Annotated in this window: 53 protein-coding genes (1 of these 53 running past the window's edge); 25 read left to right on the plus strand and 28 right to left on the minus strand. The window is 66.9% G+C overall.

Annotated features, from left to right (window positions below; genetic code table 11):
- Nucleotides 1–9: 9 nt before the first annotated feature.
- The 3 genes from AC1DFU_RS04520 to AC1DFU_RS04530 all read right to left on the minus strand — a co-directional run bounded on the left by AC1DFU_RS04520 (nt 10) and on the right by AC1DFU_RS04530 (nt 3398).
- The gene (locus AC1DFU_RS04520) at nt 10–1431 is read right to left on the minus strand and encodes a UbiD family decarboxylase (protein WP_441591244.1); all 1422 of its coding nucleotides are present in this window, start codon (nt 1429–1431) and stop codon (nt 10–12) included.
- A gap of 129 nt (nt 1432–1560) precedes the next feature.
- Nucleotides 1561–2475 (minus strand): amidohydrolase family protein, encoded by a 915-nt coding sequence (locus AC1DFU_RS04525; RefSeq protein WP_092293969.1) that lies wholly within the window; start codon nt 2473–2475, stop codon nt 1561–1563.
- 20 nt (nt 2476–2495) lie between these two features.
- Nucleotides 2496–3398: an amidohydrolase family protein gene (locus AC1DFU_RS04530; RefSeq protein WP_092293967.1), complete on the minus strand. Its 903-nt coding sequence runs from the start codon at nt 3396–3398 to the stop codon at nt 2496–2498.
- 363 nt (nt 3399–3761) lie between these two features.
- Here AC1DFU_RS04530 and AC1DFU_RS04535 point away from each other — a divergent pair, with 363 nt between their 5' ends.
- The 4 genes from AC1DFU_RS04535 to AC1DFU_RS04550 are packed head-to-tail and all read left to right on the plus strand — an operon-like array spanning nt 3762 to nt 8430.
- Entirely contained in the window at nt 3762–5747 is a 1986-nt protein-coding gene (locus AC1DFU_RS04535) for an arylsulfatase (RefSeq protein WP_441591245.1), read from the plus strand.
- 13 nt (nt 5748–5760) lie between these two features.
- On the plus strand, nt 5761–6786 hold the full coding sequence (locus AC1DFU_RS04540; protein WP_441591246.1) for a formylglycine-generating enzyme family protein: 1026 nt from the start codon (nt 5761–5763) through the stop codon (nt 6784–6786).
- Complete coding sequence (locus AC1DFU_RS04545; protein WP_441591247.1) at nt 6779–7561, plus strand: MetQ/NlpA family ABC transporter substrate-binding protein; 783 nt, start codon at nt 6779–6781, stop codon at nt 7559–7561. The genes AC1DFU_RS04540 and AC1DFU_RS04545 overlap by 8 nt, the downstream gene beginning before the upstream one ends.
- On the plus strand, nt 7555–8430 hold the full coding sequence (locus AC1DFU_RS04550; RefSeq protein ID WP_441591248.1) for a YkgJ family cysteine cluster protein: 876 nt from the start codon (nt 7555–7557) through the stop codon (nt 8428–8430). Before AC1DFU_RS04545 ends, AC1DFU_RS04550 begins: the two co-directional genes overlap by 7 nt.
- 30 nt (nt 8431–8460) lie before the next feature.
- On the opposite strand, the gene AC1DFU_RS04555 is transcribed toward AC1DFU_RS04550, so the two are convergent.
- Nucleotides 8461–9369 (minus strand): LysR substrate-binding domain-containing protein, encoded by a 909-nt coding sequence (locus AC1DFU_RS04555; RefSeq protein ID WP_092293957.1) that lies wholly within the window; start codon nt 9367–9369, stop codon nt 8461–8463.
- A 150-nt stretch (nt 9370–9519) separates the two neighbouring features.
- Between AC1DFU_RS04555 and AC1DFU_RS04560 the strand changes: the two genes are divergently transcribed.
- Together AC1DFU_RS04560 and AC1DFU_RS04565 are read left to right on the plus strand one after the other, a co-directional pair.
- Nucleotides 9520–10542, plus strand: coding sequence for a DUF1338 domain-containing protein (locus tag AC1DFU_RS04560; protein WP_441591249.1), 1023 nt, complete (start codon nt 9520–9522; stop codon nt 10540–10542).
- A 68-nt stretch (nt 10543–10610) separates the two neighbouring features.
- Nucleotides 10611–12161, plus strand: a complete 1551-nt coding sequence (locus AC1DFU_RS04565) for a M20/M25/M40 family metallo-hydrolase (protein WP_441591250.1) — start codon at nt 10611–10613, stop codon at nt 12159–12161.
- A 24-nt stretch (nt 12162–12185) separates the two neighbouring features.
- Here the strand turns inward: AC1DFU_RS04565 and AC1DFU_RS04570 are convergent, their stop codons facing one another.
- Nucleotides 12186–12899 (minus strand): GntR family transcriptional regulator, encoded by a 714-nt coding sequence (locus tag AC1DFU_RS04570; protein WP_092294381.1) that lies wholly within the window; start codon nt 12897–12899, stop codon nt 12186–12188.
- Nucleotides 12900–13018: 119 nt separating this feature from the next.
- On the opposite strand from AC1DFU_RS04570, the gene AC1DFU_RS04575 reads away from it, so the two are divergent.
- The 4 genes from AC1DFU_RS04575 to AC1DFU_RS04590 all read left to right on the plus strand — a co-directional run bounded on the left by AC1DFU_RS04575 (nt 13019) and on the right by AC1DFU_RS04590 (nt 17521).
- Nucleotides 13019–13798: an alpha/beta fold hydrolase gene (locus AC1DFU_RS04575; protein WP_441591251.1), complete on the plus strand. Its 780-nt coding sequence runs from the start codon at nt 13019–13021 to the stop codon at nt 13796–13798.
- Entirely contained in the window at nt 13795–15066 is a 1272-nt protein-coding gene (locus AC1DFU_RS04580; protein ID WP_441591252.1) for an iron-containing alcohol dehydrogenase, read from the plus strand. Before AC1DFU_RS04575 ends, AC1DFU_RS04580 begins: the two co-directional genes overlap by 4 nt.
- Before the next feature lie 139 nt (nt 15067–15205).
- Nucleotides 15206–16585, plus strand: coding sequence for an MFS transporter (locus AC1DFU_RS04585; RefSeq protein WP_441591253.1), 1380 nt, complete (start codon nt 15206–15208; stop codon nt 16583–16585).
- A gap of 129 nt (nt 16586–16714) precedes the next feature.
- Nucleotides 16715–17521, plus strand: coding sequence for a fatty acid hydroxylase family protein (locus tag AC1DFU_RS04590; protein WP_441591254.1), 807 nt, complete (start codon nt 16715–16717; stop codon nt 17519–17521).
- Nucleotides 17522–17542: 21 nt separating this feature from the next.
- On the opposite strand, the gene AC1DFU_RS04595 is transcribed toward AC1DFU_RS04590, so the two are convergent.
- The 4 genes from AC1DFU_RS04595 to AC1DFU_RS04610 all read right to left on the minus strand — a co-directional run bounded on the left by AC1DFU_RS04595 (nt 17543) and on the right by AC1DFU_RS04610 (nt 20542).
- Complete coding sequence (locus AC1DFU_RS04595) at nt 17543–18079, minus strand: dihydrofolate reductase family protein (RefSeq protein WP_092293944.1); 537 nt, start codon at nt 18077–18079, stop codon at nt 17543–17545.
- Nucleotides 18080–18156: 77 nt separating this feature from the next.
- Nucleotides 18157–18498 carry a YciI family protein gene (locus AC1DFU_RS04600; RefSeq protein ID WP_092293942.1) on the minus strand — a complete coding sequence of 114 codons (342 nt, stop codon included), beginning with the start codon at nt 18496–18498 and terminating at the stop codon, nt 18157–18159.
- 216 nt (nt 18499–18714) lie between these two features.
- Entirely contained in the window at nt 18715–19491 is a 777-nt protein-coding gene (locus AC1DFU_RS04605; RefSeq protein ID WP_441591255.1) for an aldolase, read from the minus strand.
- Between the two features lie 52 nt (nt 19492–19543).
- Entirely contained in the window at nt 19544–20542 is a 999-nt protein-coding gene (locus tag AC1DFU_RS04610) for a Bug family tripartite tricarboxylate transporter substrate binding protein (protein WP_441591256.1), read from the minus strand.
- Between the two features lie 146 nt (nt 20543–20688).
- On the opposite strand from AC1DFU_RS04610, the gene AC1DFU_RS04615 reads away from it, so the two are divergent.
- The gene (locus AC1DFU_RS04615; protein ID WP_092293936.1) at nt 20689–21285 is read left to right on the plus strand and encodes a helix-turn-helix domain-containing protein; all 597 of its coding nucleotides are present in this window, start codon (nt 20689–20691) and stop codon (nt 21283–21285) included.
- 81 nt (nt 21286–21366) lie between these two features.
- Here AC1DFU_RS04615 and AC1DFU_RS04620 read toward each other — a convergent pair whose 3' ends face one another.
- From AC1DFU_RS04620 to urtA, 7 genes are read right to left on the minus strand one after another with little or no spacing between them, the layout of a single operon-like run.
- Entirely contained in the window at nt 21367–21681 is a 315-nt protein-coding gene (locus AC1DFU_RS04620; protein ID WP_092293934.1) for a zinc ribbon domain-containing protein, read from the minus strand.
- Between the two features lie 37 nt (nt 21682–21718).
- Nucleotides 21719–22951, minus strand: coding sequence for a formamidase (fmdA, locus tag AC1DFU_RS04625; protein ID WP_092293932.1), 1233 nt, complete (start codon nt 22949–22951; stop codon nt 21719–21721).
- Nucleotides 22952–23003: 52 nt separating this feature from the next.
- Nucleotides 23004–23693, minus strand: coding sequence for an urea ABC transporter ATP-binding subunit UrtE (urtE, locus tag AC1DFU_RS04630; protein ID WP_441591257.1), 690 nt, complete (start codon nt 23691–23693; stop codon nt 23004–23006).
- A 30-nt stretch (nt 23694–23723) separates the two neighbouring features.
- Nucleotides 23724–24467: an urea ABC transporter ATP-binding protein UrtD gene (urtD, locus tag AC1DFU_RS04635; protein ID WP_092293928.1), complete on the minus strand. Its 744-nt coding sequence runs from the start codon at nt 24465–24467 to the stop codon at nt 23724–23726.
- 12 nt (nt 24468–24479) lie between these two features.
- On the minus strand, nt 24480–25607 hold the full coding sequence (gene urtC / locus AC1DFU_RS04640; protein ID WP_441591258.1) for an urea ABC transporter permease subunit UrtC: 1128 nt from the start codon (nt 25605–25607) through the stop codon (nt 24480–24482).
- A 19-nt stretch (nt 25608–25626) separates the two neighbouring features.
- A complete protein-coding gene (gene urtB / locus AC1DFU_RS04645; protein ID WP_441591259.1) occupies nt 25627–26541 on the minus strand; it encodes an urea ABC transporter permease subunit UrtB in 915 nt (304 codons plus the stop codon).
- 37 nt (nt 26542–26578) lie between these two features.
- The gene (gene urtA, locus AC1DFU_RS04650; RefSeq protein ID WP_441591260.1) at nt 26579–27859 is read right to left on the minus strand and encodes an urea ABC transporter substrate-binding protein; all 1281 of its coding nucleotides are present in this window, start codon (nt 27857–27859) and stop codon (nt 26579–26581) included.
- A gap of 168 nt (nt 27860–28027) precedes the next feature.
- Here urtA and AC1DFU_RS04655 point away from each other — a divergent pair, with 168 nt between their 5' ends.
- The 5 genes from AC1DFU_RS04655 (at nt 28028) to AC1DFU_RS04675 (ending at nt 34492) form a co-directional block, all read left to right on the plus strand.
- Complete coding sequence (locus AC1DFU_RS04655; RefSeq protein WP_092293922.1) at nt 28028–31375, plus strand: hybrid sensor histidine kinase/response regulator; 3348 nt, start codon at nt 28028–28030, stop codon at nt 31373–31375.
- Nucleotides 31376–31397: 22 nt separating this feature from the next.
- Entirely contained in the window at nt 31398–32042 is a 645-nt protein-coding gene (locus AC1DFU_RS04660) for a response regulator transcription factor (protein WP_441591261.1), read from the plus strand.
- 125 nt (nt 32043–32167) lie between these two features.
- Nucleotides 32168–33151 (plus strand): Bug family tripartite tricarboxylate transporter substrate binding protein, encoded by a 984-nt coding sequence (locus AC1DFU_RS04665; RefSeq protein ID WP_441591262.1) that lies wholly within the window; start codon nt 32168–32170, stop codon nt 33149–33151.
- Complete coding sequence (locus AC1DFU_RS04670) at nt 33144–34010, plus strand: PhzF family phenazine biosynthesis protein (protein ID WP_441591263.1); 867 nt, start codon at nt 33144–33146, stop codon at nt 34008–34010. Before AC1DFU_RS04665 ends, AC1DFU_RS04670 begins: the two co-directional genes overlap by 8 nt.
- Entirely contained in the window at nt 34007–34492 is a 486-nt protein-coding gene (locus tag AC1DFU_RS04675) for a RidA family protein (RefSeq protein WP_092293914.1), read from the plus strand. The genes AC1DFU_RS04670 and AC1DFU_RS04675 overlap by 4 nt, the downstream gene beginning before the upstream one ends.
- Before the next feature lie 19 nt (nt 34493–34511).
- On the opposite strand, the gene AC1DFU_RS04680 is transcribed toward AC1DFU_RS04675, so the two are convergent.
- Complete coding sequence (locus AC1DFU_RS04680) at nt 34512–35324, minus strand: helix-turn-helix transcriptional regulator (protein ID WP_369823413.1); 813 nt, start codon at nt 35322–35324, stop codon at nt 34512–34514.
- Nucleotides 35325–35449: 125 nt separating this feature from the next.
- A complete protein-coding gene (locus tag AC1DFU_RS04685) occupies nt 35450–37009 on the minus strand; it encodes a methyl-accepting chemotaxis protein (protein ID WP_092293911.1) in 1560 nt (519 codons plus the stop codon).
- A gap of 291 nt (nt 37010–37300) precedes the next feature.
- On the opposite strand from AC1DFU_RS04685, the gene AC1DFU_RS04690 reads away from it, so the two are divergent.
- The 6 genes from AC1DFU_RS04690 to AC1DFU_RS04715 all read left to right on the plus strand — a co-directional run bounded on the left by AC1DFU_RS04690 (nt 37301) and on the right by AC1DFU_RS04715 (nt 44607).
- Nucleotides 37301–37954, plus strand: coding sequence for a PepSY-associated TM helix domain-containing protein (locus AC1DFU_RS04690; RefSeq protein WP_092293909.1), 654 nt, complete (start codon nt 37301–37303; stop codon nt 37952–37954).
- A 34-nt stretch (nt 37955–37988) separates the two neighbouring features.
- Nucleotides 37989–38510, plus strand: a complete 522-nt coding sequence (locus AC1DFU_RS04695; protein WP_092293907.1) for a DUF2271 domain-containing protein — start codon at nt 37989–37991, stop codon at nt 38508–38510.
- 53 nt (nt 38511–38563) lie between these two features.
- Complete coding sequence (locus tag AC1DFU_RS04700) at nt 38564–39397, plus strand: DUF4198 domain-containing protein (protein WP_441591264.1); 834 nt, start codon at nt 38564–38566, stop codon at nt 39395–39397.
- A 9-nt stretch (nt 39398–39406) separates the two neighbouring features.
- Nucleotides 39407–40429 (plus strand): FAD:protein FMN transferase, encoded by a 1023-nt coding sequence (locus AC1DFU_RS04705; RefSeq protein ID WP_441591265.1) that lies wholly within the window; start codon nt 39407–39409, stop codon nt 40427–40429.
- Nucleotides 40426–42021 (plus strand): sulfite reductase subunit alpha, encoded by a 1596-nt coding sequence (locus AC1DFU_RS04710; protein WP_144197569.1) that lies wholly within the window; start codon nt 40426–40428, stop codon nt 42019–42021. Before AC1DFU_RS04705 ends, AC1DFU_RS04710 begins: the two co-directional genes overlap by 4 nt.
- Nucleotides 42022–42132: 111 nt before the next feature.
- The gene (locus AC1DFU_RS04715) at nt 42133–44607 is read left to right on the plus strand and encodes a penicillin acylase family protein (protein ID WP_441591266.1); all 2475 of its coding nucleotides are present in this window, start codon (nt 42133–42135) and stop codon (nt 44605–44607) included.
- Nucleotides 44608–44654: 47 nt separating this feature from the next.
- Here the strand turns inward: AC1DFU_RS04715 and AC1DFU_RS04720 are convergent, their stop codons facing one another.
- A complete protein-coding gene (locus AC1DFU_RS04720) occupies nt 44655–45404 on the minus strand; it encodes a creatininase family protein (RefSeq protein WP_092293895.1) in 750 nt (249 codons plus the stop codon).
- Nucleotides 45405–45424: 20 nt separating this feature from the next.
- A complete protein-coding gene (locus AC1DFU_RS04725) occupies nt 45425–46714 on the minus strand; it encodes an MFS transporter (protein WP_092293893.1) in 1290 nt (429 codons plus the stop codon).
- A gap of 141 nt (nt 46715–46855) precedes the next feature.
- Between AC1DFU_RS04725 and AC1DFU_RS04730 the strand changes: the two genes are divergently transcribed.
- Together AC1DFU_RS04730 and AC1DFU_RS04735 are read left to right on the plus strand one after the other, a co-directional pair.
- On the plus strand, nt 46856–47785 hold the full coding sequence (locus AC1DFU_RS04730; protein WP_441591267.1) for a LysR family transcriptional regulator: 930 nt from the start codon (nt 46856–46858) through the stop codon (nt 47783–47785).
- A gap of 96 nt (nt 47786–47881) precedes the next feature.
- Complete coding sequence (locus AC1DFU_RS04735) at nt 47882–48334, plus strand: DUF2501 domain-containing protein (RefSeq protein ID WP_092293888.1); 453 nt, start codon at nt 47882–47884, stop codon at nt 48332–48334.
- A gap of 22 nt (nt 48335–48356) precedes the next feature.
- Here the strand turns inward: AC1DFU_RS04735 and AC1DFU_RS04740 are convergent, their stop codons facing one another.
- The 8 genes from AC1DFU_RS04740 to AC1DFU_RS04775 form a co-directional block, all read right to left on the minus strand.
- A complete protein-coding gene (locus AC1DFU_RS04740; protein ID WP_441591268.1) occupies nt 48357–48767 on the minus strand; it encodes a VOC family protein in 411 nt (136 codons plus the stop codon).
- 36 nt (nt 48768–48803) lie between these two features.
- The gene (locus AC1DFU_RS04745; RefSeq protein WP_441591269.1) at nt 48804–49253 is read right to left on the minus strand and encodes a helix-turn-helix transcriptional regulator; all 450 of its coding nucleotides are present in this window, start codon (nt 49251–49253) and stop codon (nt 48804–48806) included.
- Nucleotides 49254–49295: 42 nt separating this feature from the next.
- The gene (locus tag AC1DFU_RS04750) at nt 49296–49784 is read right to left on the minus strand and encodes a VOC family protein (protein WP_092293882.1); all 489 of its coding nucleotides are present in this window, start codon (nt 49782–49784) and stop codon (nt 49296–49298) included.
- Nucleotides 49785–49874: 90 nt separating this feature from the next.
- The gene (gene rfbC, locus AC1DFU_RS04755) at nt 49875–50426 is read right to left on the minus strand and encodes a dTDP-4-dehydrorhamnose 3,5-epimerase (RefSeq protein ID WP_092293868.1); all 552 of its coding nucleotides are present in this window, start codon (nt 50424–50426) and stop codon (nt 49875–49877) included.
- A gap of 46 nt (nt 50427–50472) precedes the next feature.
- A complete protein-coding gene (rfbD, locus tag AC1DFU_RS04760) occupies nt 50473–51408 on the minus strand; it encodes a dTDP-4-dehydrorhamnose reductase (protein WP_441591270.1) in 936 nt (311 codons plus the stop codon).
- Nucleotides 51398–52471, minus strand: a complete 1074-nt coding sequence (rfbB, locus tag AC1DFU_RS04765; protein ID WP_441591271.1) for a dTDP-glucose 4,6-dehydratase — start codon at nt 52469–52471, stop codon at nt 51398–51400. The genes rfbD and rfbB overlap by 11 nt, the downstream gene beginning before the upstream one ends.
- Before the next feature lie 17 nt (nt 52472–52488).
- Nucleotides 52489–53289 (minus strand): 2OG-Fe(II) oxygenase, encoded by an 801-nt coding sequence (locus tag AC1DFU_RS04770; protein WP_092293862.1) that lies wholly within the window; start codon nt 53287–53289, stop codon nt 52489–52491.
- A gap of 21 nt (nt 53290–53310) precedes the next feature.
- Nucleotides 53311–54366, minus strand: coding sequence for a GlxA family transcriptional regulator (locus tag AC1DFU_RS04775; RefSeq protein WP_441591272.1), 1056 nt, complete (start codon nt 54364–54366; stop codon nt 53311–53313).
- A gap of 533 nt (nt 54367–54899) precedes the next feature.
- Here AC1DFU_RS04775 and AC1DFU_RS04780 point away from each other — a divergent pair.
- A protein-coding gene (locus AC1DFU_RS04780; RefSeq protein WP_441591273.1) for a mannose-1-phosphate guanylyltransferase/mannose-6-phosphate isomerase crosses the window boundary here: on the plus strand, nt 54900–55180 show its 5' portion. 1249 nt of this gene lie beyond the right edge of the window; the window shows 281 of its 1530 coding nt (coding positions 1–281); its start codon is at nt 54900–54902; its stop codon lies beyond the right edge, outside the window.

Below are 55180 nucleotides of genomic sequence, written 5' to 3' on the forward strand. Positions count from 1 at the left end.
GGCGGCGGGTCAGTGTTTTCCCGTATCGAGCCGCGCCAGCAGTGCCGTGGCGCGGGCCATGGCGGCGGGGTCGATGCGGGCACGGATGCCGTCGAAGGCCGGGCCGCGCGTGGCGTCCAGCCCCATGCGCGAGGTGGTGCCCACGCCGGACGCCGAGGGGTCGAGCGCGCTGCCGGGCAGGCCGTCCACCACCACTACATCCAGATGCGGCTGCAGGTGCGTGGCGATGGCCCACAGCACCTCCTCGTCGCGCGTGATGTCGACATCCTCGTCGACGGCCACCACGGTCTTCAGGTACGGATCCCAGCCGAGCAGCCCGAGCATGACCTGCCGCGCCTCGCCGGGGCGCGACTGGCGCAGCGCCACGTAGGCGTGGAAGTGCGTGCCGGAACTCGGGTAGTGCACCGCCGTGACGCCGGGAAAGCGCTCGCGCAGTTTCTCCACCATCTCTGACTCGCGCGGAATGCGTCCGAGGTTCAGGTGCTCGGCCGAATTGCCGCCGACCACATCGACCAGCCAGGCATCGCGGCGGCGCATCACCGTCTCCACGTGCAGCAGGTTGTTGGTGGAGCGATCGGACGAATAGCCGGTGAACTCGCCGAACGGCCCTTCCTCGACGCGCGCCGACGGGTCGATCACCCCCTCCAGCACGATCTCGGCATGCGCGGGCACGGCGATGCCATAACGCGGCGTCCGTACCACCTCAAGCGGCGCACCGAACAGCCCGCCGGCCACGTGGCGCTCGTCCACGCCATAGGGCAGGCGCGCCGCACCGGCCAGCATGAACAGCGGATGGGCGCCGACCACCATCGCCACCGGCAGCGGCCTGCCAGCCTCCGTGGCGCGCTGGAGCATGCGCCACAGGTGCCCGCGCGAATGCAGGCTGGTGGCGATCTCCGTGGGCGAGTGCAGCATCGACCGGTGATAGCTGGCGTTGCCGATGCCGGTCTCGGGGTCTTCGGCAATCAGGATGGCATTGGTGATGTACGGACCCCGGTCCGTGGCGAAGTGCCGGATCGCGGGAATCGTCGACAGATCGACCTGCTCCTGCACGATGTCCGTCACCGCGCCGCTCGGCAGCACGCGCGGCGGCTGCATGCGGCGGCTGCGCGCCTGGTACTCGGCATGGATGCCGGCCGGCGAGACCCCGCCGAGCATGCGCCCCACGCGCTCGCGCGAGGCGAACAGGTTGGTGACCAGCGGCGTGGCGAGGCCCGCCACGTTCTCGAACACGATGGCCGGATGGCGGTTCTGCGCGGCCAGTGCCCAGACCAGCGCGGTCGGGTCCTGGTCGGCGGCCACGGGCTCGCGCACGGTCAGGACGTCGTCGGGATACGCCGCGCGGTACGCGGCCAGGAAGGTGTGGAAGTCCTGCGAGGTGTCATCGAACCCCGCCGAAGATGGCGAGGATGATGTCGTTGAGGCAGTCATGGCATGGCTCCGCTTGGGTACAGGCTGGTACAACCATCGGGAGTCCGTTGCCGCGCGCGGGCGGGGCCGGGGAGGGCGGCCCGCGCGTGACCAGACGGATGTCAGGATCGAGCGAGGGTCAGGGCGACGTCAGCGCGTGCTGGCGTAAGTGTCCTTGAGCCGCGCCTGTGCTTCCTCCTGGGTCTTGGGCGGCGCGGTCGGCTCGATGCCGACCAGCCGGGCGATGTTGTTGCCCATGTAGCCCTCCAGCCCGTCCTCGTCCAGGTCCATGCCCTGCGGGGCGGGCCCGCACAGCATTTCCAGCTCGCGCAGCCACATGCCGGGCTCGTTGGGCGGCGTATCCGTGCCGAACACGATCTTGTTGCGCGGCAGCTGCCGGGCGAACTCGACAATGCGCGACTGGAAGCACCAGCCGGACTCGCAATACACGTTCGGCGTGTCCATCGCCATCCAGAACGCCTCGAACGAGTAGTTGCCGCCGGTCTGGATGCCGAAGTGCCCGATGATGAAATTGACCATGGGGAACTCGCGGATCACCGGGTAGAACATCGTCGGAATCGTGTACGGGCCATCGCCGGTATGGATCAGCACCACGATGTTGTACTTGGCGCAGACCTTCATCGCCGGGCGCAGCCAGTCCAGCGCGCGGTCCGGCCGGTAGCCGTGCATGTTGGCGTGCAGCTTCAGCATCTTGAAGCCGTATTCCTTGATGTGGAACTCCAGCTCCTGCGCGCCTTCCTCCGGGCCCCAGCGCGGGTTGAAGGTGAAGTTGCCGATGAAGCGGTCCGGGTACTTCTGGCACAGGCTGGCCACGTAGGCCATGTAGTCGCGGATGCCTTCGCGGCCGCGGCGGTTGCCGTCGCGGTAGCCGGTGTTGCCCGGCGGCGGCTGGATAAAGCCCATGTCGATGCGGCGCGGCTTGCCGTTGATCATGTAGGGGCCGTCCATCATCTTGAGCAGGCGCTCGCCGGTGAAGGGCTCGCCGGTGTGGCGCCAGGCTTCGTCGACGAGGTTGGTCGGGTGCAGGTGGGTATCGATAATCATGTGTGGCTCCGGGTGCGGAATCAGGCGGCCAGGCGGGCGCGGGCTTCCTCGAGCGTGCGCGGCACGGGCGTGGGTTCCAGGCCGATCATGCGGGCGACGTTGTTGCCGAGGTAGTCCTCGAGCGTGTCCTCGTCCAGGTTCAGGCCCTGCGGCGGCTCGAAGCAGAGCACCTCCAGCAGGCGCAGCCACATGCCGGGCTCGTTGGGCGGGGTATCGGAGCCGAACAGGATCTTGTGCTTCGGCAGCACCTTGGCGAACTCGACGATGCGCGACTGCAGGCACCAGCCGGACTCGCAATACACGTTCGGCATGTCCATGGCCATCTGGAACGGCTCGAAGCAGTACACCCCGCCGGTCTGCACGCCAAAGTGGGCCATGATGAAGTTCACGGTCGGGAACTCCTTCATCATCGGCACCCACTCGGTGGGAATGCTGTACGGGCCGTCGCCGGTGTGCAGCTTGACCAGCACGCCCAGCTCGGCGCACTTCTGCAGCGCCGGGCGCAGCCAGTCCAGCGCGCGGTCGGGCCGGTAGGCGTGCATGTTGGCCTGGAACTGGACCATCTTGAAGCCGAGCCGCTTCACGTAGTGCTCCATCGCGTTCACGCCGTTCTCCACGCCGCAGCGCGGGTTGTAGACGTAGCAGCCGATGAAGCGCTCCGGGTACTTCTCCACCATCTCGCGCGTGTAGCCCATGTACATGTCGATGGACTCCGCGCCGCTGCGCTCGCCGTCGGTGTACGTGTAGATGGTGTTGCCCTGGGGCGGCTGGATGAAGGCCTTGTCGATGCGGCGCGGCTTGCCGTTGATGGTGAACGGACCGTCCATCATGCGGATCAGGCGTTCGCCCGTGAACGGGTCGCCGTCATGCCGCCAGGCCAGGTCGACCAGGTTCGTCGGATAGCAACTGGTGTCGATGATCATTGAGATCCCCTAACGATGACTCAGGTGGAAGACGTGCATGCCGGCGTTCGGGGACGCTGGTCATGCCGCTTGCGGGAGTCGTGTCAGGGGGCGGGTGCGGCTGGATGCATGGCGCCACTGACGAACGACTCCGTCAGTGAGCAATCTCCAGTTGAACGGGGCGGCGTTGCGCCGCTGGTGTCCAATCGACCGCTTATACCCACGCGTTCGTTATACAGGATAGCCGGCGCCGCGGCGGCATTGATCTGGAACGCAGATCCATATATCGGCCGGGCCGATGAAGCTTATGCGAAACAATTCGTTCGGGCGCGGGGAACGCTTTCTTAGGATGGCGCTCCTTCCCGTCAAAAACGAGCGACGCGCATGACAACAAGAACAGAAGCTCCCCGAACCCCCGTCAGCCGGTTCCCGCAGTTCCGCCGATCGGCCGCCTGCCTGGCCGCGCTGGCCCTGGCCACCCTGGCGGCTGGCTGCGGCAGCGACGGCGACAGCGCCGCCCAGACCCCGGTGGCCACCACGCCGCCGCCCACGGTCCAGAAGAAGCCGAACATCATTTTCATCATGGCCGATGACCTCGGCTATTCGGACCTCGGCGCCTTCGGCAGCGAGATCCGCACGCCCAACCTCGACGCGCTGGTGAAGCAGGGCCGCATCCTGGCCAACCACCACACGGCGGCGGTCTGCGCGGTCACGCGCTCGATGATCATCTCCGGCACCGACCACCACCTGGTGGGCGAGGGCACCATGGCCACCAGCGATGTCAACTACATCGACGAAAACGGCAAGCCGGTGCCCGGCTACGAGGGCTACCTGAACGACCGCGCGCTCTCCATCGCCCAGCTGCTCAAGGACGGCGGCTACCACACCTATATGGCCGGCAAGTGGCACCTGGGCAGCGGCCTGCCCAACGCCACCAACCAGGGCGCGGCGGTGGGCGCCAGCTCGCCGGGGCAGACGCCGGTCTCGTGGGGCTTCGAGAAGAGCTACGCGCTGCTGGGCGGCGGCGGCGACCACTACGGCCGCAACGGCAGCACGGCCTATGTGGAGGACGACCACTACGTCACGCCGAACACCACCAACTTCTTCTCTTCGGACTTCTACACGTCCACGATCATCAAGTACATCGATTCCAGCACCGGCAAGAATGCGGACGGCAAGCCGTTCTTCGCTTACCTGACCTACCAGGCGCCGCACTCGCCGCTGCAGGCCCCGGCGGCCTATATCGACCGGTACAAGGGCGTCTACGACGCTGGCTACGAGCCGATCCGTGCGGCGCGGCTGGCGCGCCAGAAGGCGCTCGGGCTGATTCCGGCGGACTTCACGCCGAACCCGGGCCGGGACGAGACGGTGGCCGTCACCCCGCGCACCGCCAACTGGGGCACGGCGCAGGCCAACTACGTCAGTTCGACGAACAGCGCGGCGCAGGGCGGGGTGGATACCCGCGTGATGAACGCCAACAAGAAGTGGGATAGCCTCACCGCCGACGAGAAGCGCGCCCAGGCCCGCTACATGGAGATCTTCGCGGCGATGGTCGAGAACCTCGACGACAACGTCGGCCGGCTGGTGGCCCACCTCAAGGACATCGGCGAGTACGAGAACACGCTGATCGTGTTCCAGTCCGACAACGGCCCGGAAGCCAGCTACTACGAGTTCAGCGGCAACTACGACCAGAACTACGACGCCAAGAACGCGGCGGCGGCGGTCTACCCGACGCTGGGCACCACCGCCTACACGGGCAGCAGCAATCTCGACTACGGCCAGCGCTGGGCGGAAGTCAGCGCCACGCCGTTCCGGCTCTGGAAGTCGTTCCCGGCCGAGGGCGGGCATTCGGTGCCGACCATCGTCAAGCTGCCGGGCGCGGTGCCTGCGGCGCAGTCGCCGCAACTCAACGCCTTCACCCACGTGGTGGACCTGGCGCCCACCTTCCTGGAGCTCGCCGGCATCGCCGCGCCCAGCACGCCGGCCGCGCCGCTGTACGACGCCAAGGGCGTGAACCGCAACGCCGGCAAGGTCGTGTACGACGGGCGCAATGTCTACCCGATCAGCGGGCTGTCGCTGGTGGCCACGCTGCAGGGCAAGGCCACGGCACCGGCACGTACCACCTTCGCCGAGGAGCTGTACGGCCGCACCTATGTCTATAGCGACAACTGGAAGGCCACGTGGATCGAGCCGCCGTTCGGCCCGGCCCATGGCGAGTGGACGCTCTACGACATCCGCGCGGACCGTGGCGAGACCAACGACCTCGCCGCCCAGCGTCCGGACGTGCTGGCGGACCTCAAGGCCAAGTGGAACGATTATGCGAAGGCGGTCGGCGCGGTATTGCCGAAGGTGCCGGGCATGATCTACTGAGGCGGCGGCGACCATGCGTATTGCATCCCGGCCGCTGGCGGCGGTCGCCGGCTTGGCCTTCGCTGCGGGGCTGGCCGTCACGGTCGGCGTGCGCGCGGTGCCGGCCATCACCGGGACTACCGCCTCGCCGCTCGGCAGCGCGCGCCAGTGCCAGACATACGCCGGCCTGCCGGACGGCTGGCGCCGGGAGCGCACCGCCGGCATGGTCCACGTGCGCGGCGGCAGCTTCGTACCCGGCACCACGCTCGGCTACCCGGACGAGCGCCCCGCCGGCACGGCGCGCGTGGGCGCCTACTGGATCGATCGCACCGAAGTCACCAACGCCCAGTTCGCCGCCTTCGTGCAGGCCACCGGCTACGTCACGGACGCCGAGCGTGCCGGCGAGGCCGTGATCTTCCACAAGCCGAGCGATGCCGAACTCCAGCAGCGCCCGTACGCGTGGTGGTCGATGGTGCGCGGCGCGGACTGGCGGCATCCGGGCGGGCCGGCCACCGACGTCGCCGGCAAGGACAACCAGCCGGTGACGCTGGTCACGCAGGCCGATGCGCGCGCCTACGCGCAATGGCTCGGCCGCGACCTGCCCACCGAGGACGAATGGGAGTTCGCCGCCAAGGCCGGGCAGGACGGCGCCGGCCTGGAAACCGCGCCGAAGACCCCGGACGGCACGCCCACCGCCAACTACTGGCAAGGCGTGTTCCCGGTGCTCAACACCTCGCAGGATGGTTTCGACGGGCTGGCGCCGGTCGGCTGCTACGCGGCCAACGCGTGGGGGCTGCACGACATGATCGCCAATGCCTGGGAATGGACCGCCGACCCGTACACCGGCCCGCGCCAGTCGCACGCCAACGGCGACACGGCGGCGGTGGCGGCGGCCACCTCGCGCCAGCGGCGCGACGCCCGTACCGCCGTGATCAAGGGCGGCTCATTCCTGTGCGCGCCGGATTTCTGCGTCCGCTACCGCGCCTCGGCCCGGGAACCCGCCGAGCGTGACCTGCCGACCTCGCACATCGGGTTCCGTACGGTGCTGCGCGATGGCTGACCGCTTGGGGCGATTCGCCCTCTCCATATTGCTGGCGATGATCGCCGTCACCGCCCGAGCGGACGATGCCCCGCGCGTGGTGCGCCTTGGCGTGGCGACGGAAACCGACCGCGCGCTGATCGAGGCAGCGGCGCCCGCCGGCCTCGCTCAAGGCGTGCGGCTGGAAGCCGTGGCGTTTGCCGATGCCGGCAAGGCCGCCGCCGCGCTGGCCGCCGGCCAGATCGACGGCTCCGTGGCGCAGGACGCCCAGGTGGTGGCCGCCAACCCGCAGGTCTGCGCCGCCGGCTACACGGTGACTTATCCGATGGGCCTGTACGCGCAGCAACTCGCTGCGCTGCGCGAGGTGCCGGTGGGCGGCGTGGTGGCGCTGCCGGCGGACCGCGCCGGGCAGGGGCGGGCCTTGCTGCTGCTGCAACGCTATGGGCTGGTGCGGCTCGATTCGGCGGCGGGGCTCACGCCGCGCCCGAAAGACATCGTCGATAACCCGCGCAAGCTGCGCTGGCACACGCTGCCGGCCGCGCGGCTGCCCGGCGCGCTGCGCACGAGCGCGCTGGTGGCCATGCCCTATGCGACGGCGGCCAGCGCCAACCTCGCCCCGGCGCGCGACGCCATCGGCATGGAAGACGCCCGCGTGCCCTGGGCCAATGTGCTGGCCGTGCGCGCTGCGGACTGTGGGGCGGGGTGGGCCGGGGCCACGGTGGCCGCGCTCCACGCCCCGGCGGTCAAGACCTTCATCCTGGCCCGATTCAACGATTCCGTGCGCCGGCCATGGTAGAGGGCGCCACGCTGTCGTTTGACTGCACGGCCTGCGGCAAATGTTGCAACTCGCCGCCGCTGATGGCGCTGCCGGAGCTGTTCCGCCATGCCGACCGCTTTATCGGCGCGCTGGCGCTGCGGCGCATCCGCCCGCCGGTGGCCGGCACGCGCCATGCCGTGGCGGGACGGGTGGTGGAGGTGGGGGAGGAAGACGTCGCGCAGTTCCACGCCATCGCCCGCCGGCAGGGCCATGCGCTGCCCGGCGGGGAATATCTGGTCCTGATGACGCAGGCCATCGACTATCCCTCGGCTGGCCGCTGCCCGGCGCTGGCCGACGACAACCGCTGCGCCATCCACGCCGACCGGCCCGCCACCTGCGCGATGGTCCCGCTCGACGCCTGGGTGCCCGACGGCCTGCAACAGGTGGCACTGGCCGCCAAGCAGCCCGGTGGCGCGCAGTATTTGGGTGCTGATTGCATCACTGTGGGGGCGTCCCGCCCGCTGGTGCAGGCGCGTGAGGTGGTGGATGCCGGCTATCGCGCCGCGCTGGCCCGCCGCCGCGACGCCGAGGCCGATGACAAGCGCGACTGGGGCGACGCGGTGTTTCGCCTGTTGCTGCCGGAATTGCTGGGTCCGCGCGGCGACCTCGCCGCGATCCCGCCGGACGGCCAGCGCACGCTGTCGCTGGCCCCCGTACTGGCCGTGCTGGCCGCCAATGGGGCGGATGCCCGGGCGCGCTGCCTAATATATATAGGGGCCCAGCGCGCCGGCATCGCCGCCAGCGTGGCCCGGGCCCTTGCCCGGCGCCAGCCTGCCGACAAGCCGACCACGGCCCTGCTGCGCGGCTTCGACACCGCACTGGCAGCGCTGGCCAGCCGGCTGGGTTAGCCGCAGCCGGGTCCGGGCGGTCAGGACGGTTCAGGGCTCGCGCGCCGCGTCCGGCGAGAGGCCCAGCACCCAGTCGCGGAAGGCATCCAGCGCGGGCGCGTGGGGGCCGTCCTCCGGATAGGCGAAGTAGTAGCCCTGGCTCACGTCGAGCACCCGTTCCACCGGAATCACCAGCTGGCCGGTCTCCAGTTCGCGCTCGATCAGCAGGCGCGGCGCCAGCCCGATGCCCAGCCCGGCCGCCGCGGCGGCCGTCATCATCGTAAACAGCTCATAGCGCGGCCCGCGCGCCGCCGCCACGCTGTAGTCCCAGCCCTGCACCGCGTACCAGTCGCGCCACGCCTGCGGGCGCGTGCTCAGGTGCAGATGGCGGCAGTGGGCGAAGCCCTCGGCATCGGCCAGCGCATGGGCCGCCCGAAAGGCGGGGCTGCACACCGGCACCATGCCGCCTTCCCGGAAAATCACCCCGCCGCGCGTGCCCGGCCAGAACTGGTCGCCGAAGTAGATCGCCGCGTCGTAGGCGCAATCCTGGAACGAGAAGGGCTGGGAGCGGGCGCTCAGGTTGACCGTGATCTCGGGGTGCAGCCGGGCGAAATCCGGCAGGCGGGGAATCAGCCATTGGGTGGCGAAGGTCGGCACCACGGCCAACTCCAGCGTGTAGCCCTGGGTGCGGCCGGCGCTGATCTCCTGGGTGTCCCGTTCGATATGGTCCAGATGGCGCCGCACGCGCGCCGCGTACTCTCGCCCGGTTTCGGTCAACTCCAGCCGGCGCCGCACCCGGGTGAACAGCGCCACGCCGAGCCGCTGCTCGAGCAGCGCTACCTGCCGGCCGACGGCGCTCTGGGTGAGCGCGAGTTCGTCGGCGGCACGGGTGAAGCTGCCCAGCCGGGCGGCGGCCTCGAACGCGAGCAGCGCGTTCAGGTTGGGGATGTCCTTTCTCATGGCGGGCGGGGGCAGGGTGGGGCGGCAGGGGGAGAGTATAGCGACGCGGACATCGTGCGCGCGGCGCACAACGTTGTGAGCATTCGTCGCTTGTGACCCGCCCGGCGCTGCCGCTATGCTGCGGCGCAACCCCACCGTGACCACGTCCCCATGAATTCGAACATCGCCAAGCTGCTCAATGCCAACCTGGGCGCGGCCCGCGCCGCCCACCTGCTGGCCCTGGTCACCATGCCCGAAGGGCTGCCGGCCGATATCGAGGGCCGCGCCACGCGCGCCGAGATCGCCCAGGCGCTCAACGTCGTGCTGTTCGGCGATATCCTGGACCGCGTGCCGACCGGCCGCGCCTACACCGACGACGTGGCCCGGGCCGGCGGCAAGGTCACCTTCGACCACGGCGCGCTGCGCACGGTGAAGTGGGCGAGCGGCGCGCTGCCCGAGGGCGAGGCCGCCTTCACGCGCATCCTGCGCCCGCTCGGCTACGTGCTGAACGGCACCTATCCGCTCGACCGCATCGGCATGACCGGCCGCTCGTACGCCCATGCCGACGCCCCCGAGCAGATCGCCCAGTTCTTCCTGAGCGAGTTCCACCCGGAGCGCGAGCGCTACGGCGACGCCTTCCGCGCCGCCGTGACCCGCGTGACCGAAGCCTCCATCGATCCGCTGACCCCGCGCGCCCAGACGCTGCTATGGCAACTCGAACGCGACGGCCTGCTGGCCGTGGCGGATGGTGCCGAACTGGTCGGCCTGCTAGCCCGCTGCTTCGCCCGCCAGCACCCGGCGCCGCGTCTGGAAGACTACGAGACCCTGCTCCAGGAATCGGCCGAAATGGCGTGGATCTCCACCGAAGGCAACGCCTTCAACCACGCCACCGACCGCGTGGCCGACGTCTTCGCCCTGGCGGACGCCCAGAAGGCCCTGGGCCGTCCGATGAAGGAAAAGGTCGAGGTCTCCGGCAGCGGCCGCGTCAAGCAAACCGCCTTCCGCGCCGACCCGGTGACGCGCGAGTTCGTGGGCGCTGACGGCGAGACGGTGACGCGCCAGGTGCCGGGCTCGTTCTATGAGTTCATCACGCGGGACAGCTTCGAGGACGAAGCCGAGGCCCGCCGCAAGGTGGACCTCGGGTTTGACGCCGGGAACGCGCAGGGCATCTTCAAGATGACGGCGGCGGCCTAGGGGGCTACGGCGTAGAATCCAAGCCAAGCAGTACGGTACCCCTCCTCAAAAAAATCCAAAAGGACAAGATGAGAAACGCCTTCGCCCCCTGCCTGACCCTCCGCCTCACTCTCTGCGCGGCTGCCATCAGCCTGTCCAATCTCACAGCACACGCGGCAACTCTGGCACCCGAAGCCGCGCAGCAGCAGGCGCAGGCGAGCTACCGCGAATATCTGGACCTGCTGAGCATCCCGAATGATTCGGTGGCGCCCGAAGATATCCGGCGCAACGTGGCGTGGCTCGAGCAGGCATTCCGCAAGCGTGGCTTCACGACCCAGCCGCTGGACAATGACGGCAAGCCGATGTTGTTCGCGGAGTATCCGGGCAAGCAGGCGTCGCGCAAGACCGTCCTGTTCTATATGCACCTGGACGGCCAGCCGGTCATCCCTTCCCAATGGGCCCAGAAGAGTCCGTGGAATCCTGTGCTGAAGAAGAAGGGCACCAATGGCGATTGGGAGGAGATCGACGTCGCCAACCTGTTCTCGGGGGCGGTGGACCCGGAGTGGCGGGTCTTCGGTCGGTCCTCGTCCGACGACAAGGGGCCGATCATGATGCTGCTGGCGGCCATCGATGCGATGAAGGCGGCCGGCACGCAGCCCGCTGTCAATATCAAGGTGATCCTGGACAGCGAAGAGGAGAAGGGTTCGCCCTCCATCGGCAAGGTGATGCAGGCCCATCGCGACCTGCTGGCCTGCGACGGCATGATCATCCACGACGGGCCCATGCACGCTACCAATCGCCCCACACTGATCTTCGGCAACCGCGGGGCAGCGAAGGCGAAGATCACCGTGTTCGGTCCGAAGGCGCCATTGCACAGCGGTCACTACGGCAACTACGCGCCGAACCCGGCGCTTCGGCTCGCGAGCCTGCTGGGTTCGATGAAGGACGAGAGCGGTCGCGTCACCATTCCGGGCTATTACGCCAAGGTCCGTCTCGGCGATGCCGAGCGCAAGATCATGGCTGCCGTGCCTGACGACGAGAAGGCGCTGAAGACCCGTATTGGCATCGCCCAAGCGGAGAAAGTCGGTGCCAATTATCAGGAGGCGCTGCAATACCCGTCGCTGAACGTGCGCGGCATGGCCGCCGCCGCGGTCGGTGACAAGGTCGCCAATATCGTGCCGGACAAGGCCGAGGCCGAACTGGATCTGCGTACCACGCCGGACTCCGATGCCGCGTACCTCGGCAAGCTGATCGAGCAGTACATCGTCAAGCAGGGCTACCACCTTGTGAAGGGCTCGCCGACCGACGAGGAACGCGCGCGCTACGACAAGCTGGCGAGCTTCTCCTACCAGAGCGAAGGGGCGGATGCGGCGGGCTCGCCGATGGACTCTCCGGTCGCGAAATGGGCGTACCAGGGCATCACCGGCACCTTCGGCACGAGCCCGGAGCCCGTCCGCATCCGCATGATGGGTGGCACCGTGCCGACGGCGGAAATCGTGAATGTACTGAAAGTGCCGTTCGTGATCGTCCCGCTCGTCAACGCCGATAACAACCAGCATGCCGCGAACGAGAATCTTCGTCTCGGGAATTATGTCAACGGCGTGCGGACGCTCTACGGGCTGATGACGGCACCGTTCTGAGTCAGGCTTTCGCTACGGGGGGCGCTATCGATGGTCCCCCAGCACCGTCGCGCGCGTAAATTCCTCGATGTTGTCCAGCAGCGCATCGAGCGCCTCGCCGGCGCCATCGACATCGCCGCGCGCAATCGCCGAGGCCACGGTGGCGTGCAGCTTCGACATCGTTGGCAGGTCCGCCGCCTCCTTGTAGTGGAGATACCAGAAGCGGCGCGACAAACCGTGCATCAGCCGCATCGACCCTTCGGCAAACTCGTTACGGGCGGCAACCAGACATAGTTCGTTGAACTCCCGGTCCGCGCGCACAAAGGCGACGTCGTCGCCGCTACGGGTTGACTGCTCGAATTCTTTCGCCAGGCGCTTGAAGTGATCGCGCTGCTCGGCCGTGGCGCGGCGTGCGGCGCAGCGGCAGATCAGTCGTTCCACTTCGCGGCGCGCCTCCAACAGGCGAAGCTGCTTGGCCACGTCCATTGGCGCGATCAGCAGGCCGCGCTGCGGCAGCACCATGATCAGGTGTTCGCGCGCCAGGCGCTGAATCGCCTCCCGGATCGGCGTGCGGCCGATTCCCGTCATCTCGCTGAGCTGCAACTCCGACACCGAGCTGCCCGGCGCCAGCTTCATCGTCACGATCGCTTCTTCCACCTGCTCGTACGCCATGTCGGTCAGCTTGCCGCGCTGGCCTGGGGTCTCTTCAGGCTCTTGTACTGGCGCGGAACGGGCGCGCGTGGCGGGTTTTGAGGTCATGGCCGAGGTCAGGATGCACGGAAAACCCATTGTATATGAGTCGTACGCATCTTCTGTACACGGTGGATTTCGCCCTTGCTTCCCGTCGGCTTTCTGCTACTATCCTACTAATATATTAGATGTGTACCGGAGGCGGCATGGCGAACGAGGATGTCGTTGTCGTGGGGAAGGGGCCGATTACCGTGGTCGCCGCACATGGCATTCAGGGCACGCGGGGCGCCTGGCTGCCGCTGGCACACCAGTTGGCCGACCAGTGCACGTTCATCCTGCCGAACCTGCCCGGGCGAGGGCGGGCAAGTTCGCCCATCAGCGAGCGCGACTGCTCGCTGGACGCCTACGCCCGCGTGTTGAGCCGGGCGATTGACACCCATGTCGACGGGCCGTTCGTGCTGGCTGGATGGAGCATGGGGGTCTCGGTGGCGCTGGCGTATCTGGCACAGGCGCGCACGATGACCGCCTGGCCGTTGCCCACCGAACTGCTGCTGGTCTCGGGCACGCCGCACCTCGACGCAGTGGCGTGGTTCACCCCATCGTCACCGGATGCGCTGCTGGCAGCCATCGCGGCACGCGAGCAACGGCTCGGGCTGCGCGAGGCAGCCGACCATCGCACCGTGGCGTGGACCTGGAACGCCATCCGGCGGACGGATCAGCGTGGCGAGTTGGCCCACATCGCGTGCCCGGCGCTTGTCATCCATGGCAGCGAGGACGCCGACTGCCCGCTCAGTCACGGCGCGATGCTGGCCGACGGGATCCCACGCGCCGAGTTGCTCGTCCTGCAGGGCGCCGGCCACAGCGTGCTGACCGAGCGGACCGACGCCATCGCCGCGTATCTGCGCCAGCAATGGCCCATGCCGCCGGCAGCGCAGGGACACAGAACATACCCACAGGAGACAGCATGAGAGTGGAGGACCTGATCTATTTCTGCGCACCAGCGCGCCTGATCATGGGCGCCGGCAGCCGTGCGCAGTTGCCGGCGCTGCTGCAGCGGCTCGGCTATCGCCGTGGCCTGCTGGTCACGGATACGTTCTTCACCTCTGCCACGCCATGGGTCGATGAACTCGTCGCTGCCGCACGCGCGCACGGCGTGGAACTGCTGATCTATGACGGCGGGCTGCCGGATCCCACGACCACGCTCTGCGACACCGCTACGGCAGCCCTCCGCGCGCAGCTCGACGGCGTGCCTGTCGATCACGTCATCGCCATCGGCGGCGGCAGCAATATCGATCTGGCCAAGGCGCTGTGCCTGACGCTCCCCGCCGGCAACCCGGTGCGGGATTTCATTGGCACGATCGACAGCGCCACCCCCATCCTGCCGATGATTGCGCTGCCCACCACCGCCGGAACGGGCTCCGAGGCCACGCCCGGGGCGATCCTCGTCGATCCGGAGAACGCCACCAAAGTTGCCGTCATGGACAACCGGCTGAGGCCCGCCGTGGCATTGATCGATCCCGAGTTCACCTACACCTGCCCGCCGCGCGTCACGGCCGATGCGGGCATCGATGCGCTGACGCACGCGGTCGAGTCATACCTGACGCTCGACTCCGCCCGTTTCGACCGGGGCGGGGACGCTGACCCCGGCTACAGCGGCCGCAATGCCCTGACGATGTTGTTCGCGCATGAATCGATCCGGCTGTGCAGCCGGTATCTGTTGCGCAGCTACCAGCGCGGCGACGACACCGAAGCGCGCATCGGCATGAGCCAAGCGAGCCTCTATGCCGCGTTGTCATATGGCAGTGCCGGCCTCAACGCGGTGCATGGCATTGCCTATGCCGTCGCCGGGCTGACGCATCGCTCGCACGGCACGACCAATGCAGTGATGCTGCCTTACGTGCTCGATGCCCTGCGCGACGTGCGCAGTGACGAGATGCTTGCCGTGGCCCGCCTGTTTGGGATCGAAGACACCGACCCCGATTCGGCCGTGGCGCGCCTCCCCGTCCTGGTGCGCGATCTGGTCCGTGATCTGGGCATCCCCACAACCCTGCAGCAGTGCGGCATCGCGCAAGACGACCTGGCGGCGCTGGTGAAGGACGCCCTTGGCGTGACGCGCCTCGCCAAGGCGTTTCCCGTGCCGGACGTGCCGGCGCGCTATGCCGCCATCGTCCAGCATGCCTGGCACGGCGACCTCTCCGCCGAAGCCCCGCACATGGCACCGCGCCGCGCGGCATAGCACGACATTTCCGATGGACCGAACGTTGCCGCTTCGCACGGCATGCCGTAAACCATAACTTGAACATCAGCGATGTCCAACTAATATATTACGAAAGCGCGCCGGCAAAGAGCGCGATTCACCTACACAGGAGACAACCATGGATATGTCAGCAGGCGCCCTCAGGCTGGAGGCCGGCGTAGCGGCGCGGCTGGAACGATTGCCAATGACGGGCTACCAGCGCTCGTTGTTCGGCATCATCGCCACCGCGTGGTTTTTCGATTCGATGGACCTCGGCCTCATGACGTTCGTGCTCGGTTCGATCAAGGCCGAGTTCGGCCTGACCGCCGCGCAGGCCGGCATGCTCGCCAGCTCAAGCTTCCTGGGCATGTTCCTGGGCGCGGCCATCGCCGGCCTGCTGGCGGATCGCTTCGGCCGCAAGCCCGTGTTCCAGGTCAGCATGATCTTCTGGGGCGTGGGCAGCCTGATGTGCGGGCTGGCGGACAACGTGACGACGTTGATGCTCTACCGCGTCCTGCTTGGCTTCGGCATGGGGATGGAGTTCCCGATCGGCCTGTCGATGGTGTCCGAAATCGTGCCGGCCAAGAGCCGGGGCAAGTACGTTGCCATCCTGGAAGGGTTCTGGCCGATCGGCTTCATCGCCGCCGGCGCGATGACGTACTTCCTGCTGCCGATGATCGGCTGGCGCGGGATCTTCATCGCACTGGCCGTGCCGGCCGTATTTGTATTCGTGGTGCGTCGGATGGTGCCCGAATCGCCGCGCTGGCTCGAAGATGTGGGCCGCAAGCGCGAAGCCGACGCCGTGATGGCAGGCATCGAACAGCGTGTGGAACGTGCCTGGGGCCACGCCTTGCCGCCGGTCGCGGCGACCTACCGGAGCCCGCAGCCGACAAACCGGAAGGCGCGCTTCATGGAACTCTGGTCAGGCCCCTACGCGCGCCGCACGATCATGCTCTGGTCGGTCTGGTTCTTCGCGCTGCTCGGCTATTACGGGCTGACCACCTGGCTCGGGGCGCTGCTCCAGCAGGCCGGCTATGCGGTGACGAAGTCCGTGCTCTACACGGTCTACATCTCGCTGGCGGGCATTCCCGGGTTCATGTTCTCGGCATGGCTGCTCGAGAAATGGGGCCGCAAGCCAACCTGCGCGCTGATGCTGCTCGGCAGCGCCGTCGCCGCGTATGCCTATGGCCAGGCGGCGGTGCACAAGGTGCCGGTGGAGCAGCTCATTGCCGCCGGGCTGTGCATGCAGTTCTTCCTGTTCGGCATGTGGTCAGTGCTCTACGCCTACACCCCGGAACTCTATCCCACGCGCTCTCGCGCCACCGGCTCGGGCTTCGCCTCGTCGATCGGCCGAATCGGTTCGCTGGCGGGCCCCTACCTGGTTGGCGTGCTGCTGCCGGTGACCGGGCAGGGCGGGGTGTTCACGCTGGGAGCGCTGTCCTTCGCCGTGGCAGCCGCGATGGTGCTGATGCTGGGCGTCGAAACACGCGGCAGGGCACTGGAGGAAGTCTCTCAATAACGATTTCGCCGCGCGGCCCGCGAGCCGCGCCCTGACAGCGCCCCTGTGCGACAGGGGCATTTTTTGGATCGCCGCCTTTTTATATCCAACTGATATGTTAGTGCGGCGGACTTTACCGGAGATGCAATCATGATGACTGAACGCCAACGCCAGTTCAGGGAGCAGTACAAGGCCGACATCAGCCCGCTTTACAACGGGTTGCTGCACATCACCGTGATCTACGGCGTGGGCATCGCCGCGCTGTACTGGGCCATCCAGCACCTGCACGGCGTCACATGGGAATGGACTTTGATCCTGCCGGTGTTCCTGGCCGGGAATTTCGTCGAATGGTTCATGCACCGCTACGTCATGCACCGCCGGATCGACGTGTTCGCGCTGCGCGCCATCTACGAGCGCCACACGCGTCAGCATCACCAGTACTTCACCGACCAGGAAGCCACGATCGATACCACGCGCGAGTTCCGCATCGTGTTCTTCCCGTGGCGCGTACTGGCGACGCTCGGCGTGGGTGGCGGCGGGCTGGGCTATCTGGCGTCCCTGATCTTCAACGCCAACGCCGGCTACTTCGTCTTCATCACGATGGTGGCGCAGTACCTGATCTACGAGACGTTCCACTACTGCTGCCATGTGCATGACAACTGGTTCGTGCGCAACATGCCGTTCGTCAACACCATCCGGCGCCACCATACCGCCCATCACAACATGGGCATCATGATGAAGTACAACATGAACCTGACGTTCCCGATCGCGGACTACATCATGGGCACCTCGGACCTGCGCCGCGGCCTGATCGGGCACCTGTTCAACGGCTACAGCGAGGCGCACGTCAAGGAAGAACTGAAGCCGGTCATCCAGAAATTCCGCACAGACCATTCGCGGGTGACGCTCGACGGCCCGCTGCTGGACGACGAGGAGCGCCGCGCGATGGCGGCTTGACTGCCGGGCCGCTCCCGGTAATCAGCGCAATACGCGATAGGTCGACTGCACCAGGCCGGATGGAAAGTGCCGGCTTGACTCGAGCGCCAGACTTACGTCTTGCGGCAGGGCGCCGAACAACGGTATGCCGGTCCCGATCAGCACCGGGACCGTAGTCACCACCATGTCAGCGATCAAACTGTCGCGCAGGAACGACTGGACCACCTGGCCGCCGTCGACATAGACGCGGCGCACGCCTTCGCTCGCGAGTTGCGCCATCGCGTCCGAGGGCGTGCAGTTCGAGAAGCGCACCTTCCCCTGCAACGCTTCCGGCACCGGCGTGCCGGCCAACTGACGGGATAGCACCAGCACCGGTCTGTCGTAAGCCCATTCCCCCATGGTGAGGACCTTTTCATAGCTCCCCCGGCCCATCACGATCGCATCCTTGTCGGCGATGAAGCTCGCGTAGCCATGGTCTTCCGAGGGGTCGTCCCGCTCCAGAAGCCAACCGATATCGCCATCGGGACGGGCGATAAAGCCATCAAGGCTGGTGGCAATAAAGACGTGTCCTGTAATCATCAATCACTCTACTGTTCTATCAAGAATCGATGGAGGTTGACTGCCCTGGCGAACCCCGTGGGTACGGGCCTTGCCCGTCAGCTCTCCGGGTCATACCCAAACTCGCGGAGTTCCTGCGAGCAGCGGCAAGCTTTGGCGATCTTAGCGGCCCACTGGATGGCGGCTTCGCGCGATGGAAGCTCCAGGACACAGAAGCCGCCGTCGAACTCCTCTGTCTGGGGATAGGTCTCGTTTGTGACCGCGCCGTCTGAAGCGACCATGAGTGGTGCGACATTATCGTTGATACCACCACCGAACACGTACACGCCTGCGGCCTTCGCCTCGCGTATGACCTCGCGCGCAGCTTCGCCCACGGCGGCCAAATCCTCGGCGGGGACTGCCATCGCCCTTGCAGGAAAGGAGATCAGGTATTTCGCCATTGTTCGGTCCCTCGTTTGACGATGTACGGCAGAGTATGCACCTCTTGCCTGCGCCGTTACTCACGATATACGACTGTCTTTGCCCTTGAACGATGGAATGCAAAAGCACAGCCACCGTTTGCGCACGGGGTCCGGATGGCGTGACGGTGGCGTTTCTCCAGCCGCCCCGGAAACCGCCGACGATCCGACGAAACGTTGAACGGCCGCGCCTCCGCTTCAATCCGCCGGCAGTTCGCGACGGGCGCGGCGGGAATAGTAGGCGAACGTCGCTTCGAACCGCTTCTGGGTACTCACCCAGCGTTGCGCTTCACGACCCAGTTCCGGCGGAATCGGCTGAATCTCCCCCGCCGCCATCGCCAGGAGCTGCAGGCGCGCAGCACGTTCGAACATCACGCCCAACACGCAAGCTTCTTCCACCGACGCACCAGCAACCAGAAGACCGTGGTGTGACAGCAAGATCGCCTTTTTGTCGCCGAGCGCTTTGGAGATGATTTCGCCTTCTTCATTGCCAACCGGGATACCGGGCCATTTTTCGAGGAATGCCGTCTGGTCGTAGAGGACGCAGGTGTCCATGTGGGAGATGGTCAGGGGAACCTCGAGCATGGCAAGCGCAGAGGCATGCGGCGCGTGGGAATGAACGATGCAGTTCAGGTCCGGACGCGCGCGATACAGCCAGGAATGGAAGCGGTTGGCAGGGTTCGGCATGCCGTTCCCGGAAAGCACTTCGAGATCCTCATTGACGAGCAACAGGTTGTCCGCGGTGATTTCGTCGAAGCCAAGACCCAGGCGCTGCGTGTAGTACGTGCCGGGCGCCTCGGCCCGCGCGGTGATCTGGCCCGCGAGCCCGGAATCGTGACCGAACGCGAACAGGACTCGGCAGGTTTCCGCGACGGCCTCGCGCAGGGGCATCTTGTCAGCCCGGAGTTCCGTCTGCATCGTCTTGAGCGAAGCGGCGACGATCTCGCTTTTGCTCATTTGCATTGTGTCAGCCATGGTGTGTCCTTTCTGGGATGTGCTGGAGAGTATGGTGAATACGAATCTTCTTTTACTTTGTCTTGTCGGCCGCGCCGAGCAGCGCCGACCATCGCTGATTCTCTTCTTCGATCAGCTTTCGGAATTGTTCAGGCGTCGAGGCCATTGGCTCGGTCCCTTGAGCGACCAGCGTGGCCTTGAACTTCGGATTTGCCGTGACGGTGCCTACCGCCGCATTGAGCTTCTTCACGATGGCGGGGTCGAGTCCCGCTGGTCCGATCAGCCCTGCCACCGAGCCTGACACCAGCGTCGGGAACCCCAGTTCGGCAGTCGAAGGAACCTGGGGTGCAGTGGACAGCCGGCGCGGGTTCGCTACGGCGAGCGCGCGAAGCTTGCCCGAGGTGACGAACGGCATGACTTGAGGTGTCGCCTCAAAAGTCATGTTCACCTGTCCCGATACGACATTGGTGACGGACTCGGCGCCGCTCTTGAATGGCACATGGAGAAACTCGATTCTTGCCGCGTCCTGAAGCACGCGCATCCCTTGATAAGGCGAGCTACCGACGCCAGCGGTTCCAACGCTCACGGAATCTGGTTTGCGCTGGGCAAGCTTGATGAGATCGGCGAGCGTATTTGCCGGGACATCGGCACCCACCACGACCAGATGCGGTGTTGAGCCCACCAGGGAGATGTAGGTGAAGTCCTTCGCGCTGTCGAAGTTGACCTTGATGTCCGTGTGAGGATTGACGGCCAGGATGCCGACCGTGGTGAACATCAAGGTGTAGCCGTCCGGCCGTGCGCGCCGGACAAAGTCCGCCGCAATGTTCCCGCCCGCGCCCGGACGGTTTTCCACAACGATGGATTGACCGAGTTGCTCGGAAAGGGCCTTACCCGTGGCGCGGGCCACGAGGTCTGTAATGCCTCCCGCGCCAAACGGGACGACCAGGGTAATGGGCTTGTCGGGAAACTCTGCCGCGTGACCGGCAAGGGGTGCACTCAACAGTACGGCAGCGGAAAGGGTGACCACGAACGTCAGGTCACGACAGCGGGGGCGGCTGGGACTCACTTGCATTCTCCTTGGGGATATTGGAAACAAGTGTGTCTAGAATGACACCAAAGTGTCATGTGTGCAACTGCGTTGTCGTGAAAACGTTCGACCCTTACAATTGCGGTCTGTGGAAGCGCCTGTGCAGGCGCTTTGGAACTTCGATCCCCGGGATGACGAAAAAGCAAGAAGTGAGCGCAGAGCCCGCGACGCCGGGCATTGCTGAGCGCCTGGCTGAGCTACGCAAGCTGAATAGCTTGACGCTTGAAGAACTGGCGCAGCGCGCATCGCTGACGAAGAGCTACCTGTCCAAGCTGGAACGGGGGTTGTCGTCGCCGACCATCGGCACCGTGCTCAAGCTGGCTGAAGCGTTGTCAGTGACCGTCGATCAGCTCATCTCCAGGTCATCGCGCGCCAACGAGATCCTTCACGTAAAGGCCGGCGACCGCATTCCGTTCAGTCCGTCTACCGAGCGACATGGCTATACCTATGAAGCCATTGCGGCGGAGCGACCGGACAAGGCCATGCAGCCGTTTATCATGCTGCCGCCCTTCACATTGGCTGAGGATCAACCGATGGCCAGCCACGCTGGAGAGGAGCTGATCTTCGTGGTATCAGGGCAAATGGAGGTGTTGTTCGATGGCCGCACCGTGCGCATGAGTGCCGGTGACTCGCTCTACTTCAATGCCTCGATTCCTCACAGATCGCGCTCGGTGGGCAAAGTCCAGGCGCAAGCGCTAGTCGTGGTCAGCGATCGCAGGAAGATTTGATATTGGGCACGGGGAGACCGTGCCTCAACGGCGCTGGACGCCCCAGCACGTTGGCCGCGCTGGGGTCAGTCCCTGTGCTGCTCAGTGCGAGATCATCCACGGCCTGCCGCTGGTGCTCTTGGCCACGTCGGGCCGGCCGGCGAGCTTCGGCTGCGCGCAGCACCCGCAACCGGATCCATGCCGCGATGATTCCTTCGGCGCAGCCGCGCTGCGTTCGTTGACCGCATGGGCGGCCCGCGCCGACGCCGCCATGCTGGCGAGCGCCGGCGCGGCCACGAGTGCCCGTTCCGCACCCATGCCGCAGGCGGGGCACATGGCAGGCGCATCGCGCCGGGCCATCGGCCGGATCAATGCAAACTCGCCGCAGTCCTTACACCGGTAGTCATAGGTAGGCATCGCCGCTCCGCTGGGTGGATTGCAACATGGTGCCGGCTTAGACCACGTCTGGCGACAGTGGCAGATCCACGTCCCCCGCGATCATCCGCGTCGGCCCGCTGGCGCTGGGACGGATGTCGAAGTCGAAGATCTGGGTGGGCAACCACAGTGTGGCGCAGGCATTGGGAATGTCCACCACGCCACTGATATGCCCCTGCACCGGGGCGGTTCCGAGGATGGAGTACGCCTGCGCCCGCGAGTATCCGAACTTGGTCATGTACTCGATCGCATTCAGGCACGCCTGCCGGTAGGCGACCTGTACGTCCAGATAGTGCTGCTTGCCCGCTTCGTCGACAGAGATCCCTTCAAAGATCAGGTAGTCGTTGTAGTTCGGCGTGATGGGGCTCGGCTTGAAGATCGGATTGCGGATGCCGTACTTGGCCATGCCGCCCTTGATCAGCGACACGCGCATATGTACCCAGCCCGCCATCTCGATCGCGCCGCAGAACGTGATTTCGCCGTCGCCCTGCGAGAAATGCAGGTCGCCCACGGAAAGCCCGGCACCATCCACATAGACCGGGAAGTACACCTTGGCGCCGCGCGACAAATCCTTGATGTCGCAGTTGCCGCCATGCTCACGCGGTGGCACCGTGCGTGCCCCCGTGGCGGCGGCCTGGTCGCGCGCATCGCCCTGCAGCTTGCCCATGTGCGCCGTCGCCGCGAAGGGCGGATTCGCCAGCGGTGGCACGCGGTCCGGTTGCGTGGCGATAAAGTCCATCTCCCGCTTGTTCCATGTCTCGAGCATGGCCGGGTCCGGCAGGCAGCCAATCAGCCCCGGATGGATCAGCCCGGCGAAGTTCACACCGGGGATATGCCGCGACGAGGTGTACAGGCCGTGGAAATCCCAGATCGACTTCTGCGCCTGCGGGAAATGATCGGTCAGGAAGCCGCCGCCGTTCTGCTTCGAGAAGAATCCGTTGAAGCCCCACTGGCTGTCAGGCTTCGCGCCGATGTCGAGCAGATCCACCACGAGGAGGTCGCCCGGCTCCGCGCCTTCCACGCCCACCGGGCCGGTCAGGAAATGGACGATGGAGAGATCGATGTCACGCACATCGTCGGCCGAGTCGTTGTTCTTGATGAAGCCGCCGGTCCAGTCGTAGGTCTCCAGGATGAAATCCTCGCCGGGCTTGACCCAGCAGGCCATCGGGATATCCGGATGCCAGCGGTTGTGGACGTTGGGGTTCTCGTACGGCGATTCGGCCAGATCGACCTTGATCAGGGTATCCGTCATGACGTTTGCCTCCTGGTAGCGGGGAAGATGCGGTGAAGATGCGGGATTGCGTTCAGACCGACAGCAGTTGCCGGATGTGCGCCACATCCGTGCTGTGGCGCTGGGTCTCGTGCACGAAGCGGCCGCCTTCGATGACCAGCAGCCGATCGGCCACGTCCATCGCGAAGCTCAGCACCTGTTCGGAGAACACGATAGTGATGTCGCGCGTGCGCCGAATCTCGTTCAGCGCGCGCGCGATGTCCTTGATGATCGAAGGCTGAATGCCCTCGGTGGGCTCATCCAGCAGCAGCACCTTCGGGTTGCTCACCAGCGCGCGGGCGATGGCCAGCTGCTGTTGCTGCCCGCCGGAGAGGTTGCCGCCCTTGCGGCGCCGCATGTCGAACAGCACCGGGAACATCGCGAAGATCTCGTCCGGAATCCGCAGCACGCGGCTTTGCTCCATGCCGGTGAGGATGTTCTCCTCCACGGTCAGGTGCGAGAAGATCATGCGGCCCTGCGGCACATAGCCGAGGCCGGCGCGCACGCGACGATAGCTTTCGTCGTGCGCCACGTCGCGGCCATCCACGGTAACCTGGCCCGAGCGTACCGGGAGCATGCCGATCATCGCCTTGAACAGCGTGGTCTTGCCCATGCCGTTGCGGCCCATGATGGCCACGGTTTCGCCTTGCGCTGCGGAGAAAGACACACCATGCAGCGCCTCGCTCTGGCCATAGTTCACCACCACGTTGTCCACGGAAAGCATGCGGGATTCTCCTTTGGCGAGTTGGCCGCGTCAGTGGCCGAGGTAGACGTCGATCACGCGGGGGTCGTTCTGCACCTGGGCCATCGAGCCTTCGGCCAGGATGCGGCCCTGGTGCATCACGGTGACCTTGTCGGCAATACGCTGCACGAAGTCCATGTCGTGCTCGATCACGATCACCGCGCGGCCCTTGCTGATGCGCTTGAGCAGGTCGGCGGTCAATTCGCGCTCGCGTACGCTCATGCCTGCGATCGGCTCATCCAGCATCAGCAGTTTCGGGTCCTGCATCAGCAACATGCCGATCTCCAGCCATTGTTTCTGGCCGTGCGAGAGCTGGGCCGCCTCGCGCTCCAGGACATCGTCGAGCGCGATCTCCGCAGCCACCTCGGCCACGCGCTGGCGCTCCGCCTCGGTGGTGCGAAAGGTCAGCGCGCCCAGCACGCTGCGGCCGCGGGGGAACGAGACGGCCAGGTTCTGGAACACCGTGAGGTTCTCGTAGATCGAGGGCGTCTGAAACTTGCGCCCGACCCCGGCGCGTACGATCTGGTATTCGGGCAGGCCCGTCATCTCGCGATTGCGAAACTTGACGCTGCCGCCGCCGGCGCGCGTCTTGCCGCAGATCAAGTCGAGCAGCGTGGTCTTGCCGGCGCCGTTCGGGCCGATGATCACGCGGAGCTCGTCGCGGTCCACGTATAGCGTGAGGTTGTCGATGGCCTTGAAGCCGTCGAACGACACGGTCAAGTCCTCAACCGCCAGCATGAAGTCGGTATTGCTCATGATGTCTCCCGGTCAGGCCGTCTTGGCCGGCAGGGTTTCCGGCTTGGGCGGCTCGGTGGTGCGGCGGCGACGGCCGATGTACTTGGCGTAGAGCCCTGCCAGCCCGTCGGGAAACGCCACCACCACGCCGATGAACAGCGCCGCCATCAGGAACAGCCACAGATCCGGAAAGCTCTCCGAGAAGTAGGTCTTGCCGGCATTCACCAGCAGCGTGCCCCACACCGCACCCACCAGGCTCATGCGGCCGCCCACCGCGGCGAAGATCACCATCTCGATGGACGGTACGATGCCGACGAACGACGGCGACATGAACCCGACTTGCAAGGTGAACATGGCGCCGCCGATGGCCGCCAGCGCGGCCGCCAGGCAAAACACGAACACCTTGAACATCGACACGTCGTAGCCCGAGAACCGCACGCGGTCTTCCTTGTCGCGCATCGCCAGCAGCAGCACGCCGAGCTTGCTGCGCTGGATCCAACGGCACAGTGCGATGGCCCCGAACAGCAGCGCCACGGTGACGAAGTAGAGAATCAGCCGAGCGCTGTCGGTGCGGATATCCCAGCCGAGCAGCGTCTTGAGGTCGGTGATGCCGTTCACGCCGCCGGTATAGCCCTGTTGCCCGATGATCAGCACTGACAGAATGAGCGCCACCGCCTGCGTGATGATGGCGAAGTAGACGCCACCCACGCGCCGCCGGAACATCGCCACGCTGATGACGAATGCCAGCAGGGCCGGCACCACCACCACCCCGATCAGCGCGACCGGCAGATGGCGGAACGGCTCCCACCACCATGGCAGCGCCGTGAGCTGGTTCCAGTCCATGAAGTCGGGAATGCCCGGCGTGGACTGGATGGCGGTACTTTTGGCATCCGATGCCTCCAGCTTGAGGAACATCGCCATGGCATAGCCGCCGAGGCCGAAAAACACGCCCTGGCCCAGGCTCAGGACGCCGCCGTAGCCCCACAGCATCACCAGCCCCACGGCCACGAAGGCGTAGCTCAGGTATTTGCCGATCAGGTTCAGGCGGAACACATCCAGCGCAAGCGGCATGATCACCACCAGCACGAGCGCCAGCAGCGCGTAGCCGGCCCATGCGCCGCCTATGCCGCGCAGCCGTTGCAGTCGGGAAGAGTTGGACATCGTTTGTGCTCCTGGCATGTCAGCGCCGTACCGCCGGGGCGAACAGGCCCTGCGGACGAATCATCAGGATGGTCACGATCAGCAGCAGGGTCAGCACCCGTGCCATCGACCCGGTCATGAAGAACTCGGTGATGGACTGCATCTGCGCGATGCCGAACGCCGACGCCACCGTGCCGGCGAGGCTCGCTGCCCCGCCGAACGTGACCACGAGGAACGAATCGACGATGTACAGCGCGCCGCTGGTGGGGCCCGTGGAGCCGATCGTCGTGAATGCCGCGCCGGCCACGCCCGCGATGCCGCAGCCGATGGCAAACGTCAGGCGGTCGGTGCGCCGGGTATTGATGCCGGCTGCATTCGCCATCGGCCGGTTCAGCGTGGTGGCGCGTACGCGCAGCCCCCAGCGCGACCGGTACAGCGCGAGCCAGACAAGCCCCGCTACACAGAGCGTGAGCGCCATCACGAACAGACCGTTGATGGGGATGTCGAGCCCGGGTGCGGGTGACCATGAACCCATCAGCCAGTCGGGCAGCGTGGGGCTGACTTCCTTGGGGCCGAAGGTGGAGCGGAACGCCTGCTGCATGCCGAGCGACAGGCCCCAGGTGGCGAGCAGCGTATCGAGGGGCCGCTTGTAGAGATGCCGGATCAGCGCCCATTCGGCCAGCCAACCCGCGCCGAACGCGATGGCGAACGCGGCGCAGATGGCGAAGGGAAAGTAGTAGGGCATCCACGTCGGCGCCAGGCGCTCCACCGTGGTGGAGGCCAGGAAGATGACATAGGCGCCGATGGTCATGAACTCGCCGTGCGCCATGTTGATGACGCCCATCTGGCCGAAGATGATGGCCAGCCCGAGCGCCATCAGGAGCAGCACCGAGAACAGGCTCAGCCCTGCAAAGCCCTGCATCAGGCCGATGTTCAGCATGTCCGACACGTTCATGACTCTTACTCCGTGGATCGATGGGACGGCGACGGGCTTACTGATAGCCCTTCGGGAACGGATTGGGCGGAATCAGTTGCGGCGACTCGGCCACCACCTTGAACTGGCCATCGAGCTGCGCCAGCCCGACGCGCGTCTTGCTCCACAGGTGATGATTCGTATCCACCTTGACGTAACCCTCGGGGGCGGACTTCAATTCGATGCCCGGCGAGGCCGCGACGACCTTGTCGATATCGAAGCTGCCGGCCTTCTCCACCGCGGCCTTCCACAGCCAGGGGCCCAGGTAGGCGGCCTGCGTGACATCGCCGATCACGGCCTTGCTGCCGAACTTGCTCTTGAATGCATCGACAAACTGCTTGTTGTTGGGGTTGTCGAGCGACTGGAAGTACTTCATGGCCGCGTAGTAGCCGGCGATGTTCTCGCCGCCGATGCCGAGCACTTCGTCCTCGGTGACCGAGATGGTCAGCAGGAACTGCTTGTCGGCGGTAATTCCGGCCGCCTTGAGCTGCTTGTAGAAGGCAACGTTCGAGCCGCCCACGACGATCGCGTAGATGCAGTCGGGCTTGGCGACCTTGATCTTGTTGATCAGCGAGTTGAAATTGGTGTGGCCGAGCGGGTAGTACTCCTCGCCCACGACCTTGAGCTTGAGGAAGTTTTCGATGTGTTTGCGCGCGATCTTGTTGGATGTCCGCGGCCAGATGTAGTCGGAGCCAATCAGGAAGAAGCTCTTGGCGTTCTTCTGCTTGGCGGCCCAGTCGAGGCCCCAGATGATCTGCTGGGTCGCTTCCTGTCCGGTATAGATCACGTTCTTGGACTGCTCGAGGCCCTCGTAGAACGTCGGGTAGTAGAGCAGGCCATTCTCTTTCTCGAAGACGGGCAGCACGGCCTTCCGCGAGGCGGAGGTCCAGCAGCCGAACACGGCCGCCACACGGTCGTTGACCAGCAGCTTGCGGGACTTCTCGGCGAAGGTCGGCCAGTCCGAGGCACCGTCTTCCTTGATGACCTTGATCTTGCGGCCGAGGATGCCGCCAGCGGCGTTGATCTGGTCGATGGCGAGCTGTTCGGCCTGGATCGACCCGGTTTCCGAGATCGCCATGGTGCCGGTGGCCGAATGCAGCTGGCCGACGGTGACCTCGGTATCGGTGACGGCGAGCCGGGTGGTATTCACGGTGCCGGTAGGCAGATTGGCACCGTGGGCCTGCGCGGCCATGCCGGCCAGCGGCAGCGCGGGCAGGGCGGCAAGGCCCTGCATCAGCCGGCGGCGGGATTGGGAAGGCGGGGACCCGTTCTGTTCGTTATCGCTTTCGTTGTCACGCATGATCGACGCTCCGTTGGGGAAGAGGAATGCTGCGGAGCGATCATGCTGCGGGTGGGGGACGCCCAGCCATACGTCATTCAACGTAGTCGGGCCGGCCACTGGCGCACGGCACATCTCTTGCATCCGCAGCGCACGACCCATTGCCAGTGCGACCATGCACCCCTCTCCATGTCGAGCGTCCCCCAGCCCGTCCAGCGCATCAGCAAGATCCGGCGCGACTACAACCGCTGGGTGGCCGACGAGACCCTTGAGGACTACGCGCTGCGGTTTGCACCAAGGTCGTTCCGAAAATGGAGCGCGTTTCGGGTCGGAAATACCGCTTTTGGTGCAGTCGCGTTCCTCGCGCTGGAAGCCATCGGTGCCGCCATCACGCTCAGCTATGGCTTCACCAACGCGATGTGGGCCATCGGCGTGGTCAGCCTTGTCATCTTCCTGACCGGCCTGCCGATCTCCTACTACGCCGCGCGTCATGGCGTGGACATGGACCTGCTGGCACGGGGTGCGGGGTTCGGCTACCTTGGCTCCACCGTCACCTCGCTGATCTACGCCAGCTTCACCTTTATCTTTTTCGCGCTCGAGGCGGCCATCATGGCGCAGGCATTCGAGCTGCTGTTCGGTCTGCCGAGGTCCATCGGCTACCTGCTGTCCGCCATCGTGGTCATCCCGCTGGTCACCCATGGCGTGACGCTGCTGTCGCGTATCCAGCTCTGGACCCAGCCGCTGTGGCTCGTGCTGCTGATCCTGCCCTATGGGCTGATCCTGTGGCGCGAGCCGCAGCGCTATACCGAGTTTCTCTCGCTCAACGGGCGCCTGGCCGATGGCGACGGTTTCTCATGGGAAGCGTTCGGCGCCGCCGCCACGGTGGCCGCCGCACTGATCGCGCAGATCGGCGAACAAGTGGACTTCCTGCGCTTCATGCCGCCGCTCACGCGGGACAACCGCGTGCGATGGTGGGGGGCGTTGATTGCGGCCGGACCGGGCTGGATCATCCTTGGTGCGGCCAAGATGGTTGGCGGAGCGTTTCTCGCCTTCGTCGTACTGCAGGCGGAATTGCCGATCGCCCACGCGCTGGAACCGACGCAGATGTACCTGGCAGGCTTCGCACTCGGGCTCGGCAACGGTTGGCCCGGCTGGGTGGCCGTGCTCCTGACAGGACTGCTGGTGCTGGTCTCCCAGACCAAGATCAACATTACCAATGCCTACGCGGGCTCGCTGGCGTGGTCGAACGTGTTCGCACGGCTCACGCACAGCCATCCGGGCCGCGTGGTATGGCTCGCGTTCAACGTGCTGATCGCGGTCATGCTGATGGCGATGGGCGTGTTCGAGGCATTGGAGCAAGTGCTGGCGCTCTACGCCCACCTGGCGGTGGCGTGGGTCGGCGCCATCTTTGGCGACCTTGTCATCAGCAAGCCGCTTCGACTGTCGCCGCGCGATATCGAATTCCGCCGCGCCTACCTGTTCGACATCAATCCGGCAGGCTTCGGCGCCATGGTGCTGGCCTCGGCGTTGTCGATGCTGGTGCATCTCGGCGTGTTCGGCGACACGCTGCGTCCCGCCTCGGTAGGGGTGGGTCTCGCGCTGGCGGTCCTGTTGCCGCCGGCGATTGCCTACCTCACGCAGAGCCGCTATTTCATCGCGCGGGCACCGGTCCACTTCGGCGCGCGGCACGCGGTCATCCGTTGCGCGATCTGCCGTAACCCGTTCGAGCAGGAGGACGTGGCCGCGTGCCCGGCCTATCGCGGCCCGATTTGCTCGCTGTGCTGCACGCTGGATGCGCGCTGCGGCGACCGGTGCAAGCCGGGGGCCAGCGCGCAGGAGCAGATCGCCTTCGCGCTCACGCGCGTGCTGCCCGCCGGCACGCCGCTGGTCATGGCACGCCGCATCGGTCAGTTCAGTCTTGTGTTGGCTGGGATGGTGTTCGCGTTCGGCACGTTGCTGTGGCTGCTCTATACGCAGGAGCAGCTATCGGGCCCATTGGTGCACAGCGCCGCGCCGCGCACCGACCTGTTTCTCAAGATTGGTGCCGGGCTGGTGCTGTTTGCCGCGGTCGCTTCCTGGTGGCTGGTGCTGGCCAACGAAAGCCGGACCGTCGCCCAGGAAGAATCGGAACGCCAGAACGGGCTGCTGCAAAAGGAGATCGATGCGCACCGCCGTACCGATGCGGCGCTTCAGCATGCCAAGGAAGTCGCGGAGCAGGCCAATGCCGCCAAGAGCCGGTTCATCACCGGCATGAGCCATGAGATGCGCGCGGGGCTCAACTCCATCCTGGGATACTCGCAGCTGCTGCTGCGGGCACCGGCGTTGCCGGCGGCATGCCGCGAGGATGTGCAGACCATCGGCCGCGCCGGCGAACACCTGTCCAGCCTGGTCGATGGCCTGCTGGAGCTGTCACGGATCGAGGCCGGCAAACTGCGGCTCGAGCACGACGCCGTGGCGCTGGAGGGCGTGTTCGACGACCTGGTACGCATGTTCCGCCCGCTGGCCGCGGCACGCGGGCTGACGTTTCACTATCGCGTATCCGGCGCCTTGCCGGCCCATGTGCATGGCGATTCCAAGCGATTGCGGCAGATTGTCATCAACCTGGTCAGCAATGCCATCAAATTCACGGAGCACGGCGCGGTCACGCTGGCGGTACGCCATCAGCGTGAACTGGCGACGATCACGGTCAGCGACACGGGGCCCGGCATCGCGCCGGAAGACCAGGTGCGCATCTTCGATCCGTTCGAGCGCGCCACGGCCCATGACGACCGAGAGGGCATCGGACTGGGACTCGCCATCGTGCGGCTGCTGGTGGACCTGATGGGCGGCGAGGTCAGGGTGCGCAGTGCACCGGGCATGGGCAGCGAGTTCTCGGTGCGGCTCTATCTACCCGCACTGTCCGTACCGGTAACACGGCCACGGAGGGTCCCGGAGGCGCCGCTGCCGGCGAATGCAAGGGTGTTGATCGTCGATGACCGGCAGTCGCACCGGGCGGTGCTGCGCGGCTTCCTGTCACCGTTGGGGCTGGCGGTGCAGGAAGTGGGGGAGGGCGCCGCTGTGCTCCCGCAACTGCGGGCGTGGCATCCGCACCTGGTGCTGCTGGACCTGAACCTGCCGGATGCATCGGGTTGGGACCTGTGCCGTGAGATCCGCGCGGAGCCGGGCGCGCCGCAAGTGGTCATCGTCTCCGCCAACGCTCACGAGAACACCGAGGAGGCCAGGCTTCAGCATGGCTACCTCGGCTTCGTCAGCAAGCCGGTGCGCGAATCGGAGCTGATCGACATGGTCCGGCACGCGCTGACGCTGCCCGCCCAGCCCGCCGAGCCTGAGGCGCCGCCCCACGCCGAGCTGCTGCGCGAGATGCTGCAACTGGGCGCCACCGGCCGGCTGCGCGCGCTGGAGGCGCAACTGGCGGAACTTGCCGCCAGCGGCGGCGGCATCGGTGCGTGGGCGCGCAAGATGCTGACGCTGGCGCGTACCGATGGCGCTGCATTGAATGATCGACTTGGCGAGGCGCTCCGTGCATCCCGAACCTGAATCTTCTGCATCCGAAACACGTGTGCTCGTGGTGGACGACAACGCCGACGCGCGCAGCTTCCTGACCCGCGCGCTGGGCGGCGAAGCCATGCTGGTGCACACCGCTGCCAGCGGCAACGCTGCGCTCGGCGCGCTGGCCCACTTTTCCCCGGATGCGGTGCTGTTGGACGTGGATATGCCCGGGATGGACGGTTTTTCCACCTGTGCCGCGTTGATGGACCGCCACGCAGACCTCCCCGTCATCTTCATGACCGGCCTGGGCGATACGGTGCACATCGTACGGGGCTTCGAGGTAGGCGCGTGCGACTACGTCACCAAGCCGGTGGCCATCGCCGAGGTGGTGGCCCGCGTGCGGTCCCACGTCGGCAAGGCGCGGCAGGCGCGCGCGCTGCGCGAGGCCATCCTGCGCGGCCATGGCGAAGCGGAAGGCAGCGCCGACATGCTCGCGTCCACGGCGGCACTCACGCGGCGTGAGGCCGAAGTCATGTCGTGGGTAGCCCGTGGCAAGACCAACCGCGATATTGCCGACATCCTCGGCATGAGCCCGCGAACCGTCAACAAGCACCTGGAGCACATCTTCGAGAAGCTCGGCGTGGAAACGCGCACTGCCGCCGTGGCAGCCAGCGCAGCACGCGCCAGGGGGCATGTACCGGCACCGGCCGATTGATCTGTCGGGCGCTTTGGACGCCGGATCTGCCGCGAGCGCATTTTGGATCGCTGAACGTCGCATTCCGGTTTGAGGGCGGGTCGACGCGTTTCTAGACTGCATGCATTCCAACAAGGGGAGTGCACATGTCCATCCTGTCCATATCCACGCGCAGGGCCTGGTGCGCCCTGCTGGCGGGCGCTGTCGCAGCGTGTTCCGTCGCCGCCCATGCGGAAACCTGGCCGGCGAAGCCCATCACCATGGTGGTGCCATTCCCGGCTGGTGGCGGTACCGACCTCGTGGTTCGCTCGATCCAGCCGCTGCTGCAGCGCGAACTCGGGCAGCCTGTCGTGATCGACAATCGCAGCGGGGCTGGCGGCACGATCGGTTCGGGCTTCGTGGCGCGGGCCGCCGCCGATGGCTACACGGTGGGCGTGGTCACGACGAGCACGCATGCGGTAAGCGTCGCGCTCTATCCGAAGCTGGCCTACAACCCGGCGAAGGACTTCGCCTATGCGGGCTTCATCGGCACATCGCCTTATGTGCTGGCCGTCCACAACGCCATGCGCGTGGCCGATGCCCGGACGCTCGTCGCCCGGTTGAAGGCGGACAAGTCGCAGCACAGCTTTGCGTCGGTAGGCGTTGGCACCGTGTCGCACCTGATGGGCGAACAGTTCCAGAAGTTCGTTGGTGTGCCGATGGTCCACGTCCCGTATCGTGGCGCGGCACCGGCCTACACCGATCTGATTGGCGGTCAGGTGCAGATCATGTTCGACAACCCGGTCGGATTGGCGCCCTACATCAAGGCTGGGAAGGTTGCCGCCATTGCTGTGACGGCCTCCACGCCGTTGTTGCCGGAAGTTCCGACGTTCGCCAGCCAGGGTGTGCCCGGCTTCGAGCAGCAACTGTGGTACGGCATCGCCTTTCCGAAGGGGACGCCCGCTGCGATCGTCGATCGCTTCAATGCCGCGTTGAACAAGGTGCTCGCCGACAAGGCGGTCGCCGACGATCTTGCCGGCAAAGGCGTGACCGCGCGCCCCGGGACGCCGTCCGCGCTGCAGGCTGCCGTCCAGCAGGACATCCCATACTGGGGCAAGATTGCCAAGTCCGTGGGAGCCATAGGTGAGTGACGTCAATCTGATCCGGGTGTTCGTGCGCGATGGGCAAGGCGGCAATCCGGTGCCGTTGGTCGCCGACGCGCGTGGCATGAGCGCGCCGGCAATGCAAAGCGTTGCCGCAACGCATGGACACGAGTCGGCATTCGTATTGCCGAGCGAGATCGGCTGCGATTGGCGCTTTCGCTTCTTCGTGCCGCAGCACGAGATGGAGATGTGTGGTCATGCCACGGTGGGCACGCTGTGGGCGCTGCGCCAGTGGGGGCGTTGGACCACGCCGACGGCGCGCATCGAAACGCTGAGTGGCATCGTGCTGGCGTATTGGGACGACGCATCGCAGCGCGTCTGGATTTCGCAGCCGGCAGTGCGTACCGAGGTGCTGGATGCCGGGGCGTCGGACCGCGTGGCCATGCAGCTCGGCCTGCCTGCCGGCAGCTATGCGGCCATCAATGCCGCGACCAGCCGCGTGAAGACGCTTGTCTGCCTGCCATCCGTGGCGATGCTCGACGGTTTGCAGCCGGATTTCTCGACCATGGAGCCGCTATGCGCGTCGATCGGCTCGACTGGCCTCTATCCCTATGCGTTCGGGGCGCCTAAAGCGGACGGGCAGCCCGTCGTCCATGCGCGGCAGTTTCCGAAGTCGTCGGGCTATCCCGAAGACGCCGCCACCGGCATCGCTGCGGCGGCGTTGTGGGGGTATCTGAACCAGGCGGACCCACTGCGTGGCCAGGGTCGAACGGTGTCGTCCATCGCAGTCCGGCAGGGCGATGCCATGGGCAGCCCTTCGGAAATCCTCGTGGCTCCACGCCATGGGGACTCAGGCGAGCCCGACGGCTGCTGGCTCAGTGGCGGCGTGGCATGGAGCCACGCATGACGGTCAGTTCTCCCGAAGCCTTGCTTGCTGCCGCAGGATTTGCCATGCCCGCGGTGTCCAGTCCGCGTGGTAGCTATGCGCCGTATCGCGCGGTGGAGGTGGGGCCATCGCGTTGGGTGTCGATCGCCGGGCAGGTATGCCGGCAGCAAGGCGTGGCCATGGCAGGCCAATGCCAGAGCGAAGCCGATGTGGAACCCGCCCGCCGTGCTGCCGAAGTATCGATGCTGAACGCGCTGGCGGCGCTTCGGGTGGCTTGCGACGGCGAGTTGTCACGCGTCATCCAGATCGTCCGCCTGCGCGGCTTCATCCGCGCGGCGTCAGACTTCACCCATCATCCGGCCGTGCTCGATGCGGCCTCGGCCGTCCTGCGTACGGCATTCCCCGATCAGCCCCTGCCCGCTCGCAGCGCGCTGGGTGTGTCGAGCCTGCCGGATGGGGCGTGGACGGAGATCGAGATCGATGCTGTCGTGATGGCGGGATGAGGTCGCAAGTCCGCCGCGCCTATGACGGATCGGCGGCCTCGCGCAGCAAGCGGTGCAGATGTCCGCTGGATGAAAAGCCGAGGTCCAGGCTGACGCTGGCGACGGATTGACCTTGCGCGATCAGGGCGCGTGCATGCGTAGCCAGGATGCGACGCCTGAGTGCCACGGGCGTCACGCCGAACTCGATCTGGCAAGCGCGCTGCAAATGCCGGATCGAGACGCCCAGCTCGCTGGCCACGGTATCGATCGAAGGCAAGGGCAGGTCGCGTTCGAGCGCCTGATGGAAGCGCCGGACCATGCGCAGTGCCACGGATGCCGGCTCTTCGGGTATCGCCAGCGGCCGGCTGCTCATCAGTTGCTCCACGATGGCGCGCACCAGCCAGGAAGCGCTCGTCGCCGAGATCCCCGGCGCCAGCAGCGCCTCGAGCATTGCGATGGTCGCGGCGTCCAGATGCATGGCGCCAAACGGTCGACCGGCGGGCAGGCGGTCGGGCGGCAGGTATAGCTCCCCATGCTGTTGGCGCCCGCGCTCGGATGCCGTCAGATGCGAGATCGACGCCGGCAGCAGCACTGCGGTGCCGCGCACCAGCGAAACGGCATGCGGCGAGTCCGGCTCGCCGGACACATCGTTCCATGTCGTCTTGAGTCTCCCCATGCGCGGCCACAGCAGCATGCCGCAGTCGTGGATATGCCATCCCCGGTGAAAAACGGGCTGGCGGCTGTCATGCAGCGCGAATCCATGCTTCGCAGTCAGATGCAGCTTGGGAGACAGGTGAGGATCGTTGGTCATCGGGGGCGCTTCGGCAGCCATCGGCAGCATGCCGTCGATCATACGCTGTTCCCGGTCTCTCCCAGTTCACCAGAACCGGGCGTTCCGGCGATTCCACGACAACCCACAAAAAAAGCCCGCAGCCAGACCGGCCTGCGGGCTTCAACACCCTTGTCGAAACACCTGCTTCAGATTGCCCCTGCCAACCTGAACTGCCCCACGGCCCGGTGCAGGGCGTCTGCCTGATCTTCCAGCGACGCCGCTGCGGCCGTGGCTTCCTCCACCAGCGCCGCGTTCTGCTGCGCCATCTGGTCCATTTGCGACACCGCCTGGTTCACCTGCTCGATGCCGCCCGTCTGTTCTTCGGTGGCGGCGCGCATTTCGCCCATCAGGTCGGTCACGCGCTTCACCGCTTCGACGATCTCTTCCATGGCGCGGCCGGCGCCTTCCACCAGCACCGAGCCGTCTTCCACGCGCTGGGCCGAGTTGTCGATCAGGGCCTTGATCTCCTTGGCCGCCGTGGCCGAGCGCTGGGCCAGGCTGCGCACCTCGCCGGCCACCACGGCGAAGCCGCGGCCCTGTTCGCCCGCGCGGGCGGCTTCCACTGCCGCGTTCAGCGCCAGGATGTTGGTCTGGAAGGCGATGCCCTCGATCACGCCGATGATGTCCACCACCTTGCCGGACGCCGCCTTGATCTCGCCCATCGTGCCCACCACCTGGTGCACGATCTGGCCCCCGCGCACGGCGATGTCCGAGGCGCCTTCGGCCAGCCGCGACGCCTGCCGGGCGTTGTCGGCGCTCTGGCGGACCGTGCTCGTCAGCTCCTCCATGCTTGCGGCGGTTTCCTCGAGCGAGGCGGCCTGCTCCTCGCTGCGGCGCGACAGATCCACGTTGCCCGCCGCGATCTGGCGTGCCGCGCCGGCGATCGAATCGGCCGAGCCTCGGATTTGTCCGATGGCCCCGGTCAGGCGCGCCTGCATCTGCTGCATGTTGTAGAGCACGCTTTCGCGGTCGTTGGGCTTGGTTTGCACATGCGAGGCGAGGTCGCCCTCAGCGATGCGCGCCGCGATCTGCGACGTCAGCGCGGGCTCACCGCCCAGCTGCTTCTGCAGGCTGATGGAGACCCGCACCATCACCACGCTCATCAGCGCGCCCACGCCCAGCAGCCAGCCCAGCGCTTCCCAGAGCGACCGGCGGAATTCGGCGTGGATGTCATCGAGGTACAGCCCGGCGATGAAGTCCCAGTCCCACGGTTTGAAGTTCAGCACGTAGCTCAGCTTGGGCTGGGGGGCCTCGGCGCCCGGCTTGGGCCAGAGGTATTCGACGAAGCCGTGGCCCGGGTTCTTGCCCAGCGCGGCGATCTCGCGGAACAGGTAGACCCCGTTGGGGTCCTTCATGTCGCCCATGTTCTTGCCATCCAGCTCCTTCTTGATGGCATGCATGAGCACCACGTGATCCGAACGCATCACGGTGAAATAGCCGTCCGCGCCAAAGCGCAGCGCGCGCACGCGGTCCAGCGCCTGCTTCTGGGCTTCTTCCACCGGCAGCTTGCCGGCCCGCGCCATCGCTTCGTATTCGGTGACGATGGAGTTGGCGACATCGGTGACATGTTCGAGTGACAGCTTGCGGTCCTCGAAACGCAGCGCGCGCATTTCCCAGGCATTCCAGAGGGTGATGGCCAGCAGGCAGATCCAGCTCAGCACCAGCGGCAGCATGAGCTTTTTTCTCAGGCTGAGATTTTGCAGCATTCGTTTTCCTCCTTTTCCTTGTCTGAACCCGCTCGGGGCGATCGATTTGTCGCCCTCTATGGGTGCCATAACGGCGCGGTCATCAAGGATCTTGATCGGGGGGAAACACTGATAGGGTAAGGTGATGCAAGAGGCGCACGGGGTGTAACGCACCGTAACCATGACAGCGTGTCGACTACGTCATGTCAGATTGCCTCAACAAATGAGAACCATTACCATCTAGGTGTTGCGGCTAATCGACATGCCGCCGCGCCCCCCGCGCGCGCCCCGCGCGCCCCCTTTCTCACCCGCATGACAGACAACCCGCCGGCCTCCGGCCAGCAGCGCCGCGCCTTTTGGCTCAAGCATCTTCATCAATGGCACTGGATCAGTTCCGCGATCTGCCTGATCGGGATGATGCTGTTCGCCATCACCGGCTTCACGCTGAACCATGCCGGCCAGATCGAGGCCCGGCCCAGCGTGGTCACCCGCAGCGAAACCGCACCGCGTGACGTGCTGGCCGCCCTCCGACGCGCGGCCCCGGCCGGCGCCGCCCAGAAGAACGAAAAAGCGCCCGTGCCGCCCGTGCTGGCCCAATGGCTGTCGGAATCCCTCCATGTGGATGCCGAAGGCCGCGAGGCCGAATGGTCCGCCGATGAACTCTACGTGGCCCTGCCACGCCCCGGCGGCGACGCCTGGGTCAGCGTGGCGCTGGACAGCGGCGAGGTGCAGTTCGAAGCCACCTCGCGCGGCTGGATCTCCTATTTCAACGATCTGCACAAGGGCCGCAACACGGGCCATGCGTGGAGCCTGTTCCTCGATGTGTTCGCCTTCGCGTGCCTCGTCTTCAGCCTCACCGGGCTGTTCCTGCTGAAGCTGCACGCCGGTGGCCGCATGGCCACCTGGCCGCTGGTGGGGGCGGGGCTGGTGGTGCCGCTGCTGCTCGCCATCGTGTTCATTCACTGATTTGCATTCCATCCAACCAGAAAAGGTAGTTCCGATGCGCCGACTCCTTACCGTGACCATGACCGGCCTGGCCGCCGCCCCGCTTGCGCCCGCCATGGCCGCCGACCTGAACGTCAAGGTGGATATTCCCCGCCTCACCGTGGCCGAGTACCACCGCCCCTACGTGGCGATGTGGGTGGAGCGCGCCGATCAGAGCCCCGTTTCCACGCTGGCGGTCTGGTACGACGGCAAGAACAAGGACGGCGAAGGCACCAAGTGGCTCAAGGACATGCGCCAGTGGTGGCGCAAGGCGGGCCGGGACATGCAGATGCCGGCCGATGGCATCTCCGGCGCCACGCGTGCGCCGGGCGAGCAGGCGGTGTCGTTCTCCGCCGGCAAGTCGCCGCTCGGTAAGCTGCCCGCCGGCGACTACCAACTGGTGGTGGAGGCCGCGCGCGAAGTCGGGGGCCGCGAACTGGTGCGCGTGCCGTTCACGTGGCCGCCGCAATCCGCGCAGACGGCCCGTGCCAAGGGCGAACACGAACTCGGCGGCGTCACCGTCGAACTGAAGCCCTGACCCGCACCCCATCCGTTCTCACCCCGAATCACTGGATTGACTGGAGCCTGACGATGAACAAGCCTGCCCGCTTCCCGCAACGCCTTGCCATGCGCGCCGCCGTGCTGGCGCTGGCCGCCCTGGCCCCGCTGGCCGCCCACGCCCACCGCCAGTGGCTGCTGCCGTCGGCCACCGTGCTGTCTGGCAACGACGCCTGGGTGACTGTGGACGCCGCCGTCTCCAACGACCTGTTCTACTTCGAACACGTGCCGATGCGGCTCGATAACCTCGTCGTCACCGGCCCGGATGGCGCCGCCGTGAAGGCCGAGAACGCCTCCACCGGCAAGTACCGCAGCACCTTCGACCTGCACCTGACGCAGCCGGGCACCTACCGCGTGGCCGTGATCAACCAGGGTGTGTTCGCCTCGTGGAAGGAAGGCGGCCAGACCAAGCGCTGGCGCGGCACCGCCGAGGCGCTGGCCAGCAACGTGCCGGCCAACGCGCAGGACCTGCAGGTGACCGAGAACGCCGGCCGCGTGGAAGCCTTCGTGACCGCCGGCAAGCCGTCCAAGCAGGCGCTGTCGACCACGGGCCGCGGCCTGGAGCTGGCCCCGATCACCCACCCGAACGACCTCGTGGCGGGCGATACGGCCAGCTTCCGCCTGCTGCTGGACGGCAAGCCCGCCAGCAACCTGAAGGTGGAGATCGTGCCGGGCGGCATCCGCTATCGCGACAAGCTCAACGACCTGAGCGTCACCACCGACGCGGACGGCAAGTTCAGCGTCAAGTGGCCGGCCCCGGGCATGTACTGGATGGAAGCCGATGTCCGCGACGACAAGACCTCGGTCAAGCAGGCCAAGGCCCGCCGCGCGGCCTACGCGGTGACCGTGGAAGTGCTGCCCCAGTAAGACCGATCGATGCCGCGCGTGCTGATTCCCACCTCGCTCTCCGCGCCGCCGCCCACCCCGGCGGCGGGCGGGCGCGTGCGGCAGTGGGCCGGCCAGACCATGGGTACCACGTGGTCGGTGTCGGCGGTGCAGGCGGGCGGGGAGGATGCAAGCATCGGGGATGGCATCGAGGCGGCGATCGAGGCGGTCCTGGCCAACGTCATCGCCCAGATGAGCAACTGGTCCGAGACCTCGGACCTGAGCCGCTTCAACCGCGCTGCCGCCGATGCCTGGGTCACGCTGCCCGAGGATTGCTTCGCGGTGCTCCAGGCCGCGCTGCAGGTGGCGCGCGACAGCGGCGGCGCCTACGATCCGAGCGCCGGTCCGCTGGTGGACCTGTGGGGCTTCGGCCCCGCAGGTCTGGCGCATGCGCGCCAGACCGCGCCCACACCGGACGACGTGGCGCGCGTGCGCCAGCCCTGCGGCTGGCAGCGCATCGAGGTTGATGTGCCGAACCGCCGGGCGCGCCAGCCGGGCGGGCTCGCGCTGGACTTTTGCGCCATCGCCAAGGGGTTTGCTGTCGATGCGGTGTCCCGCCATCTGGACGCCCGCGGCGTCACCGATCATCTGGTCGAGATCGGCGGCGAACTGCGCGGTCAGGGCCTCAAGCCCGACGGCATGCCGTGGTGGGTGGAACTGGAATCGCCCGAGGCGAACGCCCACGGCGCCGCCCGCACGCTGGTGGCGCTGCTCGGGCTGTCCATCGCCACGTCCGGCGACTATCGCCGCTACTTCGAGCAGGACGGCCGACGCTTTGCCCACACCATCGACCCGCGCACCGGCTACCCGGCGGCGCACGCGCTGGCTTCGGTGACGGTGATCCACCGGGACTGCATGCTGGCCGATGCCTTGTCCACGGCGCTGACCGTGCTTGGGCCCCAGGCGGGCATGGACTTCGCGCGGCGCCATGCGCTGGCGGCGCGCTTCCTGGTCCGCACGCCGCGCGGCTTCGATGAACTTACCTCGCCGGCGTTCGCCGCCATGCTGTCATGACCGTGGGACGCCTGTGGCCCTGGGCCGTGTGCCTTGCCGGCGTCGCGCTGGCCGTGCTGTCCCCGGAGCGGATGGCGATGGCCGCCGGCGTGGTGGCGGCCTATGCGGGCTTCTGCGCCGCCATCCTCGCCCAGCATCGCCGCCGCCGCGCGGCGCGGGTGGGGCTCATTCAGCAGGACAACGGCGCCGCGCGCCCGACGCTGGTGGCCTACGCCAGCCAGACCGGCTTCGCCGAGCAACTGGCGATGCAAACCGCCCGCGCGCTGCAAGGCGCCGGGCTGCCGGTGCAAGTCCTGTCCTTTGCCGAGCTGGACGGCGCGCGGCTGGCCGCCTGCGGGCAGGCGCTGTTCCTGGTCAGCACGACAGGCGAGGGCGACGCGCCCGATACCGCCTCCGGCTTCACGCGCAAGCTGGTGTCCGGCGCCGCGCCGGAATCGCTGCGCCAGTTGCGCTACGGCATTCTCGCGCTGGGCGATAGCAGCTACGCGCGCTTCTGCGCCTTCGGGCACACGCTGTCCGGCTGGTTGCAGCGCCATCACGCCCAGCCGCTGTTCGACATGGTCGAGGTGGACAACGGCGACCCCGGCGCGCTGCGCCACTGGCAGAACCATCTCTCCGCGCTCGGCGGCGGCGCGGAGATTGCCGACTGGGAGCGCCCGCGCTATGGCCGCTGGCAGCTGGTGGAGCGCCGGCTGCTCAACGCCGGCAGCCAGGGGGCGCCGGCCTGGCACCTCGCGCTGGTGCCCGAAGATCCCAGCGATCTGGCGTGGACGGCTGGCGACATCGCGGAGGTCGGCCCCTGCCAGCCGCCGGACGTGGTGGCGACCCTGCTGACCCGTCTCTCCCTCGATGGCGCCACGCCGGTCCGCTGCGACAGCCGCCCCATGACGCTGGCCGAGGCACTGGCCACGCGCCTGCCGCTGCCCGATGCCCATCTCGACACCATGGCCGGCCTGGCCCCGCAGGCGCTGATCGACGCCCTGCCGGCCCTGCCGCACCGCGAGTATTCGATTGCCTCGCTGCCCGCCGATGGCCGGCTCGAACTGCTCGTGCGCGAGACCCGTCATGACGATGGCCGGCTGGGGCTGGCTTCCGGCTGGCTGACCGTCCATGCCCCCGAGGGCACGCATATCGCGCTGCGCGTGCGCGCCAATCGCGCGTTTCATCCGCCTGCCGATGACCGCCCGCTGATCCTGATCGGCAACGGCACGGGCCTGGCCGGCCTGCGCGCGCTGCTGAAGGCCCGCGCGGCCGCCGGGCATCGGCGCAACTGGCTGCTGTTTGGCGAGCGTTCCGCCGCCCATGACGACTTCCACGGTGCAGAACTGCGCGCGTGGCAGGAGCAAGGCGTGTTGCAGCGCATCGACCGTGCGTGGTCGCGCGATGGTTGCGTGCCGCACTACGTGCAGGACGCCGTGACGGCGCAGGCCGACGCCATCCGCGCATGGCTGGCCGAAGGCGCGGCGATCTATGTCTGCGGCAGCCTGCAGGGCATGGCCGGCAGCGTGCACGCGGCGCTCGCCGGCATCACCGGCGAAGACGCTTTGCAGGCGATGACCGAGGACGGGCGCTACCGTCGGGACGTTTACTGAACCTGAAACGCCTGTATTGCGGCGGCGCACGATCGCCGTATCGGCCCCATCGGCGCCACATTCGTCTATCCTCATGAGTCCTGATTCAACAGGCCCCGAAGAGGAGACACAATGCTTCACCATTCCCGTCCGCTGCGGCGCACTGCCGCCGCGCTCGCTTGTCTTGCCACGCTCTCCAGCCTCACCACCCTCAGCACCCCCGCCGCCCTCGCCGCCGGCCCAGACCGCTTCGCGGTGCCGGGGCTGGAGAAGCCGGCCAGCATCCTGATCGACAAATGGGGCGTGCCCCATATCTACGCCGGCACGCTCTACGACGCTTTCTACGCGCAGGGCTTCATGGCCGCGCGCGACCGCCTCTGGCAGATCGACCTCTGGCGCAAGCGCGGGCTCGGCGAGATGGCCAAGGACTTCGGGCCGGCCTATGTCGAGGGGGACCGCATGGCGCGCGCGGTGCTGTTCCGGGGCGATATGTACCGGGAGTGGCTGGCCTACGGCTCAGACGCCAAGCGCGTGGCCGAAGCCTTCGTGGCCGGCGTGAACGCCTACGTGGCGCAGACGGAGGCCAACCCGGCGCTGCTGCCGCCCGAGTTCCGGGTGCTGAACTACAAGCCGGCGCTCTGGCGCGCCGAAGACATCGTGCGGATTCGCCACCACGGCCTGACGCTCAATTTCACGGGCGAGATGGACCGCGCGGCGGTGTTCTGCGAAGGCAAGGCCAACGCGGTGCGCGCCGACTGGGTGCGCCGCGAACTCGATCCGCCGGTCGAGCCGAAGCTGCCCGAGGGGCTGGACCCCTGCGCGCTGCCCGTGGCCGAGCTGAAGCAGGCCTACGCGCTGGCCACGGCCGCGCCGCGCTTTCCGAAGGAGTGGTGGACACCGGGCGCCAGCAAGGCTGCGGCCGCGGGGGCTGGGAACGTGCCGGTGGACCAGCTCTATGCGATGGTCGATGCGTCGAGTGACACCGGGCGCAGCCTGGGCTCGAACAACTGGGTCATCGCCGGCAGCCGCACCACCACGGGCCGGCCGATCCTCGCCAATGACCCGCACCGCGCGCACGGCGCCCCGAGCCTGCGCTACATCAGCCACCTGAACGCGCCGGGCCTGTCCGTGATCGGCGCCGGCGAGCCGTTCCTGCCGGGCATCTCGATCGGCCATAACGGCACCATCGCCTTCGGCCTGACCCGGTTCTACATGGACCAGGAAGACCTCTACGTCTACGAGACCAACCCGGGCCAGGCGCGCGAGTATCGCTACAAGGGCCGCTGGGAGCCGATGGAAACCGTCACCGAGCAGATCGCGGTGCGCGGGGAGGCCACGCCGCGCACGGTGACCATCGACTACACGCGCCACGGCCCGGTGCTCTACGCCGACGCCAAGACCCAGCGCGCCTGGGTGCTGCGCGCCGCGTGGCTGGACTACGGCATGGCGCCGTATTTCGGGTCGATGGACTACATGCGCGCGCGCAACTGGGACCAGTTCCGTGCGGCGATGAACCGCTGGGGTGCGCCGGGCGAGAATCAGGTCTACGCGGACACCTCGGGCAATATCGGCTGGATTCCGGGCGGGTTGACCGTGAACCGGCCCAACTGGGACGGCCTGACGCCGGTGCCCGGCGATGGCCGCTACGAGTGGGCCGGCTATCGCAACATGGACGAACTGCCGTGGGCGTATAACCCGACGCCGGGCTACGTGGTCACCGCCAACGAGAACAACATCCCGGCCAACCATCCGGCCGCGAAGATCGGTGTGGGCTATGAGTGGAGCGACAGTTCGCGCGCCCAGCGGCTCAAGGCGGTGGTGGGGGCCAAGTCGCGCAGTTCGGTGGCGGACTCGATGGCGTGGCAGAACGACACGGTGTCCCTGCCGGCCCAGCGCGTGGTGGCGCTGCTCAAGCCGCTCAACAGCCCGGACGCGCAGGTCCAGCGCGGGCTGGACCTGCTGCGCAACTGGGACGGCAACGAACGCGCCAACAGCGCGGCGGCGGCGCTGTTCGAGGTCTGGTTCAGCAAGCACCTGCGCACGGCCATCGTGCGCGGGGCGCTCTCGCCGGAGGCGGCCAAGCTGGTGGGCGCGGGCGATGCCACCCGGGTGATCGCGGTGATGGAGCAGCCCGACACCTGGATGACCGTCGAGCGCCGCAACGAGATCATGTTCGCCACACTGAAATCGGCCATGGCCGAGGTGGAGAAGGCGCTCGGGCCGGACCCGGCGGCGTGGCAGTGGGGCAAGCTGCACACCGCCGTGTTCAACCATCCGCTCAACGCCCTTCTCGACCCCGCCCAGCGCCAGCAGTACGACGTGAACGCGGGGCCGATCGGTGGATCGTCGTTCACGCCGATGAACACCAGCTATCGCAACAATGACTTCCAGCTGACCGCCGGGGCCTCGTTCCGGATGGTGCTGGACGTGGGCAACTGGGACGCCTCGCGCGCGGTGAACACGCCGGGGCAGTCGGGCAATCCGGCCAGCCCCCACTACCGCGATCTGGCGCCGCTGTGGGCCAAGGGGGAATACTTCCCGCTGGTCTACACGCGCAAGGCGGTGGAAAAGGCGACCACCGAGCGCGTGGAACTGGTGCCGCGCTGAGCGGCGGGCTGCCCGAGGGGCAACCTCGGGCCAACCTGACGACAACCTCAGGCCGGCGGCCGTTCCTGGCTGAATGCCGCCAGCTCGCGTGCCAGGCTCTGCGCTGCGAGTTCGACCAGCGCGCGGCCCCGTTCGCGCGTGGCCAGCCCCGGGTTGGAGCCCAGCCGGCCGTCAGGGAAGCGGGCGCGGAAGTCCAGCGCATCGCGGATCGGGCCGGACGGGGCGATGGGCGGCGCGTAGTCCGCCGTCTTCACCGACTCCGGGAAGGCCCATTGCGTGATGGCGATCTCGGAGGGCGTGGCGTGCGCGCCATGCCCGGTCGGGAACTGGTCGCGCGCCAGTTCGCCCACGCCTTCCAGATCCCACCAGTTGGCGAGTTTCAGCGCGAAGCCGGCCGGGCGCCGCGCGAAGCTGGCTTCCGCGTACAGCTCCGAGAACGCCGCCTCGATCGAGGCCACATTCCCGCCGTGCCCGTTCAGGAACAGGATCTTCTCGAAACCGTGCAGGGCGAGGGAGCGTACCCAGTCGCCAATCGCGGCGATGAACGTCGACGGGCGCAGCGAGATCGTGCCCGCAAAGGCCAGGTGATGCTGGGCCATGCCGATATTGAAGGTCGGGGCGATCAGGATGTCGGCCGATTTCTCCGCCTCCCGCGCGATGATCTCGGGACACAGCCAGTCGGTGCCCAGCAGGCCGGTCGGGCCGTGCTGCTCGTTGGAGCCGATCGGCACGACGATCGTGCGGCTGCGCTGGAGGAACGATTCGATTTCGGCCCAGGTGGACATGTGCAGTTGCATGGGAATCCTCTTATGGGTGGCTACCGGTGGGCCGGCAGCTTGTTGGTGATGACGATCAGGGCGGCAAGGACAGGCAGCGAAGCCATGACCAGCACGCCGAGGTGCAGGTTGCCGGTGGCGGTCTTCGCCCAGCCGATGATGGCCGGACCCCAGAAGCCGCCGGACAGCCCGATGGTGTTGATCAGCGCGATGCCGCCCGCGGCCGCCGGCCCCTTGAGATAGGCGGGCGGAATCGCCCAGAAGACCGTGTAGGTCATCCACAGCGCCGTGGTGCCCAGCGTCAGCAGCGCCAGCGTCAGGAACAGGTGGCCATCCGCCAGCGTCGAGGCCGCCAGCAGCACGCCGCCGGCCAGCGCGGGCACCGCGCAGTGGAAGCGCCGCTCGTTCTTGCGGTCCGAGCGCCGGCCCATGTAATACATCCCGAAGGCCGCGCCGATATAGGGCACCGCCGCGTACCAGCCGAGCTGCACGGTATCCGTCACGCCCTGCGCCTTGATCAGGGTGGGCAGCCAGAAGCTGATGGCGTAGATCGCCGCGATGATGCAGAAGTAGGCGAAGGCCAGCACATAGATGCGCTTGTCGCGCGCCACGGCCCGGAACGAGTGGCTGTGGGCGGCGCCGACATGGCCGAGATCGGCCTCCAGCATGCGGCGCTCCTGATCGGTCAGCCAGGTGGCCTCGGACGGCTTGTTCGGCACCAGCTTCAGCGCCAGCAGGCCCAGCACCACGCAGGGCAGGCCCTCCACCAGGAACATCCATTGCCAGCCGGCGAGGTTGCCGGCGCCGGCGAGCGAGGTCATCAGCCACGCCGAGGCCGGCGCGCCGAGAATGCCGCCGATCGGCCCGGCCAGGAAGACGATGGCGATGGCCCGCGCCATGCGCTGCGGCCCGTACCAGCACGACAGGTAATAGATCATCCCCGGTGCGAAGCCTGCTTCGAAGATGCCGAGCAGGAAGCGCATGGCGTAGAACATCGGCACATCGCGCACGAACAGCATGCAGGCCGAGGTAATGCCCCACAGCACCAGGATGCGGCTGAAGGTCTTGCGCGCGCCGATGCGCGGCAGCATCAGGTTGCTCGGGATCTCGAACAGCACGTAGCCGATGAAGAAGATGCCCGCGCCCACGCCGTAGGCCGCGTCCGAGAAGCCGAGGTCGCTCTGCATCTGGAGCTTGGCGAAGCCGATATTGACGCGGTCCAGGTAGGCGAACAGGTAGCAGATCAGCAGAAAGGGCAGCAATCGCCAGTTGATCTTGCTGTACAGCGCGGACGTGTCGTCGACTGCACTTTCTTGGGGGATGGCTAGCATTGCTTGTCTCCAGTCTGTCTCTGTTCTCTCTACGGGTGCCCTGCGTGGGGTCTCTCGATAGTGGCAGCGCCGCGCCCACCTACCAACAGCAACAAAGTTCACGTATCGTTGCCCCTCAGGCAACGCAAGGGATACGGCGAGATGCGCGAGATTAATCAGCAGCGGTTGCGGTACTTCCGGGAGGTGATGGCGCACGGGACGATCCGGGGTGCGGCGGAGCACCTCAACACGTCACCGTCGGTTATCACCCGGCAGATCCGGCTGCTGGAGGACGAACTGGGGTCGACGCTGTTCGAGCGCCAGCCGCGCGGGCTGCGGCCCACGGAGGCGGCGGCGCATCTGCTCGAGTTCTGGCGCGGCTATCGCTCGCACCAGGAGAAGCTGGAGGATCAGCTCCACGCCTTGCAGGGGCTCCAGCAGGGCGAGGTGCGGCTGGTCATCAGCGAGGGGTTTGCCGATGCGCTGGTCAACGAGGTGCTGGCGCCGTTCTGCGCGCGCTATCCGAAGCTCGAGATCCACATGGTCAGCCTGCCCGTGGACGACGTGCTGAACGAGGTGGCGGAGAGCCGCGCCCATATCGGCCTGGCCTACAACCCACCGCCGCACCCGCGCGTGGAATACCGCGCCAGCGTGGCCCAGCCGGTGGTGCTGCTGGTGCGGCGCGATCACCCGCTGGCGCTGCGTGGTGGCCCGGCGAGCATCGCCGACATGCAGGCCTACCCGCTGGCGCTGATGCCGCCGTCGTTCGGCATCGGCCATGCGGCCAAGATGCTGGAGTTCGCCGAGAACATCTCGATCCACGCCACGCTGACCACCAACTCGCTGCCGGCGCTCAAGCAGATCGTGGCGTACGAGAACTTCATGACGCTGATCGGCGAGTTCGCGGCCTACCGGGAGATCGCGGCCGGGCAACTGGCCGTGGTGCCCATCGACCATCCGCTGTTCCGGGGCACGCAGGCCCGGGTGCTGGTCAAGGCCGGCCGGCCGCTGCCGGGCGCGGCGCTGGCGCTACTCGCGCAGATCACGGATGGGATGTCGATGTTCGGGGGACATGCGTCGCATGACGCATAAGCCACACGGGATCTCAAAAACGTTCAGATCGGATCCGGCGGACGGCGGCATATAGTGGTGAGGCCACTCCCGGCATGACCGGACAAGGAGTCTCGCATGGCCAAAATTTCCGTCCCCGCTACGCTGCGCCGCGCCGCGTGGCTGACCCTTCCCGCGTGCTGCGTCGCGCTCTCCGCCCTCTCGGGCGTGGCCCACGCGCAGCTCGGCGACATGATGAAGTCGGCCCCCACCGGGGCGATCGGCGACATCAGCGGGATGTCGATGTCATCGCTCACCGCCGGCAGCGCCGGCAACGCCGCCGGGGTGATCGAATATTGCATGAAGAACAACTACCTCAACGCCGACTCGGCAACTTCGGCGGTGAAGGACAAGCTGCTGGGCTCCGTGCCGGGCGGCACCAAGGACGCCGGCTACAGCGACGGCTCGCGCGGCGTGCTTTCCACCAGCAACGGCCGGCAACTCGACCTCAGCAACACGGCCGCCATGAAGGCCGAGGTCAAGAAGCAGGTCTGCGACAAGATCCTCGCGCAGGGCAAGTCGATGCTGTGAGGCGGGGCGGGCCCGCCCGGTCTTACTTCAGCTGCTGGATGCGGATCATGTTGCCGGCCGGGTCGCGCACGCCCAGGTCGCGCACGCCGTAGGGCTGGTCGGTCGGTTCCTGGACGATCTCGGCGTCCCAGTCCTGCAGGCGCTGGAAGGCGGCGTCGAGGTCCGTCGCGCCAAGCAGCAGCATGGCGTAGGTGCCCTTGGCCATCATTTCGGCGATGGTGCGCTTTTCGTCGTCGGTGACGCCCGGCGTGGCGTTGGGCGGAAACAGGACGATCGAGGTCTCGGGTTTGCCCTTCGGGCCGACCGTGATCCAGCGGTTGCCGCCGAAGGCGACGTCCTTGCGGATTTCGAAGTCGAGCGCGTCCCGGTAGAAGGCCAGCGAGGTTTCCGGGCCGGTGTGGGGCAGGAAGGCCGAGTGAATGCTGAGGTCCATGAGGGGTTTCCGTTTCCGTGTGGGGGTCCAGGCAGTCTAGGCCGGCTGCTTTTTCGGCGCTTCTCGATTCCTGATCGGTCGCGTGACCTGCCGGGCGACGCAGGGCGGCATGCCCTCGGCCTCGCCGGCGGCCTCGCGCCGGTAGCGGCTCGGCGAGACCCCGACCAGTTCGGTGAACCGGGTGCTGAAGGTGCCCAGCGATGAACATCCCACCTCGAAGCAGACCTCGGTGACGCTGAGGTCGCCCCGGCGCAGCAGCGCCATCGCGCGTTCGATGCGCCGCGTCATCAGGTAGGCATAGACGGATTCGCCATAGGCCAGCCGGAACTGGCGGCTGAGGTGGCCCGCCGACATGTGGACACCCTGCGCGAGCGCCTCGACATCCAGCGGCTGGGCATACTCGCGGTCGATGCGATCACGCACGCGGCGCAGGCGGGCGAGGTCCCGGAGAGTGGTATCGGAGGGAATATTGGCGGCGACGGGCATCGGGCCATGCTGTCATGCCCGCCGGGGGGATTCAACCCGGCATCACTTGCCGTCCCCGCGGATGGCCGCCTCGATCTTGGCGATGTCGATCTTCTTCATCGTCATCATCGCGTTAAACGCCCGTTTGGCCAGCGCCTTGTCCGGGCTGGTGACGGCCTCGACCAGCACGCGCGGCGAGATCTGCCACGACAGGCCCCATTTGTCCTTGCACCAGCCACAGGCGCTCTCCTGCCCGCCATTGCCGACGATGGCGTTCCACAGGCGGTCGGTTTCGGCCTGGTCGTCCGTGGCGATCTGGAAGGAGAAGGACTCGTTGTGCTGGAAGTGCGGGCCGCCGTTCAGGCCGACGCAGGGAATGCCGGCGACGGTGAACTCGACGGTGAGCACATCGCCCTCCTTGCCGTCCGGATAGTCGCCCGGCGAGCGGTGGACGGCGCCCACCGCGCTGTCGGGGAAGGTCTTGGCATAGAAATTGGCGGCATCGAGCGCGTCGCGGTTGTACCACAGGCAAATGGTGTTCTTGCTGCTCATGCGGGTCTCCTTTGGGGTTCGACCAACACCTCGGTGCGCGCCGCAGCACGGGCGCCGTTGGCCTCGCTCCATTGTATGACCGCATCCCCCTCAGGCAAAAACCTCCGCCTCCCGCAGCGCCTTGCCGCCCGCGTCCTTCGCCGCGAGCAATGGCTCGCCCTGGAGCGGCCAGTCGATGTGGAGCGTGCTGTCGCGCCAGAGCAGGGAGCGCTCGTGCTCGGGGTACCAGGTGTCCGTGGTCTTGTAGAGGAACTCGGCATAGTCCGAGGTGACCACGAAGCCGTGCGCGAAGCCTTCGGGCACCCAGAGCTGGCGCTTGTTGGTGGCCGAGAGCGTCACGCCCACCCACTTGCCGAAGGTGGGCGAGCTGCGGCGCAGGTCCACCGCCACATCGAATACCTCCCCCATCACCACGCGTACCAGCTTGCCCTGCGGATGGCGCACCTGGTAGTGCAGCCCCCGCAGGACGTTGCGTGCCGAGCGCGAATGGTTGTCCTGGACGAAGTTGGTCTTCACCCCGGTCAGGGCCTCGAACTCGGGGCCGTTGAAGCTCTCGTAGAAGAAGCCGCGATCGTCGCCGAACACTTTTGGTTCGATGACCAGCACGTCGGGAATATCGGTTCGGGTCACGTTCATGGTCATGGGGGGCTCCAGGCTGACAGGCGGAAAGGCTCACAGGCGGAAAGGCTTACGGGCGCAGTTGGTCCAGCAGCAGGTGCAGCCCCTCCTGCCAGTCCGGCAGGTGGATGCCGAACGTGCGGCGCAGCTTGCTGGTATCGAGGCGCGAATTTGCCGGGCGCGGCGCCGGCAGCGGATAGTCAGTGGCGGGAATGGGGGCGATGCGCGCCGGGTCCGCCTTCAGCGGGAAGCCATGCGCGGCGGCGTAGCGGATCACTTCCGTGGCGTAGCCGTGCCAGCTGGTTTCCCCGGCGGCGGCCAGATGGTAGATGCCGGCCGGGAACGCCGCACGGTTGCCGGCCAGCCAGTGGCGGGCCACGACCTGCGCGGTGACATCGGCGACGAGCGCGGCGGTGGTCGGGGCGCCGAACTGGTCCGCCACCACGCGCAGGCTGTCCCGCTCGGCGCCGAGCCGCAGCATGGTGCGGGCGAAATTGGCGCCATGCGCACCGGCCACCCAGCAGGTCCGCAGGATCAGCGCCGGCGCGTCCACGGCAGCGATGGCATGCTCCCCGGCGAGCTTGCTCCGGCCGTAGACCGACAGCGGGCCGGTCGGGTCGCTCTCTATATAGTAAGCACCGGCTTTTGCCCCATCGAACACATAGTCGGTCGAGTAGTGCACCAGCAGGCTGCCGTGCGCGCGGGCCGCTTCCGCCAGCACGCCGACGGCCTTGCCGTTGATCAGGAAGGCGGTGTCGCGCTCGGTCTCCGCCTCCGCCCGGTCCACGGCGGTGTAGGCGGCGGCGTTGACGATCACGTCGGGGCGCACCTCGCACACCACGCGCCGGAGTTGGTCGAGGTCCGACAGGTCGCAGCCGGCGCGGTCCAGCGCCACCACGCGGCCCAGCGGCGCCAGGCTGCGGCGCAGCTCGAAGCCGACCTGGCCGTTGCTGCCGGTGACCAGCAGGGTGGGGATCTCCCGATCATTGGGGGCGTCAGGCGGCATATTGCCTCGCCACCCAGTTGCGGTACTCGCCCGAGGTCACGTCCTTGACCCAGCCGGGGTTGTCCAGATACCACTGCACGGTCTTGCGCAGGCCGGTTTCGAAGGTCTCGGCGGGCCGCCAGCCCAGTTCGCGCTCCAGCTTGCGGGCGTCGATGGCGTAGCGGCGGTCGTGGCCGGGGCGGTCGCCGATAAAGGTGATCTGCTGGCGGTAGGAGCCGCTCGCCTTCGGGCGCAGCGCGTCGAGCAGGTCGCAGAGCGTGTGCACCACGTCCAGGTTGGTCTTCTCGTTCCAGCCGCCGATGTTGTAGGTCTCGCCGACCTTGCCGCGCGCCAGTACCGTGCGGATGGCGGTGCAGTGGTCACCCACGTAGAGCCAGTCGCGCACGTTGAGGCCGTCGCCGTAGACCGGCAGCGCCTTGCCGGACAGCGCGTTGGTGATCATCAGCGGGATCAGCTTCTCGGGGAAGTGGTAGGGGCCGTAGTTGTTCGAGCAGTTGGTGGTCAGCACCGGCAGCCCGTAGGTGTGGTGGTAGGACCGGACGAGGTGGTCCGACGCCGCCTTGGAGGCCGAGTAGGGGCTATTGGGCTGGTAGGCCGTGGTCTCCGAGAACGGCGGGTCTTCGGCGCCGAGCGAGCCGAACACCTCGTCGGTGGAGACGTGCAGGAAGCGGAAGTGGTCGGCATCGGCCGCATTCAGGCGCCCCCAATAGGCCCGGGCGGCTTCCAGCAGCGTGAAGGTGCCGACCACATTGGTCTGGATGAAGGCGCCCGGGTCGGTGATGGAGCGGTCCACGTGGCTCTCCGCCGCGAAGTGCACCACGGCCTGGGGCCGGTGGGTGGCCAGCAGCGCGTCCAGCGCGGCCCGGTCGCAGATATCGGTCTGGGAGAAGACGTGGCGGGACTGGCCCCCCTCGACGTCAACGGCGGCCAGGCTGCGCCGGTTGCCCGCGTAGGTCAGCTTGTCGACGTTGACGATGCGGTCGGCGCCATGCCGGCGCAGCCAGTCGAGCACGAAGTTGCTGCCGATGAAGCCGGCGCCGCCGGTAACGAGGAGGGTTGCCATCGTAGTTCGCCCGTCTGCTATCGCCCGACAATCCGCTTGGCCAGCGCCTTGGCGTACGGGGGCGTCATGCCATGCAGGATGTCTCGCGCGGTGATGGTGAAGCGCTCGCCCGGCCGGGCGTGGAAGCGCGTGGTGTGTTCCTCGGAGGCCTGGTCCGGGCGGCCGTTGGTGTAGTAATAGAGCGCGATCGAGCGCCGCGTGACCCCGGGCGGGCAGGCCAGCGGCACCGGGTGGCCGTGCCACGAGCACTCGTTGGTGCTGAAGACCACCAGCCGGTTGCCGATGGGCGAGATGTTCTGCACGCAGTGCTGGACTTCCTCGTCCCATAGCTGGAGATGGCCGGCCCAGTTGTCGTCCCACTCGTCATTCAGGTACAGCAGCACGTTGAGGCGCCGGTCCAGCTTCCATTCGAGGTGGTAGTTGTAGTCGATATGGAGCCCGAGGCGGCCGCCCGGCAGCGTCTGGTGCAGCCCGCCGCCGTGCAGGTGGGGGTCCGGCACCAGCCCCTGGATGCCCGAAAGCTGCTCCAGGAAGCGGATGAAGCCGGGACTGTTGAACTCGACGATCAGGGACCGCAGCGCGGGCGGAATCGCGTAGAAGTCCTGGATCTGGAGCTTCAGGTTCTCGGCGGCGGAGCGGAAGGTGAACCACACCTTCTCGTCGGCGCTGGGGAAGGCGGCGCTGGCCTCGCGGTAGATGCCGTCGTCCAGGAAGTTATCGATACAGACATGCGGAAACGGCGCGGCGGCACTGTACGACTCAGAAAGCTCGCGCGAGATCCAGTCCAGCTTTGCAACATCCAGCAGATCTTGGTGCATGACTCTTGCCTCCTCCTGTGGCTAGGCTGCGTCTGGCAGCGCGGTCTTGTCGAGATTGCGGTACGCGGTGGGGGACAGCTCGAAGCGTTTTCGGAAGATCTTGGCCAGGCGGTCGCCGTTGCCCATGCCGCAGCGGCGGGCGATCTTGTCCACCGGCAGGTCGGTTTCCTTGAGCAGCCGGCAGATCATCTCCAGCCGGGCGCGGATCAGGTATTCGGACGGCGTCATGCCCAGCGCGCACTTGAAGCGGCGCAGGTAGTTGCGCTCGCTCATGGCGGCGATGCGGGCGGCGTCGGCCACGGAGATCTCTTCCGCGTAGTGCGCGGTGATCCAGCGGGCCGAGGCGCGCACTTTCTCCAGCGCTTCGGAGGAGGCGGCGATGTCGGGGACGTCGTCGGGTTCGGGGGTTTCCTGGCGGGCCAGGGGGGTGTCGCGCTGCGGGGCCAGGCGGCGGGCCACTTCGGTCGCCATCACGAAACCGAGGTCGAACTCGATCTGTGCCAGCGCCATGTCGGCGGCCGAGGGCATCACGTCCGGCGCGGAGACGGCGCCATCGCGGCACCAGAACACGGACGAGGTGACGTGGCTGATCCCGGCTACCTCGTCCACCTCGACAATCTTCTGGGGAACGGCGCGCGATACGCGGGGCTGGGCGGGCTGGGTGCGCTGGCCGCTCCGGGGGCTGCGCTCCAGTACCGAGGCGCTCACCTCGATCATGGCGTTCATCAGGCGGGCATCGCGCTCGCCGGACGGCTCGCGCTCGCTGCAGCCGATGAAGATGGCGTTGAAGCCACGCTGGCCCAGCACGTCCAGCCCCTGCGTCCAGACCCGCACCGAGGATGAGCAGGCGACGATGCCGCCCCGGTGGGACAGCAGGGACAACTGGTAGGCGGGTCGGCCGGTGCGCTGCAGGGCGATTTCGTTCGCCATGCGGAACGCCTCGGCAATGATGCCGGCGGTCAGCAGGGAGCAGCCATCGAACAGCATCAGGCCGATGCGCAGGATCTCGCGCTGGCCGGTCATCGGGATCGGGCCGATGGTGCGCATCGGCGTTGGCGACTCGACAAGGTATTCCATAGCCACTTGCTCCCCTGATGTCGAATAAGAAAACCGCATCTGCTGCGTTGCATCATAACGAATATAACCTGGCGGGAAAATCCGGCTGGCCGATAACTGCGCGATGTTGGCGGAACATGACGTGTACGCCGTCGCATAAAGGAGAATAAGCGGCGCCGCCGCCATCCGCTGTTTCCAAGGTGAATCACTATTTTCATTTGAATGCGCGGAAACGCACGAAGCGCTGTCGCCGAATAGCCGCAATCCCTTGTGTGCACGGGCTTAGGGCATTGCGATGAACTAAATACATGCATCGCCGCATATTGGTGCGGGATATTGTAAATATGCCGTGCCGATTCATCATTTTGATATTCGGCCAGTGTTTTGTCTGATCAAAGTGGAGGCTTAATTACTTTCAAAAGTGTTACGCCTTCATTATTCGGACAAAGATTCTGCATTTTCCGCCGCGCGGTCAAATCTGCTTTTTCGGGCATCTATGCTTCGCTGCAACAAACGGCCTTTCGCCAGTTGCAGCCCCCCGGACAGGAGCAGACATGCGTACTACGGACACCACGATCGAATCCACGGACCTCATCACGGACACCGCGGATATCGCGATAGCGGCGCCCGCCGTACGCACGCGGCTCGCCGCAGTGGTGCTCGCCGGCGGCTCGGGCACCCGGCTCTGGCCCCTCTCGCGCAAGCACTTTCCCAAGCAACTGATCGACGTCCTTGGCGGTGACACGCTGCTCCAGACCACTGCGCGCCGGCTGGCCGGGCTGGTGGAGGGGGGCGGTGCGATGGGTGAGATGGCGCCGATCATCGTCTGTGGCGA

It is taken from the genome of Cupriavidus sp. 10L45, from assembly GCF_056395225.1.

What these genes read in the sequence shown, in the direction of transcription:
- AC1DFU_RS04520 (WP_441591244.1), bottom strand. Translation starts at nt 1,431, where the DNA reads ATGACTGCCTCAACGACATCATCCTCGCCATCTTCGGCGGGGTTCGAT.
- AC1DFU_RS04525 (WP_092293969.1), bottom strand. Translation starts at nt 2,475, where the DNA reads ATGATTATCGATACCCACCTGCACCCGACCAACCTCGTCGACGAAGCC.
- AC1DFU_RS04530 (WP_092293967.1), bottom strand. Translation starts at nt 3,398, where the DNA reads ATGATCATCGACACCAGTTGCTATCCGACGAACCTGGTCGACCTGGCC.
- AC1DFU_RS04535 (WP_441591245.1), top strand. Translation starts at nt 3,762, where the DNA reads ATGACAACAAGAACAGAAGCTCCCCGAACCCCCGTCAGCCGGTTCCCG.
- AC1DFU_RS04540 (WP_441591246.1), top strand. Translation starts at nt 5,761, where the DNA reads ATGCGTATTGCATCCCGGCCGCTGGCGGCGGTCGCCGGCTTGGCCTTC.
- AC1DFU_RS04545 (WP_441591247.1), top strand. Translation starts at nt 6,779, where the DNA reads ATGGCTGACCGCTTGGGGCGATTCGCCCTCTCCATATTGCTGGCGATG.
- AC1DFU_RS04550 (WP_441591248.1), top strand. Translation starts at nt 7,555, where the DNA reads ATGGTAGAGGGCGCCACGCTGTCGTTTGACTGCACGGCCTGCGGCAAA.
- AC1DFU_RS04555 (WP_092293957.1), bottom strand. Translation starts at nt 9,369, where the DNA reads ATGAGAAAGGACATCCCCAACCTGAACGCGCTGCTCGCGTTCGAGGCC.
- AC1DFU_RS04560 (WP_441591249.1), top strand. Translation starts at nt 9,520, where the DNA reads ATGAATTCGAACATCGCCAAGCTGCTCAATGCCAACCTGGGCGCGGCC.
- AC1DFU_RS04565 (WP_441591250.1), top strand. Translation starts at nt 10,611, where the DNA reads ATGAGAAACGCCTTCGCCCCCTGCCTGACCCTCCGCCTCACTCTCTGC.
- AC1DFU_RS04570 (WP_092294381.1), bottom strand. Translation starts at nt 12,899, where the DNA reads ATGACCTCAAAACCCGCCACGCGCGCCCGTTCCGCGCCAGTACAAGAG.
- AC1DFU_RS04575 (WP_441591251.1), top strand. Translation starts at nt 13,019, where the DNA reads ATGTGTACCGGAGGCGGCATGGCGAACGAGGATGTCGTTGTCGTGGGG.
- AC1DFU_RS04580 (WP_441591252.1), top strand. Translation starts at nt 13,795, where the DNA reads ATGAGAGTGGAGGACCTGATCTATTTCTGCGCACCAGCGCGCCTGATC.
- AC1DFU_RS04585 (WP_441591253.1), top strand. Translation starts at nt 15,206, where the DNA reads ATGGATATGTCAGCAGGCGCCCTCAGGCTGGAGGCCGGCGTAGCGGCG.
- AC1DFU_RS04590 (WP_441591254.1), top strand. Translation starts at nt 16,715, where the DNA reads ATGATGACTGAACGCCAACGCCAGTTCAGGGAGCAGTACAAGGCCGAC.
- AC1DFU_RS04595 (WP_092293944.1), bottom strand. Translation starts at nt 18,079, where the DNA reads ATGATTACAGGACACGTCTTTATTGCCACCAGCCTTGATGGCTTTATC.
- AC1DFU_RS04600 (WP_092293942.1), bottom strand. Translation starts at nt 18,498, where the DNA reads ATGGCGAAATACCTGATCTCCTTTCCTGCAAGGGCGATGGCAGTCCCC.
- AC1DFU_RS04605 (WP_441591255.1), bottom strand. Translation starts at nt 19,491, where the DNA reads ATGGCTGACACAATGCAAATGAGCAAAAGCGAGATCGTCGCCGCTTCG.
- AC1DFU_RS04610 (WP_441591256.1), bottom strand. Translation starts at nt 20,542, where the DNA reads ATGCAAGTGAGTCCCAGCCGCCCCCGCTGTCGTGACCTGACGTTCGTG.
- AC1DFU_RS04615 (WP_092293936.1), top strand. Translation starts at nt 20,689, where the DNA reads ATGACGAAAAAGCAAGAAGTGAGCGCAGAGCCCGCGACGCCGGGCATT.
- AC1DFU_RS04620 (WP_092293934.1), bottom strand. Translation starts at nt 21,681, where the DNA reads ATGCCTACCTATGACTACCGGTGTAAGGACTGCGGCGAGTTTGCATTG.
- fmdA (WP_092293932.1), bottom strand. Translation starts at nt 22,951, where the DNA reads ATGACGGATACCCTGATCAAGGTCGATCTGGCCGAATCGCCGTACGAG.
- urtE (WP_441591257.1), bottom strand. Translation starts at nt 23,693, where the DNA reads ATGCTTTCCGTGGACAACGTGGTGGTGAACTATGGCCAGAGCGAGGCG.
- urtD (WP_092293928.1), bottom strand. Translation starts at nt 24,467, where the DNA reads ATGAGCAATACCGACTTCATGCTGGCGGTTGAGGACTTGACCGTGTCG.
- urtC (WP_441591258.1), bottom strand. Translation starts at nt 25,607, where the DNA reads ATGTCCAACTCTTCCCGACTGCAACGGCTGCGCGGCATAGGCGGCGCA.
- urtB (WP_441591259.1), bottom strand. Translation starts at nt 26,541, where the DNA reads ATGAACGTGTCGGACATGCTGAACATCGGCCTGATGCAGGGCTTTGCA.
- urtA (WP_441591260.1), bottom strand. Translation starts at nt 27,859, where the DNA reads ATGCGTGACAACGAAAGCGATAACGAACAGAACGGGTCCCCGCCTTCC.
- AC1DFU_RS04655 (WP_092293922.1), top strand. Translation starts at nt 28,028, where the DNA reads ATGTCGAGCGTCCCCCAGCCCGTCCAGCGCATCAGCAAGATCCGGCGC.
- AC1DFU_RS04665 (WP_441591262.1), top strand. Translation starts at nt 32,168, where the DNA reads ATGTCCATCCTGTCCATATCCACGCGCAGGGCCTGGTGCGCCCTGCTG.
- AC1DFU_RS04675 (WP_092293914.1), top strand. Translation starts at nt 34,007, where the DNA reads ATGACGGTCAGTTCTCCCGAAGCCTTGCTTGCTGCCGCAGGATTTGCC.
- AC1DFU_RS04680 (WP_369823413.1), bottom strand. Translation starts at nt 35,324, where the DNA reads ATGATCGACGGCATGCTGCCGATGGCTGCCGAAGCGCCCCCGATGACC.
- AC1DFU_RS04685 (WP_092293911.1), bottom strand. Translation starts at nt 37,009, where the DNA reads ATGCTGCAAAATCTCAGCCTGAGAAAAAAGCTCATGCTGCCGCTGGTG.
- AC1DFU_RS04690 (WP_092293909.1), top strand. Translation starts at nt 37,301, where the DNA reads ATGACAGACAACCCGCCGGCCTCCGGCCAGCAGCGCCGCGCCTTTTGG.
- AC1DFU_RS04695 (WP_092293907.1), top strand. Translation starts at nt 37,989, where the DNA reads ATGCGCCGACTCCTTACCGTGACCATGACCGGCCTGGCCGCCGCCCCG.
- AC1DFU_RS04700 (WP_441591264.1), top strand. Translation starts at nt 38,564, where the DNA reads ATGAACAAGCCTGCCCGCTTCCCGCAACGCCTTGCCATGCGCGCCGCC.
- AC1DFU_RS04705 (WP_441591265.1), top strand. Translation starts at nt 39,407, where the DNA reads ATGCCGCGCGTGCTGATTCCCACCTCGCTCTCCGCGCCGCCGCCCACC.
- AC1DFU_RS04710 (WP_144197569.1), top strand. Translation starts at nt 40,426, where the DNA reads ATGACCGTGGGACGCCTGTGGCCCTGGGCCGTGTGCCTTGCCGGCGTC.
- AC1DFU_RS04715 (WP_441591266.1), top strand. Translation starts at nt 42,133, where the DNA reads ATGCTTCACCATTCCCGTCCGCTGCGGCGCACTGCCGCCGCGCTCGCT.
- AC1DFU_RS04720 (WP_092293895.1), bottom strand. Translation starts at nt 45,404, where the DNA reads ATGCAACTGCACATGTCCACCTGGGCCGAAATCGAATCGTTCCTCCAG.
- AC1DFU_RS04725 (WP_092293893.1), bottom strand. Translation starts at nt 46,714, where the DNA reads ATGCTAGCCATCCCCCAAGAAAGTGCAGTCGACGACACGTCCGCGCTG.
- AC1DFU_RS04730 (WP_441591267.1), top strand. Translation starts at nt 46,856, where the DNA reads ATGCGCGAGATTAATCAGCAGCGGTTGCGGTACTTCCGGGAGGTGATG.
- AC1DFU_RS04735 (WP_092293888.1), top strand. Translation starts at nt 47,882, where the DNA reads ATGGCCAAAATTTCCGTCCCCGCTACGCTGCGCCGCGCCGCGTGGCTG.
- AC1DFU_RS04740 (WP_441591268.1), bottom strand. Translation starts at nt 48,767, where the DNA reads ATGGACCTCAGCATTCACTCGGCCTTCCTGCCCCACACCGGCCCGGAA.
- AC1DFU_RS04745 (WP_441591269.1), bottom strand. Translation starts at nt 49,253, where the DNA reads ATGCCCGTCGCCGCCAATATTCCCTCCGATACCACTCTCCGGGACCTC.
- AC1DFU_RS04750 (WP_092293882.1), bottom strand. Translation starts at nt 49,784, where the DNA reads ATGAGCAGCAAGAACACCATTTGCCTGTGGTACAACCGCGACGCGCTC.
- rfbC (WP_092293868.1), bottom strand. Translation starts at nt 50,426, where the DNA reads ATGACCATGAACGTGACCCGAACCGATATTCCCGACGTGCTGGTCATC.
- rfbD (WP_441591270.1), bottom strand. Translation starts at nt 51,408, where the DNA reads ATGCCGCCTGACGCCCCCAATGATCGGGAGATCCCCACCCTGCTGGTC.
- rfbB (WP_441591271.1), bottom strand. Translation starts at nt 52,471, where the DNA reads ATGGCAACCCTCCTCGTTACCGGCGGCGCCGGCTTCATCGGCAGCAAC.
- AC1DFU_RS04770 (WP_092293862.1), bottom strand. Translation starts at nt 53,289, where the DNA reads ATGCACCAAGATCTGCTGGATGTTGCAAAGCTGGACTGGATCTCGCGC.
- AC1DFU_RS04775 (WP_441591272.1), bottom strand. Translation starts at nt 54,366, where the DNA reads ATGGAATACCTTGTCGAGTCGCCAACGCCGATGCGCACCATCGGCCCG.